Source organism: Pontibacter flavimaris (assembly GCF_001907195.1).
Classification (GTDB): Bacteria; Bacteroidota; Bacteroidia; order Cytophagales; family Hymenobacteraceae; genus Pontibacter; species Pontibacter flavimaris.
Genome location: NZ_LVWA01000005.1, coordinates 1 through 57,671 on the forward strand (window position 1 = coordinate 1; position 57,671 = coordinate 57,671).

General features: G+C 55.7%; 51 protein-coding genes, 1 tRNA gene and 1 riboswitch (1 of these 53 running past the window's edge). Of the genes, 17 read left to right on the forward strand and 35 right to left on the reverse strand.

All coding sequences use genetic code 11. The features are described 5' to 3' along the window. Window positions 1-693: 693 nt before the first annotated feature. Entirely contained in the window at window positions 694-2,358 is a 1,665-nt protein-coding gene (locus A3841_RS08475; protein WP_073851910.1) for a dipeptidyl-peptidase 3 family protein, read from the forward strand. Between the two features lie 341 nt (window positions 2,359-2,699). Then, window positions 2,700-2,918 (forward strand): hypothetical protein, encoded by a 219-nt coding sequence (locus A3841_RS08480; protein ID WP_073851911.1) that lies wholly within the window; start codon window positions 2,700-2,702, stop codon window positions 2,916-2,918. 79 nt (window positions 2,919-2,997) lie between these two features. Here the strand turns inward: A3841_RS08480 and A3841_RS08485 are convergent, their stop codons facing one another. The 7 genes from A3841_RS08485 to A3841_RS08515 form a co-directional block, all read right to left on the reverse strand. Beyond that, on the reverse strand, window positions 2,998-4,143 hold the full coding sequence (locus A3841_RS08485; RefSeq protein ID WP_073851912.1) for an NAD(P)/FAD-dependent oxidoreductase: 1,146 nt from the start codon (window positions 4,141-4,143) through the stop codon (window positions 2,998-3,000). A 3-nt stretch (window positions 4,144-4,146) separates the two neighbouring features. Next, a complete protein-coding gene (locus tag A3841_RS08490; protein ID WP_073851913.1) occupies window positions 4,147-4,398 on the reverse strand; it encodes a hypothetical protein in 252 nt (83 codons plus the stop codon). Next, window positions 4,350-5,048 carry an alpha/beta hydrolase gene (locus A3841_RS08495; RefSeq protein ID WP_073851914.1) on the reverse strand — a complete coding sequence of 233 codons (699 nt, stop codon included), beginning with the start codon at window positions 5,046-5,048 and terminating at the stop codon, window positions 4,350-4,352. Before A3841_RS08495 ends, A3841_RS08490 begins: the two co-directional genes overlap by 49 nt. An 85-nt stretch (window positions 5,049-5,133) precedes the next feature. Continuing rightward, window positions 5,134-6,081, reverse strand: coding sequence for an alpha/beta fold hydrolase (locus A3841_RS08500; RefSeq protein WP_139307921.1), 948 nt, complete (start codon window positions 6,079-6,081; stop codon window positions 5,134-5,136). Between the two features lie 212 nt (window positions 6,082-6,293). Then, complete coding sequence (locus A3841_RS08505) at window positions 6,294-6,692, reverse strand: SPW repeat protein (RefSeq protein WP_073851915.1); 399 nt, start codon at window positions 6,690-6,692, stop codon at window positions 6,294-6,296. Between the two features lie 11 nt (window positions 6,693-6,703). Continuing rightward, window positions 6,704-7,264 carry a vitamin K epoxide reductase family protein gene (locus tag A3841_RS08510; RefSeq protein ID WP_073851916.1) on the reverse strand — a complete coding sequence of 187 codons (561 nt, stop codon included), beginning with the start codon at window positions 7,262-7,264 and terminating at the stop codon, window positions 6,704-6,706. Between the two features lie 147 nt (window positions 7,265-7,411). After that, window positions 7,412-8,887 carry an APC family permease gene (locus A3841_RS08515; protein ID WP_073851917.1) on the reverse strand — a complete coding sequence of 492 codons (1,476 nt, stop codon included), beginning with the start codon at window positions 8,885-8,887 and terminating at the stop codon, window positions 7,412-7,414. A 297-nt stretch (window positions 8,888-9,184) separates the two neighbouring features. On the opposite strand from A3841_RS08515, the gene A3841_RS08520 reads away from it, so the two are divergent. Next, window positions 9,185-9,382, forward strand: coding sequence for a hypothetical protein (locus tag A3841_RS08520; RefSeq protein ID WP_073851918.1), 198 nt, complete (start codon window positions 9,185-9,187; stop codon window positions 9,380-9,382). Between the two features lie 21 nt (window positions 9,383-9,403). On the opposite strand, the gene A3841_RS08525 is transcribed toward A3841_RS08520, so the two are convergent. The 4 genes from A3841_RS08525 to A3841_RS08540 form a co-directional block, all read right to left on the reverse strand. Next, window positions 9,404-9,886: a hypothetical protein gene (locus A3841_RS08525; protein ID WP_235861332.1), complete on the reverse strand. Its 483-nt coding sequence runs from the start codon at window positions 9,884-9,886 to the stop codon at window positions 9,404-9,406. Window positions 9,887-10,112: 226 nt separating this feature from the next. After that, window positions 10,113-10,490 carry a hypothetical protein gene (locus A3841_RS08530; protein WP_083610277.1) on the reverse strand — a complete coding sequence of 126 codons (378 nt, stop codon included), beginning with the start codon at window positions 10,488-10,490 and terminating at the stop codon, window positions 10,113-10,115. Then, the gene (locus A3841_RS08535; protein WP_073851919.1) at window positions 10,490-11,155 is read right to left on the reverse strand and encodes a DUF2461 domain-containing protein; all 666 of its coding nucleotides are present in this window, start codon (window positions 11,153-11,155) and stop codon (window positions 10,490-10,492) included. Before A3841_RS08535 ends, A3841_RS08530 begins: the two co-directional genes overlap by 1 nt. 210 nt (window positions 11,156-11,365) lie before the next feature. Next, entirely contained in the window at window positions 11,366-12,061 is a 696-nt protein-coding gene (locus A3841_RS08540; protein WP_073851920.1) for a hypothetical protein, read from the reverse strand. A gap of 387 nt (window positions 12,062-12,448) precedes the next feature. On the opposite strand from A3841_RS08540, the gene A3841_RS08545 reads away from it, so the two are divergent. The 3 genes from A3841_RS08545 (at window position 12,449) to A3841_RS08550 (ending at window position 16,947) form a co-directional block, all read left to right on the forward strand. Next, on the forward strand, window positions 12,449-14,989 hold the full coding sequence (locus tag A3841_RS08545) for a PIG-L family deacetylase (protein WP_073851921.1): 2,541 nt from the start codon (window positions 12,449-12,451) through the stop codon (window positions 14,987-14,989). A 99-nt stretch (window positions 14,990-15,088) separates the two neighbouring features. After that, window positions 15,089-15,235 carry a hypothetical protein gene (locus A3841_RS20275; RefSeq protein ID WP_170866164.1) on the forward strand — a complete coding sequence of 49 codons (147 nt, stop codon included), beginning with the start codon at window positions 15,089-15,091 and terminating at the stop codon, window positions 15,233-15,235. Beyond that, the gene (locus A3841_RS08550) at window positions 15,232-16,947 is read left to right on the forward strand and encodes a sodium:solute symporter (RefSeq protein WP_073851922.1); all 1,716 of its coding nucleotides are present in this window, start codon (window positions 15,232-15,234) and stop codon (window positions 16,945-16,947) included. Before A3841_RS20275 ends, A3841_RS08550 begins: the two co-directional genes overlap by 4 nt. A 979-nt stretch (window positions 16,948-17,926) precedes the next feature. Here the strand turns inward: A3841_RS08550 and A3841_RS08555 are convergent. Together A3841_RS08555 and A3841_RS08560 are read right to left on the reverse strand one after the other, a co-directional pair. Beyond that, entirely contained in the window at window positions 17,927-18,841 is a 915-nt protein-coding gene (locus tag A3841_RS08555) for a class I SAM-dependent methyltransferase (protein ID WP_073851923.1), read from the reverse strand. 87 nt (window positions 18,842-18,928) lie between these two features. Then, window positions 18,929-19,798: a DUF2911 domain-containing protein gene (locus A3841_RS08560; RefSeq protein WP_073851924.1), complete on the reverse strand. Its 870-nt coding sequence runs from the start codon at window positions 19,796-19,798 to the stop codon at window positions 18,929-18,931. Window positions 19,799-19,965: 167 nt separating this feature from the next. After that, window positions 19,966-20,070, forward strand: a riboswitch (TPP riboswitch). Between the two features lie 75 nt (window positions 20,071-20,145). Here A3841_RS08560 and A3841_RS08565 point away from each other — a divergent pair. From A3841_RS08565 to A3841_RS08580, 4 genes are read left to right on the forward strand one after another with little or no spacing between them, the layout of a single operon-like run. After that, entirely contained in the window at window positions 20,146-20,871 is a 726-nt protein-coding gene (locus tag A3841_RS08565) for a class I SAM-dependent methyltransferase (protein WP_073851925.1), read from the forward strand. Beyond that, window positions 20,868-21,932: an AIR synthase-related protein gene (locus A3841_RS08570; RefSeq protein WP_073851926.1), complete on the forward strand. Its 1,065-nt coding sequence runs from the start codon at window positions 20,868-20,870 to the stop codon at window positions 21,930-21,932. The genes A3841_RS08565 and A3841_RS08570 overlap by 4 nt, the downstream gene beginning before the upstream one ends. After that, window positions 21,929-22,579, forward strand: a complete 651-nt coding sequence (locus A3841_RS08575) for a thiamine phosphate synthase (protein ID WP_073851927.1) — start codon at window positions 21,929-21,931, stop codon at window positions 22,577-22,579. The genes A3841_RS08570 and A3841_RS08575 overlap by 4 nt, the downstream gene beginning before the upstream one ends. Continuing rightward, the gene (locus tag A3841_RS08580; protein WP_073851928.1) at window positions 22,576-22,842 is read left to right on the forward strand and encodes a Trm112 family protein; all 267 of its coding nucleotides are present in this window, start codon (window positions 22,576-22,578) and stop codon (window positions 22,840-22,842) included. The genes A3841_RS08575 and A3841_RS08580 overlap by 4 nt, the downstream gene beginning before the upstream one ends. 17 nt (window positions 22,843-22,859) lie before the next feature. On the opposite strand, the gene A3841_RS08585 is transcribed toward A3841_RS08580, so the two are convergent. The 9 genes from A3841_RS08585 to thpR form a co-directional block, all read right to left on the reverse strand. Then, entirely contained in the window at window positions 22,860-23,387 is a 528-nt protein-coding gene (locus A3841_RS08585) for a hypothetical protein (protein ID WP_073851929.1), read from the reverse strand. A 356-nt stretch (window positions 23,388-23,743) separates the two neighbouring features. Then, a complete protein-coding gene (locus A3841_RS08590) occupies window positions 23,744-25,558 on the reverse strand; it encodes an ABC transporter ATP-binding protein (protein WP_073851930.1) in 1,815 nt (604 codons plus the stop codon). A 986-nt stretch (window positions 25,559-26,544) separates the two neighbouring features. Next, window positions 26,545-28,023, reverse strand: coding sequence for a sodium:solute symporter (locus tag A3841_RS08595; RefSeq protein WP_073851931.1), 1,479 nt, complete (start codon window positions 28,021-28,023; stop codon window positions 26,545-26,547). Between the two features lie 67 nt (window positions 28,024-28,090). Beyond that, on the reverse strand, window positions 28,091-29,107 hold the full coding sequence (locus A3841_RS08600) for an MBL fold metallo-hydrolase (protein WP_073851932.1): 1,017 nt from the start codon (window positions 29,105-29,107) through the stop codon (window positions 28,091-28,093). A gap of 217 nt (window positions 29,108-29,324) precedes the next feature. Then, entirely contained in the window at window positions 29,325-29,981 is a 657-nt protein-coding gene (locus tag A3841_RS08605; RefSeq protein WP_235861334.1) for a hypothetical protein, read from the reverse strand. Between the two features lie 96 nt (window positions 29,982-30,077). Then, window positions 30,078-31,910, reverse strand: a complete 1,833-nt coding sequence (locus A3841_RS08610) for a M61 family metallopeptidase (protein ID WP_073851933.1) — start codon at window positions 31,908-31,910, stop codon at window positions 30,078-30,080. A gap of 187 nt (window positions 31,911-32,097) precedes the next feature. Further along, window positions 32,098-32,766, reverse strand: a complete 669-nt coding sequence (locus A3841_RS08615) for a class I SAM-dependent methyltransferase (RefSeq protein WP_073851934.1) — start codon at window positions 32,764-32,766, stop codon at window positions 32,098-32,100. A gap of 34 nt (window positions 32,767-32,800) precedes the next feature. Next, complete coding sequence (locus A3841_RS08620; RefSeq protein ID WP_073852617.1) at window positions 32,801-33,292, reverse strand: CinA family protein; 492 nt, start codon at window positions 33,290-33,292, stop codon at window positions 32,801-32,803. 60 nt (window positions 33,293-33,352) lie between these two features. Further along, window positions 33,353-33,898, reverse strand: a complete 546-nt coding sequence (thpR, locus tag A3841_RS08625; protein WP_073851935.1) for an RNA 2',3'-cyclic phosphodiesterase — start codon at window positions 33,896-33,898, stop codon at window positions 33,353-33,355. Window positions 33,899-33,990: 92 nt separating this feature from the next. Between thpR and A3841_RS08630 the strand changes: the two genes are divergently transcribed. Continuing rightward, window positions 33,991-34,710 carry a phosphatase PAP2 family protein gene (locus A3841_RS08630; protein ID WP_073851936.1) on the forward strand — a complete coding sequence of 240 codons (720 nt, stop codon included), beginning with the start codon at window positions 33,991-33,993 and terminating at the stop codon, window positions 34,708-34,710. A gap of 111 nt (window positions 34,711-34,821) precedes the next feature. Next, window positions 34,822-34,903, forward strand: a tRNA-Leu gene (locus tag A3841_RS08635). A gap of 909 nt (window positions 34,904-35,812) precedes the next feature. On the opposite strand, the gene A3841_RS08640 is transcribed toward A3841_RS08635, so the two are convergent. The 4 genes from A3841_RS08640 to A3841_RS08655 all read right to left on the reverse strand — a co-directional run bounded on the left by A3841_RS08640 (window position 35,813) and on the right by A3841_RS08655 (window position 40,079). Then, window positions 35,813-37,447 carry an ArnT family glycosyltransferase gene (locus A3841_RS08640; RefSeq protein ID WP_073851937.1) on the reverse strand — a complete coding sequence of 545 codons (1,635 nt, stop codon included), beginning with the start codon at window positions 37,445-37,447 and terminating at the stop codon, window positions 35,813-35,815. Between the two features lie 7 nt (window positions 37,448-37,454). Continuing rightward, window positions 37,455-38,111, reverse strand: coding sequence for a lipid-A-disaccharide synthase N-terminal domain-containing protein (locus tag A3841_RS08645; RefSeq protein WP_073851938.1), 657 nt, complete (start codon window positions 38,109-38,111; stop codon window positions 37,455-37,457). Continuing rightward, window positions 38,098-38,862, reverse strand: coding sequence for a glycosyltransferase (locus A3841_RS08650; RefSeq protein WP_073851939.1), 765 nt, complete (start codon window positions 38,860-38,862; stop codon window positions 38,098-38,100). Before A3841_RS08650 ends, A3841_RS08645 begins: the two co-directional genes overlap by 14 nt. Before the next feature lie 164 nt (window positions 38,863-39,026). After that, entirely contained in the window at window positions 39,027-40,079 is a 1,053-nt protein-coding gene (locus A3841_RS08655; RefSeq protein WP_073852618.1) for an NAD-dependent epimerase/dehydratase family protein, read from the reverse strand. Between the two features lie 446 nt (window positions 40,080-40,525). On the opposite strand from A3841_RS08655, the gene A3841_RS20280 reads away from it, so the two are divergent. Together A3841_RS20280 and A3841_RS08670 are read left to right on the forward strand one after the other, a co-directional pair. After that, window positions 40,526-43,402 (forward strand): tetratricopeptide repeat protein, encoded by a 2,877-nt coding sequence (locus tag A3841_RS20280; RefSeq protein WP_073851941.1) that lies wholly within the window; start codon window positions 40,526-40,528, stop codon window positions 43,400-43,402. A gap of 48 nt (window positions 43,403-43,450) precedes the next feature. After that, window positions 43,451-44,026 carry a histidine phosphatase family protein gene (locus A3841_RS08670; RefSeq protein ID WP_073851942.1) on the forward strand — a complete coding sequence of 192 codons (576 nt, stop codon included), beginning with the start codon at window positions 43,451-43,453 and terminating at the stop codon, window positions 44,024-44,026. 295 nt (window positions 44,027-44,321) lie between these two features. Here the strand turns inward: A3841_RS08670 and A3841_RS08675 are convergent, their stop codons facing one another. The 6 genes from A3841_RS08675 to A3841_RS08700 form a co-directional block, all read right to left on the reverse strand. Continuing rightward, on the reverse strand, window positions 44,322-44,753 hold the full coding sequence (locus A3841_RS08675) for an RDD family protein (RefSeq protein WP_073851943.1): 432 nt from the start codon (window positions 44,751-44,753) through the stop codon (window positions 44,322-44,324). 395 nt (window positions 44,754-45,148) lie between these two features. Then, a complete protein-coding gene (locus tag A3841_RS08680) occupies window positions 45,149-45,622 on the reverse strand; it encodes an RDD family protein (RefSeq protein WP_073851944.1) in 474 nt (157 codons plus the stop codon). Window positions 45,623-45,742: 120 nt separating this feature from the next. Next, window positions 45,743-46,723, reverse strand: coding sequence for a c-type cytochrome (locus A3841_RS08685; RefSeq protein WP_073851945.1), 981 nt, complete (start codon window positions 46,721-46,723; stop codon window positions 45,743-45,745). A 217-nt stretch (window positions 46,724-46,940) separates the two neighbouring features. After that, window positions 46,941-48,575: a M16 family metallopeptidase gene (locus A3841_RS08690; RefSeq protein WP_073851946.1), complete on the reverse strand. Its 1,635-nt coding sequence runs from the start codon at window positions 48,573-48,575 to the stop codon at window positions 46,941-46,943. Between the two features lie 45 nt (window positions 48,576-48,620). Beyond that, the gene (locus A3841_RS08695) at window positions 48,621-49,979 is read right to left on the reverse strand and encodes a M16 family metallopeptidase (RefSeq protein ID WP_073851947.1); all 1,359 of its coding nucleotides are present in this window, start codon (window positions 49,977-49,979) and stop codon (window positions 48,621-48,623) included. Window positions 49,980-50,845: 866 nt separating this feature from the next. Next, window positions 50,846-51,469, reverse strand: coding sequence for a MarC family NAAT transporter (locus tag A3841_RS08700; protein ID WP_073851948.1), 624 nt, complete (start codon window positions 51,467-51,469; stop codon window positions 50,846-50,848). 239 nt (window positions 51,470-51,708) lie between these two features. On the opposite strand from A3841_RS08700, the gene A3841_RS08705 reads away from it, so the two are divergent. From A3841_RS08705 to A3841_RS08715, 3 genes are all read left to right on the forward strand, one after another. Further along, window positions 51,709-52,839, forward strand: a complete 1,131-nt coding sequence (locus tag A3841_RS08705) for a 5-(carboxyamino)imidazole ribonucleotide synthase (RefSeq protein ID WP_073851949.1) — start codon at window positions 51,709-51,711, stop codon at window positions 52,837-52,839. Between the two features lie 2 nt (window positions 52,840-52,841). Continuing rightward, window positions 52,842-53,369 carry a 5-(carboxyamino)imidazole ribonucleotide mutase gene (purE, locus tag A3841_RS08710; protein ID WP_073851950.1) on the forward strand — a complete coding sequence of 176 codons (528 nt, stop codon included), beginning with the start codon at window positions 52,842-52,844 and terminating at the stop codon, window positions 53,367-53,369. A 428-nt stretch (window positions 53,370-53,797) separates the two neighbouring features. Then, window positions 53,798-54,640, forward strand: coding sequence for a hypothetical protein (locus A3841_RS08715; protein ID WP_139307923.1), 843 nt, complete (start codon window positions 53,798-53,800; stop codon window positions 54,638-54,640). Here A3841_RS08715 and A3841_RS08720 read toward each other — a convergent pair. From A3841_RS08720 to A3841_RS08730, 3 genes are all read right to left on the reverse strand, one after another. Beyond that, window positions 54,637-55,674: a glycosyltransferase family 2 protein gene (locus tag A3841_RS08720; protein ID WP_073851952.1), complete on the reverse strand. Its 1,038-nt coding sequence runs from the start codon at window positions 55,672-55,674 to the stop codon at window positions 54,637-54,639. The genes A3841_RS08715 and A3841_RS08720 overlap by 4 nt on opposite strands. Before the next feature lie 65 nt (window positions 55,675-55,739). Then, complete coding sequence (locus tag A3841_RS08725; RefSeq protein ID WP_170866165.1) at window positions 55,740-56,690, reverse strand: glycosyltransferase family A protein; 951 nt, start codon at window positions 56,688-56,690, stop codon at window positions 55,740-55,742. After that, window positions 56,671-57,671 carry the 3' portion of a polysaccharide deacetylase family protein gene (locus tag A3841_RS08730; RefSeq protein WP_073851954.1) on the reverse strand. The gene runs 46 nt beyond the window's last position, so only the last 1,001 of its 1,047 coding nucleotides appear in the window; its start codon lies beyond the right edge, outside the window — the gene reads right to left on this strand; the stop codon is at window positions 56,671-56,673. Before A3841_RS08730 ends, A3841_RS08725 begins: the two co-directional genes overlap by 20 nt.

A 57,671-nucleotide genomic window follows, 5' to 3' on the forward strand; every position in this document is an offset into this window, starting at 1 on the left:
AAAGAGATCTCTCCCAAAGGTCGAGATGACAGTAAGGTCGTAGCTATCGAACTGATACCCAGTCCTTGGGTTGAGCGCCTATGCGAGTTTTTCCGGTGACGAGCCGGAGGCGAGGCAGCCCGAGGCACGAGGGTAGGAAAAGCTCCCAGCGCGATGCTCGAGAGAGTTTACCCCGAAGGATTTCGGGGAGCCCTCTCGGGCTGGAGAGCACCAAAGCAGGAAATGCAACAGTAGGCTTGTGGGAACTAGAGGATCAGCGACAGCTAGTAAGGATAGCTTGGTTCAAGTATAAGGAAGCAACGACTCGTGGAAGTATGGCCGAAGTTAAAGTATGAAAATATGGCTCACGCGAATTGCAAATCCGAAAAAGCGGAAGTATGATTAAAGTATAACTCAAGTATAAAAAGGCACAAGCGGACGCCCCGAAATGCTCCGGGACTTTCAGCTTGCGCCAGAGAAGTATGAAGTATAGCTCAAGTATAAGTATGGCTGCCGCGGATTCGGAACAGCAAGTATAAAAAGTGTAAAAAGGCTCCGGGTGCAAAACCCTGGCAGCGAGGGAACGCGCAACAAATGCCACAATCATCCTACTAAAAACAACAAAGAAAGTATAGCCGAAGAACAAACTTCCCCCTTTGCCAAAACCACAAAAAACACTACCTTCATCAGTAAAACTAATCCTAAGCTAACCCCATGAAATCACGCCACATACTTTTCGCCTCGGCTATGGCAGCGGCCACATTTGGCTGTAGCAGCAGCACCACCGACGGCGCAGAAACCACCACCACGGAAGCCGTTGCAACGGATGAGCTGCAGCAAAAAGTGGATACCTATACTTCGGTGCGCCTCACGACTGACCTGAGCCACCTGAGCGGGAACGAGAAAAAGATGATTCCGCTGCTAATCGAGGCATCGGATGTGATGAACAAACTGTTCTGGTACGAGGCCTACGGCAAAGGTGACTCCCTGCTGGCCGCGCTGGACAATGAGGCGGCCAGAAAGTATGTGCAAATCAACTACGGCCCTTGGGACCGCCTCAGCAACAACGAACCGTTTATACCTGGCGTGGGCCCGAAACCAGACGGCGCCAACTTTTACCCGGCCGATATGACAAAGGAGGAGTTTGAGCAGGCCAACCTGCCCGACAAGACCAGCCAGTATACGTTCCTGCGCCGCGATGCGGGTGGTAGCCTGATCACAGTGCCGTACCATGTGCAGTTTAAAGAGGAGGTGCAGCGCGTGGCCAGCCTGCTGCAGCAGGCCGCTGCCCTGGCCGAGGATGCCGGACTGAAAAAATATCTCACCCTGCGTGCCGAGGCCATGCTGACCGACAACTACCAGCCCTCGGATTTGGCTTGGATGGACATGAAGACGAATAAGCTGGACATCGTGATCGGCCCGATCGAGACGTATGAGGACAAGCTGTTCGGGTACAAGGCGGCCCACGAGGCCTATGTGCTGGTGAAGGATATGGAGTGGAGCGAGCGCCTCTCCAAGTATGCGGCTTTCCTGCCGGAACTGCAGCAGGGGCTTCCGGTGCCTGCCAAGTATAAAACCGAAACCCCGGGCACCGACTCCGACCTGAACGCCTACGACGTGGTATACTACGCCGGCGACGCCAACGCGGGCAGCAAGACCATCGCCATCAACCTGCCAAACGACGAGGAGGTGCAGCTGAAGAAGGGTACGCGCCGCCTGCAGCTCAAGAACGCCATGCAAGCCAAGTTCGATAAGATCATGGAGCCGATTGCCGACGAGCTGATAGCCGAGGATCAGCAGCAGTACGTGACCTTCGACGCGTTTTTTGCCAACACCATGTTCCACGAGGTGGCGCACGGCCTGGGCATCAAGAATACCCTCAACAACAAGGGCACCGTGCGGGAGGCCCTGAAAGAGCACGCTTCTGCGCTGGAAGAAGGCAAAGCCGATATCCTGGGCCTGTACATGATCACGCAGCTGCAGGAAAAAGGAGAGGTAGAAGGCGACCTGAAGGAGTATTATACAACCTTTCTAGCGGGCATATTCCGTTCGGTAAGATTTGGCGCAGCCAGTGCGCACGGCAAGGCCAACATGGTGCGCTTCAATTTCTTTAAGGATAACGGCGCCTTTGAGCGCGATGAGGCCACAGGAAAGTATAAAGTAAACTACGACAAGATGCGGGAGGCGATGAACAAGCTGTCGGAGAAGATCCTGACGCTGCAGGGCAACGGCGACTACGCCGGCGTGGGCTCACTGCTGAACGAGCAGGGCCAGATCAGCCCGCAACTGCAGGCAGACCTGGACCGCCTGTCCAAGGCCAACATCCCGGTGGATATCGTGTTTGAGCAAGGTATTGAGGTGCTGGGTCTGCAGCAATAAACATCCAATTTTACGGCAAAGTATAAAGGGCCCGGCATCTTGCCGGGCCTGCTCGTTTCGAGGCCGCAGCAATGCATTTTTGCACTTTATGGAGGCGAATTATAATGCGTGCTTTGGCTTTTCAAGAAGGCTGCCACAAAGATTTTCGTGCAACTGGATTAAGGCAACTTATGAGGGAGTATCGTAAAGAATCTATGCGAATGAATGATATTTCTTAGCTAATGGCCGGGCTTTGACGCGAGGTTAGCGGTCGCCGGAAAATCGTAACAACTTAAAGTATAGGTTAAGAGTATGTTATTGGTGTTTAACCGATTGCAAACTAAACAGATGAAACAGCGACTATGACCACGAGAAGTTTTTATGATTTTAACAGAGGCAACCCACAGGAGCGCCAGGAACAGTACAAGCATTACCCGGAATTAGCGCTATTCCATATAGCGCTCCGCGAGGAACTGGGGGAGGAAGAGTACAATGCCTTCTACCGGGCCGAGCAGGAAGCGCAGAAACGCCCGGTTAACCCCATGTCTCACCAAAGAAAGGGCAAATGGGTAACAGCTTAAGGCAAGCCAGACACAGCATGTAAAAGGCGAACTGCAACAGCACAGTTCGCCTTTTTTGTTCTTGGACGGTTAAGGGATTTTATACCTGCTCCAGCACCAGCGCTGCACCCTCCTCACCCACCAGCGAGCCGATAGCCACCCCCATACCGCCCAGGCGCACGGCACAGCTCACCCGGTCCGTTACCTTTTGCACTAAGGTAGTTTTGGCGTTGCCAATGCCCAGGCCCATGATGCCGCTCCAGCGGTGCTCCACCTCAAAAGGCGTGTCTGGAAGTATCACCTCGCGCAGTAGTTCTTCCAATCTGTGCTGGATCAGCGCTGTAAGCCCCAGCTCAGTCGTAGTCTCCGCCTCGAAAGCCAGGTTACGGCCACCGCCGAAGAGCACCCGGTTGCCGATGTTCCGGAAGTAATAATAGCCCTTGTCGTAGTGGAAGGTGCCCTTGAGTTTGAGGTTCCCGATAGGTTTGGTGATGAGTACCTGCGCGCGCGCCGGCTGTACCTGCAGCGTGGGCAACAGTTTTTGGGCAAAGCCATTGGTGGCCACCAGCACGGTTCGGGCTTTCAGGTATAAACCCTGCGCGGTCACGGCGATCACATCCTTTTCGTTCTCCTGTAGCGCCTGCACCTCCAGCCCGTTGAGGACCAGCACGCCCATACTTTGTACCTTCTGCGTGAGCGCCAGGATCATTTTGCCGGTGTCTATCTGGCCCTCGGCGGTGCTCAGCAGCAGGTGGCGCACGCCCTTAAAGCCAAACCGGGTGATTTTCTCATCGGCAGGCTGAAACACCTCCGGCTCCCCGATTACTGGTTGCAGCTGCCTGTTCAGGAAGGGGAGTTGCTCCACGCAAGCCTCGTACAGCTCCCCCTGCTGCGCATCGAACAGCTCGTAGCCTCCCCAGCGGTGGTAAGCGATGGTGGCGTCGCCGAGGTTCCGGCGCAGGCGCTGCAGGCCTTTCCAGCGGCGCTCCACCAGGCCAAACACTTCTTCCAGGGAGTGGTGGCGCAGGTCGTCGAGCAACTCGGAAGGACTGCCGAAGCAGGCAAAGCCCGCATTTTTGGAACTGGCCCCGGTTGGCAGCAGGCCCCGCTCCGCCACGAGCACCTTTAGCTGTGGCTGCTGCTTTTTCAGGTGCAGGGCCGCGTTCAGGCCCACAATGCCGCTGCCGATGATGAGGACATCAATGTCTTTAAAGTAGGTTTCCTGTTCCCAAAAGCTCAGTTGCATAGGCTAGTTGTCTGTCCGGAAGTAGGGGTGGTCATAATGGCGCGCGTCCTGCTCGTCTATCAGTTCATAACTTGTCAGCATGATCTCGCGCTCGCCGCTGTTCAGGGCTTTTACAAAAACTCCCTCCGGGGTTTCATAGATGGCGTAGTTGTGCTGCCCGAAGGGGTAGAGGTTGTTGCTGCGCAGGATCTGGGCCTGCGTGAGGTCTACCTGCTGCCCGCTGGTGGTGGTGACGGTGTATCTGCTTTTATCCATGTTTCTTCTAATATGCGGCTTAAGGTAGCACTTATTTCATCGGCCTGGTGCAGCACCATCAGGTGCCCTCCATGCTTTATCTTTATGATGTCGGGGCGGTCGTGGAGGGGCAGGATAAGGTCTTTGGTGCCGTGGATCTGCACCAGGCCCGGCAACACCTCCTCCTGCGGCCATGCCAGCAATTGCCCCAGCGACCAGCGCAGCACTTTTTCATCGATCTCTAGTATGGCCTCCCGCAGCAATTGCTTTTCCTGCTTCTTGTGCGCCCCAAAGAAGAAAGGCGCCACTGGGTATATACTCTGCATCAGTTTCAGGGGCATCCAGCGGTGTAAATGTGTTTTGCCCACTGCCCGGTAAATGACAGGTAAGGCATGGTGGGTAGCCAGGCTGGAGATAAGAATGGTTTTGCGTGGCTTCAGGATCTTGCTCAGCTCAATGGCCACCAAGCCGCCGTACGACATGCCCACCAGGATCGGGTCCGGGTCGTTGATCTGGTCCAGCAGCCGGAGCACGTACTCGTGCAGGGGCTCGTCGATATGCCTGGGCTCCACCCACTCCACGTACTGCTGGGGCAGGTACTCCGGCAGCTTCAGGAACTGGAACATGCGCCAGTCGGCCCCCAGCCCGCTTATAAAGTATGCTTTGCTCATGGTATACTTGTACGATGAGAAAGATAGGTGTTTTTAGGGAGAAGGGGTAGCGCCGGAAGTATGAATCCGGGTTTCTTTCTCTGATTTACTTAGAGCGGGCCACCTCAGCGCTTAGAAACAGCAGGGCGTCCCGCACCGTTTCCTGCGGCTGTTCCTCCATCGGGATGTGTCCTGCGCCGGGATATGTTCTCAGTTGGGCACCATGTATACTTTGCTGAAAGTGTGTGGCGTCGGTAACCGGAACCCAGGCATCGGCCTCGCCCCAAAGTATGAGCGTGGGCACCCGTACCTTCGCCAGCTTATGCAGGTTGTCGGCATCCCGGGTGTTCATGCGCGCGATGAAGGCTTCGCGGCTGCCCTCGCGTAGCAGCATGTCGTGGCTCCGGGTGATGACCTGCTCAGTTAGCTTACTATCGTCCCCATACACTTCGCGCAGGCTTTTCTCCACTATAAAACGCGGCGTGATGTACTTCAAGGAGTGTTTCAGCAGCGGCGTCTGGGCCAGCCGGAAGGGCATGGAGATGCTTTTCTCATTGGCATTGGTTACGCCGGTGGGCGCTATGAGGATCAGCTTATGCACCCGCTCCGGGTGGTCGGCAGCGAAGTCGTAGGCAATCTGCCCGCCCAGCGAACTGCCGGCAATGTGGGCTTTCTCCAGCTGCAGGCTATCCAAGAAGTGCAGCAGAAGCCGGGAGTAGTAGTCGATGGAGTAGGTGTCGGAGGCGTTGCGGCCCGTGAGGCCGAAACCGGGCAGGTCGAGGCGCAGCACGCGGTGGTTTTTCTGCAGTTCAACCACCCAGGCATCCCAGGTGTTGAGCGAGGCGGCGGTGCCGTGCAGCAGCACGATCGGCATGCCCTGGCCCTCGTCGCGGTAGTGCAGGTTGGCGCCTCCCAACTTTTTATACTTGGAGGCTGGGTGGCTATACTTTGCCCTCAACTCCTCGGCAGGTATATCGGCACGGATCATAAGCGCGCCAGCCGCCATAATCAGCAGCGCTCCGGCTACCACCATTCGTTTCGTTTTGGGTCTCAAGATTTTACAGTTAGGTTGAGGCGTGATGCAAAGTATAAAATTATACTTTCAAAGTATAAGGAGAGCAAAATATCGGGGAGTTTTATTTAGCAGGGATGCGGCTGTTGAAGGCCAAGACAGATTATTCCTGGTTTTTATACTTCCGGAAGTATAACAAAACAAAAAGCACCGGAACAACTCCCGATGCTTTCAATTCTTTCGGGTTTCCGGCTTTACTTCAGATTGGTTCTGGGTTGTTTCCGCGCCTCACGGGCGTGCAGCGTATCCGATTTCCAGACAGCCGACCAGCCGCCGCCGTACACGTCTTTGATCTTGCCTTTCACAAAGCTCAAGCCCGTTACGAGGGCACCCACCAGCATGCTGTTAACCGTGGCGGTGGTATTGTCGAAGCCCAGCACCCAGGGGGCCAGCAGCAGCCAGAGGCCCACCGGCACGTTGTAAAGGCGCACCACGCGCGTGGCCTCCCACCACGAGATGATGGCGAAACTGGCGATGATCGGCCCTGCGATGTGCTCGTTGTCGGTAATGGTTTTGGCATCGCTGTAGCCAAGTATGGCCGCGGAGGCCATCAGCCAGATGCCGAGTAGTGCGTTAAGAACGTGTGCCCACATTGTTTTATACTTTAGATAACTCTTCCCTGTACTTCCTTATACCCCCAAAAGGCTTTCCAAAGCGATACTTTCGCCTCTTTTACACGCTTCATGTACTGCAGGCTGGCCAGCATCTCGTCCATGGCCGGGCCGATCATCACCACGGAGATGAGTGCGGTAGCCAGGCAAAGGGTGCACCAGGAGTCGTAGAGCACCGGTTGCAGGATCACGAGCAGCACGCTAACGAAGCCCAGCGGACCAACCGCCAGTCCGAAGGCAATCACGATCCAGGGCATGGTGCGCCACCTGCGGATGCCGCCGATCACGCCGGCCAGGGCATCCACCAAATAGCCAATGGCCCCCAGGGCCCCATCGGGGATAGGGAGCATCTGGGATGTCTTGGAGGTCAGGATCTTGCGGCTGCCATCGCCAAAGAACGGCTCCCAAACGGTATCGAACACTTTGAGTTGGAACAGGGCCAGGTACGTGGCAATGGCAAAGCCCACCATGGCCGCCACAACAATGGGCATGCGCTGCCCCCACGAGGCCGGGTTGTAGCTCCACCCGGGCGGAATCGCTTCTTCTTTGCTCATATAGCTTTTCTGTGTTATTCAGGTTCTACTACGTGAGCAGCGGCGGTGCGTTCTGTTTATACTTTGGAGAGGGGGCAGCAGCCGTTTAAGCAAAGAAAAAGCCTGCAGCGCTGGCTGCAGGCTCTCCCATACTTTGGAAGTATGAATCTAGGATTTGTGCTTGCGGAACCTGTTGCCAAACAGGTAGTACACCGGAATCCCCAGCGCCACAATAATCAGCCCCGGCCAGGTATACACCGGCTTGTAGATGAGCAGGATAATACAGATGGCTGAGGACAGGAGCACATACAGCGCGGGCAGCACCGGGTAACCGTAAGCCTTATACGGGCGTGGCAGGTCAGGCCGCTTCTTGCGCAGCACGAATATGCCGATGATGGTCAGGATGTAAAACAGCATGATGGCGAACACCACGTAGTCGAGCAGATCGCCGAAGGTGCCGGTGAGGCAAAGCAGGCAGGCCCACACGCACTGCAGCCACAACGCGGCCGCCGGCACGCCGTTCTTGTTCAGGCGGCCCATCCGCTCGAAAAACAGACCATCCTTGGCAATGGCATAGTATACCCGCGCGCCGGAAAGTATGGCCCCGTTGTTACAGCTGAAGGTGGAGATCATGATCAGGATGGCTACGGCCACGGTGGCCTCATAGCCTCCTATCACCTCGGCCGCAGCGGCGGCCACACGGTCGTTACTGGCAAAGGAAATGCCCTGACCCACGACCGTGGCCGCGTCGGGGGAGCCGTGCATGGGCAGCACGAGCAGGTACACCAGGTTTATCAGCATGTAAATGCCCATCACAATGGCCGAGCCGATCACCATGCTCAGCACGATGGTACGCTTCGGGTTCACGATCTCATCGCCCGAGAAACCGATGTTGTTCCAGGAGTCGGCGGAGAAGAGGGCGCCCACCATGGCCATACCCAGCGCCGATACCAGCACCGTGCCGGTGGGTACCGGGCTGGCAGAACCGCTGGGGCCCCAGAAATCAGAGAAGTTAGCAGCTACGGCCGCGTCGTTCACGCCGAAAAGCAAGCCGAAGATGATGAGCCCGAACAGCGCGATGAGCTTGGTGCTGCCAAAGATGTTCTGGATCAGCTTGCCGCTCTTTACGCCATTAGAGTTAACGTAGGTCAGGAAGATGATGGAGACGATAGTGAGCAGCTGCACCGAGGTAAACTCCAGCCCGCCCAGCCGCATCAGCACGTTATCCTCACTGAACCAGGGGATGAGCACGCCGGTAAAACGCGCGAAAGCCACTCCCACAGCCGCGATTACCCCGGTCTGGATCACCAGGAACAGCGTCCAGCCATACAGGAAGGCCACCATCTTGTTGTAAGCCTCCTTCAGGTACACGTACTGGCCGCCCACCTTCGGGAACATAGACGAAAGCTCGCCATAGCTGATGGCGCCCACCATGGTCAAAAAGCCGGAGATGAGCCACACCAGCAGCATGTAGCCGGGGCTGACAACGGTGCGGGAAATATCGGCGGTTACAATAAAAATGCCGGAGCCGATCATGCCGCCCGTTACGATCATGATGGCGTCGAAGAGGGTGATCTCGCGCTTAAAGCCAGTTTTGCCCTGCTCCTCGTCCTGAGCTTCTGTTGCTTTGGTAATGTTTTGCATAGTTTGAGAAATGGGGACAAAGGTAAGGGTTTTTGCCTGCTGTTACGCATGCCCCGGGCTGCACGTCCCTGAGATGGTGGAAAGGTAATCTCTCAGGGCTATGTGGTCTTCTAAAAAGCCACTTAAAAGCTGAGATTATCACATTGCCTTCGTCCGGTTTCCAATCCTGTTCACGGAGGAAATGAGCATGTTGGTATAAAAGGGTAGTGTTTAATGTAACAGTACTTTGTATTACATGGTACTATAGAGTAAGTTTGCAAGAACAAAATGAAGTTAAACAGTTTAAATCTTACCACTATGAAAATCATCGTTCTTATCGCCGCCTCTCTTTTTGGTTTTGGTTTCGCAGTTCAGGAAACCTATCAGGTACCACAGGCAAAAGAAGCTATTGCTCTTAAAGCTGCCCCCGCCACACTGGAGGAGCCTGTAATGGATGTACTGCTGGACACTGTGGAAATTACCGCAGCGGCTCCGGTAGCGGTTGCCAGCCTGTAAGGCAACCGCGGCTGCCGGCTGTTATGCTGTCTGTTCTAACTGAGGGGGCAGGCAGGTAAGGAGCCAGTGCAGCGCCTCGCCGCGATGGTTAAAGTTCTGCATCTGTATCCGTGGAGTTATGCGCAGGTATAGGTCGCGGGCCGAAAGACGGCTGAACATGTTGCTGGAGTACACATGGGCCAGGTAACGCAAGCCGGCGTATATCACCTGCGGCAGCCACTCAAACTCGAGCCAGTCGTTTGCATCCGACCAGTCGCCGGTTACATTGGTCTTGTCGTTGAGCAGCTTATCGGGGCTTGGGTAAGTCTGCAGCAGGGCCAGGTATACCTTAGATGCCGTTACTACGTCACCGGCAGTTATATGCCCGTTCCACCGGGCTTCGATGTAGTCTTTGTGCAACTGCAGCGTTAGGTACACGCCTCCCCCCGGGTTTGACAGCCGTATTGGTTTTGGCCAGGCTGCTATCTCGCTCTCAAATTCTGTTGCGTAAGGTGATGCCTTCATTAATTGGTCGTAAAGTACAGGTTAGCGGAAAGGGCATCTTCATGCTGCCTCCCACAAGCCTCCTTTTACGGGCAGGAAGTATAAATGGCTGAGATATAAATAAATATATTGAAAGTATATATTGATAAAGTTTAATCATAAAGGGCAGTCTTTTATACTTTCCTCTCTCATTCCATCCGAGGGATATTTGCCAGAGGAGTAGCTCTGGCAAAGGCAGGAGGAGTCCTTAATAGCTTATGCGCACGGCTTTGGCATGGCCCTGCACCGGCTGGCGCTCCAGCACCTCGCCATCAAACCAGGCCTGAATCTGATGCCCTTCCCGCAGGTCCTCCAGTTTTAGTCCCTCGCCGGTTTCATCCTCTATCAGGGTATGCTCGTCTATCTTCACGCTGGCATCGGCGTAACTTGCCGCTACGCCCTCCAAGGACTTTACCGCCACCACGGCCTTGGCTTTTCCCTCTCCTTCCTTTGAGGTGCGTTTAATGTCGGTGATGTAGCCGTACACATCGGGCAGCGTGTCGGGCATGCGCTTTGGCTCCTGCCGGCAGGAAAGCAGCGCGGTGGTCAGCAGCAGGCTGAGCAGGAAGTAGATCGGTTGTCTCACTATAGTTCTGTTATGGCGTTGTTCAGAAAGTCGTGGAGCGGCTTTAGCTGCCGGAGCAGCGGCGGCACCCGCTCTATAAACTGGGGCTGGCTCACTTCCTCATCGCTGAAATAATGCAGCACCTGATACCCTTTATACTTTAGAAGCGCCAGCTCCGGGTGCGATTTATCGTATCCCTTGGGTGCATTCCTGGTCTTCTCTCCCCTGAATCCCCCGAAAGAAGCCTTGAACGATGGCTCATTCAGCAGTTGCTGCAACTGGCCGGGGTTGTAATCAATCTCCTCCCGTATCAGCCCCAGTTGCTTTGTGCCGGGTTTGCGCATGCCGCCCCCAATCCTTGAAAGGCCCTCGGGCTCCAGCACCAGCACATAGTTGGCAAACGGAGAGTGCCTGCCGCCCGGCGAGATACCCGCCCCGAAATGCCCTTTATACGGTGCTTCCCCTTTTTTGGAGAAATCATTCTTGTTGATCCGGAAGATACACTCCTGCGCAGAGACCCCGTACAGCGAGGCATCGAACTGCTGCAACTCGGCCAGCAGGTACTCCACCAGTTCCACAAAGTATGCTTTTGCCTGCAGGTACTCCTCCCGGTGCGCGTCCATCCATACTTTGCTGTTGTGCTGCCGCAGTTGCCGCAGAAAGGAAAGTATAAAGGGTATGTTCATAGAGCAGAAGAAGCAGCGCTATCGTTCGGGTGCCCGGTATGAAGCAAGATCACCCGTAAAACAATGGCAATGAAAAGTATAAGAATAGTAGTGTTGAGCCTGATTCCCCTCTTCCAGGTCATGGCGCCCGCGTACTTCACGTACTTAAGCCAAGTCCGCATGGTTGCACAGTGGGAGCAGAGGACGTGGCAAAAACTTAAGGACCTGCGTTTAAGCTACGCGAAGAACGGTATCGCCCAATAAAGCCTGGCGGATGCGGGCATCGGATTGGTAATGGGACAGAAAGTCGCCGCGGCGGCAGGTGGCCTGTCTTGGCTCCTTCATTAGCACGACCTTGGCGCGCTGCCCCACTGTGATGATGCCGATGCCACGGCGCTCGCAGGCAAGCAGCAGCTGCCTGGCCAGGTAATTGTTGCGGAAGGTGAGGCTGCTGATGGAGAGGCCCAGCCACTGCTCATCGGCGGGTGTCTTCTTCAACTCGTCCAACAGGTGCCGTAGCTGGCGTGCATGTAGTTTGTTTTCGGCTATAGAGTGCAGTAGGAAGATGCCTGCCGCTAAGGCCACGGCCACCGCGAGACCGGCCACAAGGAAGCCCAGCCGCCAGCCTGCCAGCGTAACCAGCAGCAGCACAAAAACTGAGGAGGCATAGCGCAGCATGCTCAGGCCGTTTTTCTTGTAGCGCGTCAGGATCCTGGCTATCTGGGGGGAGTTATGGGTATGCAGCGAAGCCAGAAATAGCGACTTATCCTCCTTCTGGAGAGAGAAAAGCCCCTGCACCGTATGCCCCTGCCTGGTCTGCTCGTCTATATCCACTAAAATGTGCTTGGCCCCAAAACGGGCGGAGTAATGACTGCGCAGGAAGTCAAACGCAAAGTCGTTGATGTTGCTCTCTCTTTGGCTAGGCATGTTATCTGTCACATATAGGAATAAGGGTATGCAACACCCTTGCAGCTGCGTGGTTTTTACGGCACGACACGCGCAAGAGTTAGGGCAAAGGTATGCGGTGGTAGAAAACTACTAAAAGAAATCGTACAAACATAGCATTTAACTAATTTTTTTCCTATAGTTTTTCGTGATTTTTACCCTGAAAAGGACAAATTCTCTGAAACGCTCTCCAAAAGGGCTCCGCCTGGCCGGAAGTATAGGCATGTACAGCCGTCGTCTGTTCCGCTGCATTCGCGCTTTGTCCGCTAAGATAAAATCAGCATATCATACATTCGCAGAAATGCTTAGTTTTACGTTACTGATAAATTTCCCGAACCCTGGCGGCCACACCCGCTGCTGAAACATACTATGAAGATGCGCCATTCACTTGTTCGTTCGCTGTTACCGGTTCTTTTCCTGCTGCCCTTGCTGCAGCCCCTGCTGGCGCAGGCCCCTGAGAAGCCCTCCGCCGCCAAAGTGCTGCAGGACCTGCAGAAGCTGAACGTGCTGGGCAGCGTGCTTTACGTGGCCGCGCACCCCGACGATGAGAACACCCGCCTGATCGCTCACCTGGCCAACGAGAAACTCTACAACACGGCCTACCTCTCCATCACCCGGGGCGATGGCGGGCAGAACCTGATCGGGCCGGAGATAAGCGAGAACCTGGGCATTATACGCACACAGGAGCTGCTGCAGGCGCGTCGCATTGATGGCGGGCAGCAGTTTTTTACCCGCGCCAACGATTTTGGCTATTCCAAAACCCCGGAGGAAACCTTTACCATCTGGAACAGGGAGCAGGTGCTGGCCGACATGGTATGGGTTATCCGCAACTTCAGACCCGATGTGATGATCACCCGCTTCCCGCCCGATGAGCGCGCCGGTCACGGGCAGCACAGCGCGTCGGCTATACTTGCCGAGGAAGCCTTTAAAGCAGCCGCCGACCCGAAGCGCTTTCCGGAGCAGCTCAGGCACGTGGAAGTATGGCAGCCAAAACGGTTGCTGTGGAACACCGGGGTGTGGTCCTTCAAGAGCCAGGAGGAGTTTGAGAAGTATGGCAAGGAGTTGCTGAAGATAGACGTGGGCGGCTACAACCCGTTACTGGGCGAATCCTACGGCGAAGTGGCGGCCCGCAGCCGCAGCATGCATAAGAGCCAGGGGTTCGGGGCCGGTGGTGCGCGCGGCACCAGTATAGAATACCTGCAGCACACGGCAGGAGAGAAGGCGCAGCAGGAGCTGTTTGAAAGTATAAACACCACCTGGAGCCGTGTGAAGGGAGGCGAGAAAGTACAGCAGCTCCTCCGGAAAGCCATCGATACCTATAATCCTACCAGGCCTGCCGATGTGGTGCCAGCGCTGCTGGCCGCCAGGAAAGCGCTGCAGCAGCTGCCTGACAGCCCCTGGAAACACACGAAGACCCTGGAACTGGAGCAGGTGCTGCAGCAGGCCATGGGTTTATACTTAGAAGTGACGGCCAACGACTATGCCGCCGCCCCGGGCCAGCCGGTGCAACTGCAGGTGGAGGCCATCAACCGCTCCGAGGTGCCGGTGACGCTGCAGCGTGTAAAGTATGATTTCGCCTCCTCGGACACGACACTTAATATCTCCCTGAAAAATAACGAGCCCCTGAAATATGGCACCCGCAAAACCCTGCCGCAAGGTATGGCTTATACGCAACCTTACTGGCTGCGCGAGAAGGGCACGCTAGGCATGTTCGCCGTGCAGGAGCAGCAACTGGTAGGCAAACCCGAAAATGAGCCAGCCGCCCAGGCCACGTTTACCCTGCAGGTGGCCGGGGAGCCGCTGCAGGTGCAGGTGCCGGTGGTGTACAAGCGCACCGACCCGGTGGATGGCGAGGTGTACCGCCCGTTTGTGGTAACGCCGCCGGTGTTTGTGAACCTGCGGGAGCAGGTGCTCATGTTCGCCAACGGCGAGCCCAAGCAGGTGCAGGTGCTGGTAAAGTCCGGCAAGGAAAGTATAAAAGGCGATCTGAAGCTGGACCTGCCGAAGGGCTGGCGCTCCGAGCCTGCTTCCGTGCCTTTTAACCTGGAGACGAAAGGCGCCGAGCAAAGTATAAACTTCATGGTGTACCCGCCCAAAAAGCAGGAGGAGGCGCAGCTGAAGGCTGTGGCAACGGTGGAGGGCAAGGCCTATACACTGGGCCTGAACGAGATCAACTACAAGCATATTCCGGCGCAGGTTACGTTTCCGGAGGCTGTGGCCCGGGTGGTGAAACTGGACCTGCAGAAGCAGGGCGATAAGGTGGCCTACCTGATGGGAGCCGGCGACGACATCCCGGCCAGTCTGCAGCAGATCGGCTACAACGTAACGCTGCTCAAAGACGGGGATATCCGCCTGAACTACCTGCAGCAGTTTGACGCGGTTATACTTGGCGTGCGCGCCTACAACACCGTGGATCGCCTCCGGCACTACCAGCCCACCTTACTGGAATACGTGAAACAGGGCGGTAACCTGATCGTGCAGTATAACACGAGCCATGCCCTGGTGATGCCCAACGTGGGCCCGTACCCCCTCCAACTCAGCCGCGAGCGGGTGGCCGTGGAGGATGCTGCCGTGCGCCTGCTGGCCCCAAATCACCCGGTGCTCAACTCGCCTAACAAGATCACCCAAAAGGATTTCGAGGGCTGGGTGCAGGAGCGCGGTTTATACTTCCCCAACGAGTGGAGCAAGGAGTACACGGCCATACTTTCGTCTAACGACCCCGGCGAACCTGCCCGCGACGGCGGCCTACTGGTGGCAAAGTATGGCGAAGGCCACTATGTCTATACAGGCTACTCCTTCTTCCGGGAGCTGCCGGCCGGCGTGGCTGGTGCGTACCGCCTGTTTGCCAACCTGATCTCGCTGGGAAAGAACAACCGCTCCGGCAACGCCGCCGGCTCAAGTATAAAATAGGCCACAGCGTATCAGGTATCACGACACACGTAGCACGACTTTACGGGCGTACGATGATCTTCGTGATACCTGACACGTGCTACGAGATACGTTAAAACCATGAAAGATAAGCACCCTGTAGACGAGGAGCCGCCCCTCCAGAAACCACCTTTCTTTAAGAGCTGGGCGGGTATGTACTGGCTAGTGCTGGGCAACCTGGCCTTCCTGATCATCCTGTTTTACATCATCACAAAAATCTACCAATGAGGCCACTCGACTGGATCGTGCTGCTGGGCACGCTGGGCTTTATCGTGAGCTACGGAGTGTGGAAAACGCGCGGCAGCAAAGACATAGAAGGCTACCTGAAGGGAGACAACAGCATGAAGTGGTGGACCATCGGCTTGTCCATCATGGCCACGCAGGCCAGCGCCATCACCTTCCTGTCTACACCCGGGCAGGCGTATGAGGACGGCATGCGCTTCGTGCAGTTCTACTTCGGCCTGCCGATCGCCATGGTCATCATCTCCATCACGGTTATCCCCATCTTTTATCGCCTGAAAGTATACACCGCCTATGAGTTTCTGGAGAACCGCTTCGACCTGAAAACACGCTCCCTGGCGGCTTTCCTGTTCCTGGTGCAGCGCGGCCTGGCGGCCGGTATCACCATTTATGCGCCGGCCATCATCCTTTCCACCATGCTGGGCTGGAGCCTGACGGCCACCAACCTGATCATTGGCATCCTGGTGATCATCTATACCATGTCGGGCGGCACCAAGGCGGTGAGCGTGACACAGAAGCAGCAAATGGCCGTGATGATGGGCGGCATGATCATCGCCGGTATCATGGTGGTGCGCTACCTGCCGGAGAACGTGGGGCTGGGCGACGCTGTGGCCGTGGCTGGAAAAATGGGCAAGATGAACGTGGTTGACTTTTCCTGGGATTGGGAAACGAGCTGGAACGACCGCTATAATTTCTGGTCCGGGATGACGGGAGGCCTGTTTCTGGCGCTGTCATACTTTGGTACCGACCAAAGCCAGGTGGCGCGCTACCTGGGCGGTAAATCCATTGCAGAAAGTAGGTTAGGTCTGCTGTTCAACGGTTTGCTCAAGATACCGATGCAGTTCCTGATCCTGTTCATTGGGGTGATGGTGTTCGTGTTTTACCAGTTCAACCAGCCGCCGGTGTTCTTTAACGAGGGCACCAAAAGCAAAGTATACGCCACCGCCCACGCCGACGAGCTGCGGGGCCTGGAGGCAAAGTATAACGACATCTTTGAGCAGAAGCAGGAGGCGGTGCAGGGTTTGGTAACCGCTCTTAAAGCGGAAGACGATGCCGCCATTGCCACCGCCCAGGCGCAGGTCAGCACTTATACTTCGGCAGGCAAGGAGGTACGCGAGCAGGTGAAAGGTGTTATCAAAAAGGCCGTACCCGAGGCCGAGACGAGGGATACTGACTACGTTTTTATCTCCTTCGTGATGAAGTACCTGCCCGCCGGGTTGGTAGGCTTGCTGCTGGCTGTTATCTTCTCTGCCGCCATGTCGTCCACCGCCTCCGAACTGAATGCGCTGGCCTCTACCACGGTGGTGGATATTTACAAACGTTCCTTAAAACAGGATGGCGACCCGACGCACTACCTCAACGCCTCGCGCCTGTTCACGCTGGCCTGGGGCCTTATCGCCATAGTCTTTGCTACCTACGCCTCGCTGCTGGATAACCTCATACAAGCCGTGAACATTATTGGCTCCATCTTCTACGGCACTATCCTGGGTATCTTCCTGGTGGCCTTTTACTTCAAGCGGATCCAGGGCAATGCCGTGTTCTTTGCCGCCCTGCTTGCCGAGGCCGTGGTGCTTTACTGCCACTACTTCACCGATATCGCCTTCCTGTGGTTCAACGTGATTGGCTGTGTGGCGGTGATTCTGTTCGGGTTTATACTTCAGGGTTTGATAGGGAAGCGGAAGAAGGAGCTGGTGGCGTAGGTGTTAATCTAGCACCCCATCTCCAAAAACAGGGGAGGGGGGCCGGTTCAAGCTGCTTTAGCCCAAGTAAGAATCATTTCTACGGTTATCGCGCGGACAGGTCACGACCTGTCCCTACAGGTATGAACCCACCCCTGCACCACTCCCGAGAGGGAAATTCTGCAGTACCGGGTCCAACCACCCCTGCCCCTCCTTGTCCAAGGAGGGGAGTCTGCTTTTACTTTGATTGTAGTTTAAGTTTCATAATCAAAGTATAAACACCCCTATGGTCCCCTCAAGGGGACAGTTGTAATAGCCGCAGCTATCGAACTGATACCCAGTCCTTGGGTTGAGCGCCTTGTAGATTTCCGGTTTCGCTTCAGCGAAATTGCGGAGACCGCAGGTCAAGCAAAGGAAATGTACACAGCGCGATGCCCGAGGACAAGCCCTCTCGGGCTGGAGGGAGCCAAAGCTAGAGGTGAAACGAGTCGCTCGTAAGTCTGGAGGATCAGCGGAAGCTAGTAAGTATAGCTTGGTTCAAATTGAAGGAAGCAGCGGCTATGAAAATATAAACCAGCAAGTATAAAGTATGGCCGAAGTATAAAAAGACACAGGCTTCAGACTCGCGGCACCCAGTCCTTGGGTTGAGCGCCTTGTAGATTTCCGGTTTCGCTTCAGCGAAATTGCGGAGACCGCAGGTCAAGCAAAGGAAATGTACACAGCGCGATGCCCGAGGACAAGCCCTCTCGGGCTGGAGGGAGCCAAAGCTAGAGGTGAAACGAGTCGCTCGTAAGTCTGGAGGATCAGCGGAAGCTAGTAAGTATAGCTTGGTTCAAATTGAAGGAAGCAGCGGCTATGAAAATATAAACCAGCAAGTATAAAGTATGGCCGAAGTATAAAAAGACACAGGCTTCAGACTCGCGGCAGCCGTATTTGGAAGTATAGCTTGTGGCCAGCTACAAACAGCAGCGGCTAAAGTATAAAAAAGTATAAATCAGTCCTACCGCGGCTTCTGCGCCGCCACAATGTATACCAAACTTCCACCCGCCGACACATATTCCTCCTTCTGCAGTTTCCCCTTCAGCATGATCTTGTTGTAGAGGAGCTTTTGCCAGTAAGCATCAAATTTATCTTTGTCGCCGCCGCCGGCCATAAAGTAGTTCAGGTTGTCCTGGTAGTCGTAGCCCATGGCCTCGCTCTCGATCCACTGCAGCATCTGCTCCACGCGCAGCATCTTCTCCTGGGTATCGTAGGGCGGGATGATGGAGAGCGCCTTGTCCGATATCCATACTTTCACGTCCCGCAAACCGGCTTTCAGGAACAGGTCGGGCACCACATCGCCCAGCGAGTTAAAGCCTTCGCCCAGGTTTTTCTTGCCTTTCTCGATGCGCAGCTTCACCTCCAGCACCTCCAGCATGGCCTCCACGTTGTAATCAGTCTCGCCGTAGCGGTCGAACATCAGGTTGGGCACGAGGTTGTTCGGCTCCAGGGCCACCACCCAGCCGCCCGGCTTGGTCACCCGGATCATCTCCTGTATCACGCGCTGCGGGTTTTTCACGTGGATCAGCAGCGTCTGGCAGAGCGTCACGTCGGCAATGTCGTCGGGGAGGGGGATGTCGGTGGCGTTTCCCACCTTAAACTCGTAGTCGATGTTCTTGTGGCCGAACTCGCTCTGCGCCCGCTGCCGCGCCTCTGCAATGTAGCCCGGTTCGTAGTCCACGCCGTATACTTTGCCGCCGTCGGGCATAAATCTGGAGAACTTAAAACCCATCATGCCCTTGCCGCAGCCAATGTCCACCAGCGTTTGTATGTAGGGGAGGTAGAGGCGCTCGGCCAGCAGCTCCAGGTAATCCTCGTTCCACCAGTATTCCCGGGCAGGGCCCAGGTGCTCTTCCGAATGCTTCTTCTCTTCCAACAGGTTTACAGGTTATAGTGCCACAAAAAAGCCTCCGGGAGTATACTTACTCCCGGAGGCTTTTATACGTTAAAAGCAAAGATAGCTTTATTTCATCTTTTTCCACTCGGCAATGGCCTTCTCGTTCAGGCGCACATAATCCTGGTTATTGGCCGCCTTGGCCAGCTCCATAGATTTTTCGGCTGTTTTAACGGCGGCTTTGTAGTTCTTCAGCTGGGCCTCAATCTTAGCCTGTGCGTGCACGTTCCAGAATTTAGGATCCTTCTCATTGGCCTTTTTCATCCACTCATGGGCTTGTTTCAGGTTGTGGCCTTTCTCAAGGTAATAGTTTGCCGCCGCCGCATACAGGTTCGGGTTCACGTTGGTGCCCTTCACCACATGCTCGTCTATCTGCGCCATCACCTTGCTGTCTACATCCGTATTCACCGTGAAAGGCACCACCACATTGTCCCATAGGATCTCCACGTCTGCCGCATCTGCCTTTAGGTTGGCAAAATTGATCGTGAAAGACTCTGCTTTACGCGGGTTCTGCTGTGGTTTTACCTTAAAGCGCACCAGGTCGTCGGCCTGGTTGTAGTCCTGACCGCCATCGCCCCAGTGCTTGGTGTTTTTATGGATGATGATGGTCCACTCGTTCTTTTCCGGAATAGTATAGAGCGCGTACTCGCCCGCGGGCACCTTGTTTCCCTCAATGGTTACGTCTTCCGAGAATTTGATCTTGGTGGAGGCGTTGGCTCCCGTGCGCCATACTTTGCCATAGGGCACCAGGTCGCCGAAGATCTGGCGGTCCTTCACAGCGGGGCGGGAATAGTCCACGGAGATGGTTCCCAGGCCCACGGCCTGCTCAATTTTCTGCGACGGGCTTGCGGCCGGCATTTTTATACCTTGCGCCTGCACGGCGCCTGCGCCCAGCATAAGCGCTGCCGACAGGGCAAAGCCAATAAGTGCTTTTTTCATGGTTCTCGATTAGGTTTTAATTTGTTGATGCTGATGTAATATTACAAATTATTCCGAAGACTGAACACTGCCAGGGAACAGATATTTAGCCCTGGCAGGAGCTGCGCCCCAGGCTGCGGGGATACAGCGCCCTGTTTTTTAATTCTCCCTGAAGTTTCATACCTTAGCGAAAGTACACGGGGTGCTTGACTACGGAAACGTTGTCAGGCTGAGATGATACCCGCAACCTGATCTGGATAATGCCAGCGTAGGAAATGTAACCTCATAGGATACTTTGCACAAGTATGTTCCCTCCTTCCTATCTGCCTTAAACAGTCAGGCTATTTTACAACCCTAAAATACCTGCTGTGAGCAATCTGCAAAAACAAAAATTCGACCTGGTAACACAGGACCTGCGCAAGTGGCAGGGCCGTGAAGAGTGGTTTTTTAACCGCGACCACACCGACACCTATGAGCTTTGGTATGAAGGCCGCTACAAGCGCGCCGAAGTATGGCAGAAAAAGGTAATCGGCCAGCTAGTCAAGAAAGATGAGCGAGTAAAGACCCTGCTGGAGTTCGGCTGCGGCACCACCCGCTTTACCCGCTGGTGGAAGGAAATTGGCATCGAGGCCAGCGGCGGCGACATCTCGCCCTTCATGCTGGGGCAGGGCGTGCACCTGTTCGATGGCGACCTCGTGCTGGCCGACTCGCACCACATGCCGTTCAAGGACCATACTTTTGACGCCCTGGCCTTCATCACCACCTTTGAGTACTACAAAGACCCCGTGCAGGTGATCCGGGAGGCGGCGCGCGTGGGCAAGTATGGCATTGTGTTCGGCATGATGAACCGCAACTCCCCGAAGGTGGTTAGGAGAAGGGTGCAGGAGATGTTCAGCAAAAACCCGTTCTACGTAACGGCCACTTTCTACACGCCCAAAAAGCTCCTGGCGGTGATAGCGGAAGCCTTGCAGGGGAGAGACTATACGGTAGAATGGACCGCCACCGGCCTGCCCGAATGGTTCCCGGTGCAGCAGTGGCACCAGCCCTACGGCGATTTCTTCGGGTTGTATGTACGCCTAAACGATGTGATATGAGCGCCTTTGAAGACAATTCCGGAAAGCTGGCCGCTGCCACTTTTAAAGATGTGCTGTTGCCGCACAGCGGGGCGCAGCGGGAGGAGGTGCTGGTTGGGCCCCGGTTTGGGGTAGATACGGCCGTTATTGACCTGGGCAATAACCTGGGAATGGCCGTGTCCAGCGACCCGCTATCGCTCATACCTTCCATCGGGCTGAAGGAGTCGGCCTGGCTGTCGGTGCACCTGCTGGCCAACGACATGGCTTCCACGGGCTTTGCACCCATGTATGCGCAATTCGTGCTCAACCTGCCTACCAGCCTTTCGCTGGAGGGGTTCAGGGAGTATTGGGGATATATCCATCAGTATTGCCAGGAGATAGGCGTAGCCATTACCGGGGGGCACACCGGGCAGATCGAAGGCCAGAACTCCACCATCTCCGGCGGCGGCACCATGTTCCTGACGGCCCCTTTACACGAGATCCTGACGAGCCACAAGGCTGCGCCAGGAGACATCCTGCTCGTGACCAAGGAAACGGCCCTGGTATCGACTTCTATCCTGGCCATGAGCTTTCCGGAAACGGTGAAGAACAAACTGGGCCGTGAAGTATGGGAGAAAGGATGCGAGAACTTCTATCAAACCTCCTCGCTGCCCGATGCCCTGGCCGCAAAGCAGGCGCTTCAAAGCAACGCGGAGCTGAAAGCCATGCACGACGTGACCGAGGGCGGCGTGGTGGGGGCTATCTGCGAGATGGCGAACGCCTCCGGCTGTGGCTTCAGAATTTACAACGAGGCCCTTCCGGTGGGCGAGGTGCAGCGCCAGATAACGGGGCTATTCGGCATCGACCACCGCTTCTGCGTTGGGGCAGGCTCCATGGTGATGGCCGTAAAGCCGGGAAAAGAGCAGGAACTCATCCGGAACTTGGCTGCCAAATCCATTAAGGCAACGGTAGTAGGCGAAATGCTGCCGAAGGAAGCCGGGTTCAGAGTAATGGAAAATGGCGAGGAGCACACGTTATACTTTGATGGCAAGGATCCTTACTGGGGCGCATTCTTTAAAGCATTGAAAGCCGATTGGAAATGAGAGAGCATAGCAAAATTAAGCGTGGGGTCTACCTTGTGCTGGACCCAGGTATAAACCGGGCGGTGCTGCTGCAAAAGGTAAAGGAAGCTTTGGAAGGAGGCGTGAGCGCACTGCAGGTCTGGAATCACTGGCCTGCCGGCTACACCGAGGCTGATAAAAAAGCCCTCATCAAAAGCCTGGTTGATGTTGCCGGTGCCTTACGGGTGCCGGTGCTGATAAACGAAGCGTGGGAGTTGCTGCAAGACACCGAACTGTCCGGTGTTCATTTTGATGATATTCCCGCGAACTTTGAAAGTATAAAGAACGCAGTAGGACGGGAGTTTATCACCGGGATTACCTGCAGCAACAACCTGGACGTGGTACGCTGGGCCAGCCAGAACCATCTGGACTATGTATCCTTCTGCGCGATATTTCCTTCGTCCTCGGCGGGTAGCTGTGAGCTTGTGCGGCCGGAAACGATCAGGGAGGCCCGAAAAATGACACAGATGCCGCTCTTTCTGTCCGGCGGCATCACAACAGAAAATCTGCCTCTCCTAAAGGAGCTGGACTTCGACGGGGTGGCGGTTATCTCCGGTATCCTGAACGCTGCGTCGGCCAAAGAGTCCGCCGCGGCTTATCATCACGCCTTAAACAAGTATAAACCATGAATGCATCGCTCTTAAATAAACTGTGCTGTCCCATTGATAAGCACGACCTTAACATCCGGATTTTTGCACAGCACGAAGACGGGGAAATCAAAGAGGCCCTGCTGACCTGCCCCGCGTGCAGCAGGTACTATCCTGTTGTCTACGGCATCCCGATCATGACGCCGGATGCGTACAGAGAAAAGGCGCTGGAGGAGCCCATCCTACAAAAGTGGGGGCTTGAAATAGCGGAAGGGGCGTCACAGCCATTCCTGCTGAAGGAATAGGCTCCGCAGGCGCGCCGTCAGAAGCTGCGGCCCACGCTCAGGCCGAACCGGGGCACCACCGCCAGCCCCGGCGTGTCGGATTTGTTTTCCGGGGAGATGAACGGGGTAACCGCCAGCCTGACCACCAGTCCCCCGCGCGGATCCTGGTAGCGGAAGCCCACGCGGGTAAAGTACATGTTCTGCATCAGGTCCGGGTGGTCGGTAAAGCGGCGGGTATAGCCCAGGCCGAATTCCACGTGGTTCTGCGTGCCACCCACCATGCCCAGGGCCTCCACCGGCACGATAGGGTACACGCCCGGCTCCCCCTCCTGAAAGAAGAGGTTGGTGCCGATGCCCGCGCGCAGGGCAGCCTTAAAGCTATAGCGCTGGTAAAGAACACGGTCGAAGTTAAAGGAGTAGGTATCGGAGGAACCGCTGATCTCCAGGTAATAGGCGTTGCGGGCCGTAAAGCTGCCGGGGTAGCGCTGCGCCTGGGCCAGGCCTGCCAACAGCAGCAACGAAAACAGGAAGCTATACTTCAGGGTAAGTTTGGAAATAGGGTGCATCAGGGCAGCTTATACTTAAATATCGCCTAAAGTATATCTATAAAGTATAAAATCCTACTGCAGCCAGTGCCACAGCAGGATTTTATGTTTTATAGAAACTCAACGTATGAGAACAGAATCAGCTTGAAGTATAAAAAGTCATCATTCTGCAAAAAACCTAATGGAACAGCGTGGGCTTGCTTCAAGGTGTTAAGCCTATACTGCCAGCTACCAAGATCCTTTCAGGCTGACAACATAACTGAAGCTAATCCGCGCCTTTTATACTTTGTCCAAGCTTAACTTTCTAACATTTAAGACGCAAGGTATTGCATCTCTACAACTCTCTAACTCCTAAACTCCCCAACTCTTTAACTTTCTCAGCTTAGCTCAAACTGCAGCCGCAGCAGGTTGGCGTACATGCCATCCGGGTTCATGGACAGCACCTCGTGCGAGCCTTCCTCTACAATCTCGCCGTTCTCGATCACCAGGATCTTATCCACCTTGCGGATGGTGGCCAGGCGGTGGGCGATCACGATGGTGGTGCGGCCCTTCATCAGCTCGTCCATGGCCAGCTGCACCAGGCTCTCCGACTCGGAGTCGAGGGCGCTGGTGGCCTCGTCCAGTATAAGTATGGCCGGGTTCTTCAGGATGGCACGGGCAATGGCCACGCGCTGCCGCTGCCCCCCCGAGAGCTTGATGCCGCGCTCGCCCACCAGGGTATCGAACCCTTCCGGAAACGACACGATAAAGTCGTAGGCGTTGGCTTTGCGGGCGGCCTCGATGATCTCCGCCTCCGATGCCTCCGGGCGGCCGTAGGCGATGTTCTCGCGGATGGTGCCCCCGAACAGCAGCACCTCCTGCGGCACCACCCCGATGTTTCCGCGCAGCTCGGTCATGTTCATGTGGCGGATATCGCGGCCGTCCACCGTTATACTTCCCCCCGAGAGGTCGTAGTAGCGCATCAGCAGTTGTATGATGGTAGACTTACCGGCCCCGCTGGGGCCCACCAGCGCGACTTTCTCGCCTGCCCTCACGGTAAAGCTGATATCGCGCAGCACCTGCAAATCGGGGCGGGTAGGGTAGGAGAAAGCCACGTTCCTGTAGCTGATGTCCCCGTTCACGCGCGGCACCTGGCTCAGTGCTTTTATACTTTTATCGGTCGGTTCCTCCTCTTCCTGCAGGATCTCCAGGATGCGCTCCGTAGCGCCCAGCGCGGCCTGCACCTTTCCGTAAAGATCACCCAAACCGCCCACGGAGGCACCTATAAACACGGTATACAAGACAAAGGAAACCAGATCACCCTGCGCGATGTCGCCATTGGCCACCAGCGTCACGCCGTACCAGATCACCAGGATGATGCCCCCGAAAAGGCCCACGATGATAAAGGTGATGAAAGCACCCCGGTAGTAGGCCCCTGTAATGGCTGTTTTCACGGCTTTATCCAGGGTGGTTCTGTAGCGCCCTACCTCGAACATCTCGTTGGTAAAGGCCTTCACGGTGTTTATGGCCTGGAGCGTCTCTTCCACGATCACGTTGGTGTTGGCCAGCTCGTCCTGCGTTTTCCGGGAGAGCATCTTGATCTTGCGGCCAAACACGAGCGCCAGCGCCACCAGCACCGGGAAGGTGGCCAGCATGAACAGCGAGAGCTTGATGGAGGTCCACATGATGACGATAACCCCCACAATCAGCGTGGTGATCTGGCGGAAGAGCTCGGCCAGCGTGATGGACATGGCATCCTGCACCTGCGCCACATCGGTGGTGATGCGGCTGGTGATCTCGCCTACGCGGCGTTTCTCATAAAAAGAGATGGGCAGCTGCACGAATTTGCTGTAGAGGTCGCGGCGGATGTCGGCCACGGCGTTCTCGCTTACCTGCGCAAAAAAGTATACCCGGAAGAAGGAGAAGATACCCTGCAGCAGGATGACGGCAAAAAGCCCCATGGCGATCAGGTTGATGTCCTGAAGCGGGCTGATGGCATCGTTGGAGGAATCGAAAAGCTTACCTACCAGGTAAGGGAAGGCCATCATGGTAAGGCTGGAGAGGGCCAGGAACACGAGGCCGATGATGAATTTATACTTGTAGGGAAGTACGTAGCCAAAGATCTGGAGGCCCCGGCGAAAATTCTCTCTGGTGATCTTCTTTCTGCCTTCTTTATCCTGTTCGCCGCTAGACCCGAATCCGCGTTTTGCCATTAATTATGAGCTGCTTAAAATGTGTAAAAGCCTGGCCGGCCAAGTGAGTCCGGCCTGCCTGTAAGGGACGGTGGTATAACAGCTAAACCCGCTAGAAGATGCCACCTGCCCGCAAAATATTGCAAAGGTAAGCAATATGTGGGAAAGTACGGGTGGTTTGTAGCGGATCGGCGGCGGCGTTTCAGGTTGCAACTGTACCCAAGCGCTTTTCTGATCTTCTGGTAGTAGCCGGTTGTACAGGTTGCCACTGCTACTGCCGCTGGCTAACTGTGATTTTTTATACTTTATACTTGCAGCCATACTTATATACTTTCTCTGGCGCAAGTCTCCAGACTTGTGTCCTGCGGATGATGTCGGGTCTCTGACTTGACAGGCTTGAAAAGCCATACTTATACTTGAACTGTACTTTTTACTTCGGCTATACTTCCCTGGCCTCAGCCTCCTGCAACTGGAAACAGGCTATACTTTCTAGCTTTCGCTGATCCTCCAGACTCACTTGCCTACCGTTGCACATCATACTTTGGCTCCCTCTAGCCCGGGAGGGCTCGTCCTCGGGCATCGCGCTGTGTTCCCTTCCTTTGCTCCTGCGTCGCAATGCCCTTTCAGGGCACCGGAATCTCACAAGGCGCTCAACCCAAGGACTGGGATCAGATTCGATAGCTTCTGCTATTACAACTGTCCCCTTGAGGGGACTATAGGGGTGTTTATACTTTGACTATGCAACTTATACTTCAGCCAAAGCAACTACAGATTCCCCACCTTAGATAAGGAGGGGCAGGGGTGGTTGGACCCGGTATTGCAAAGCCCCCTCCCCTGTTTTTAGGGGAGGGTTGGGGAGGGGTGAAAGCTGGGGTGAGGAACCGGCACAGCGAAAACTCCCTCTCCTGTTTTTAAGGGAAGGTGCAGTCCATTGCGAAGAAGCTGGTGAATAAAGCAAACGCCCTCCTCCGAAGAACGGAAGAGGGCGTTTGAAAGCCTGGAAAAGCCTAAACCGTGGTTTGCTCCCGGGCCAGTTCCAGTTCGTCGATCTTGCCCGTGGAAACCGCCATCAGGCCGATGAAGGTGAGCAGGCCGTTGAGGATCAGCACCTCGAAGCCGAACTCGTAGCCCCAGAACCAGTCCACGGAGTTATAGCTCAGGATGAGGGTAAGCAGCGGCGCGATGATGCAAACGGCAGGCACAAGCTTGTCGCGCACGGCCCGCCTGGTGTAGATGCCGAAAGTATAAAGGCCCAGCAGTGGCCCGTACGTATAACCGGCCACCTTAAACACGGCGGTTACCACACTGTCGTTGTTCAGGATATCAAAAATGATGATCACAACGCCCATCAGCACGGACATGCCGGCGTGAACGATGTAGCGCAGGCGCACGCGCTCCTGCTCCGGACGGTCCTTGAAGTTAAGGAAGTCCACGCAGAAGGAGGTGGTCAGCGCCGTGAGCGCCGAGTCGGCGGAGGCGTAGGTGATGGCGATGATGCCAAGTATAAACACGATGCCCGCAAAGTATGAGAAGTGGTTCAGGGCCAGGAACGGGAACACATCATCGCCGCGCTCCGGCAGGGCAATGCCCTTGGCGTTGGCGTAGATGTAAAGCAAAGCGCCCAGCGCCAGGAACAGGATGTTCACGAACACCAGGATGATGCTGAACCAGAACATGTTCTTCTGGGCATCGCCCAGGTTTTTGCAGCTCAGGTTCTTCTGCATCATGTCCTGGTCCAGGCCCGTCATCACGATGGCGATGAAAGCACCGGCGAAGAACTGCTTGAGAAAGTACTTGCTATCCTTGAAATCCCAGTAAAACACCTGCGAGTAATCGCTGGCCTGTACCGTGTCAATCAATCCCTGGAAACCCAGGTTCAGCTCGTCGGAGATGAGCCAGATGCTGACGCCAACGGCCACCAGCATGGCGGTTGTCTGGAAGGTGTCGGTCCAGATAATGGTTTTCATGCCACCCCGGAACGTGTACACCCAGATAAGGGCGATGCTGATGAGCACGGAGACGGAGAAGGGAATGCCAAAGTCATCGAAAACTGCAAGTTGCAGCACGCCCGCCACCAGGAAAAGGCGGATGGCCGCCCCCAGGGTGCGCGAGAGCAGGAAGAAGGCTGCACCCGTTTTGTACGACCACCACCCGAAGCGGTCTTCCAGGTATGTATAGATCGATACCAGGTTCATGCGGTAATAGAGCGGCATGAGTACCGTGGCAATCACGAAGTAGCCCAACAGGTAGCCCAGCACAAACTGCAGGTACGAAAACTGGGCCGTTGCCACCATACCTGGAATCGACACGAACGTAACCCCCGACAGCGAGGTGCCGATCATACCGAAAGCTACCACATACCAGGGCGAGGAGCGGTTGGCCAGGAAGAATGTCTCAGAGTCGGAGTTGCGGCTGGTGAGGTATGAGATAAAGATCAGGACACAGAAGTAGGCGATAATCAGGCCTATGATAAGGGTTGAAGACATAGTGCAGGCAGTGGTTCGTGAACGTTCTAATTCACAAATATAGCAAAACTATGCTGCCACGCCATGCCTAAATAAGGTCCTGCAGCAGCACAGCCTCCCCGATGGCCGGGATGCGCAACCCCTGCAGCATGCCCGAGGCGGCAATCTGCTCCAGCAGGCGCACCGGCTCGCTCGGTGGCTCGTCCGAGAGGTCGTAAGTGCCGTAGTGCATGGGGATGAAGGTGCCGCCGTGCAGCAGGTTGTACGCTTTCACGGCCTCGTGCGGGCTCAGGTGGCTTTTCTGCATCAGAAACGACGGCTTGTAGGCACCCACCGGCATCAGGCACACATCCATGGGGCCGAGCAGCTCCTCTATTTCCTCGAAGTGCGGGGCAAAGCCCGTGTCGCCGGCAAAGTATAGCGTGTGGGTGGGCGTTTTCAGCACAAAGCTGCCCCAGAGCACCTTGTTCATGTCCGTCAGGCCGCGGCGGTGCCAGTGCGAGGCGGGCATAAAGTATACCTCCACGCTGTCGGGCACCAGGTCATACTTCTGGTACCAACCCGCCTCCTGGTAGGGCAGGTGCGGGTTTATACTTCGCAGGATGTCGCCGGCGCGCAGCGGGGCCAGCGCCTTTACCTGCGGGTTGGCCCCGTAAACCGTCTGCAGCGATTTCTTGTCGAGGTGGTCGCGGTGTGCGTGGGAGAGCAGCAGGAAATCGATGTTGCGGAGGTCCTCCGGCGCGCAGGGTGTCCCTACCCGTCGTTTCAACATCGGAATGTCGTACAGGGCCGGGTCGGTGAGGAAGGTGATGCCGTTGAGGCGGATGAAAAAGGAGGAGTGCCCCAGCCATACCAGCATGTCGCGCTCGTCGTGCAGAAAATCCTTCCCTTCCTGCACGTGCGGCGTGTAGTGGTCCAGCTTCTTCTGATCCCGCTGCGGGTTTCGGCTTAGTTGCCACTTCAGCACCTGGCTGAAATCGGGGTTGAAGAGCTCGTCGCCATTGGCGAAGCGTCCGTTTACGGTTTTGTTGCCTCTGTAGCCGGGTTTTATGGTTTCGAGGCGCTCGTTTTTTATGTGGCGGATGTGGTTGTTTTTCTGCTGCAAAGTTTGTCTTCGTTAGGGTTTCCTGGCGAAAGCCGAGCGCAAAGGGTAATATGGGCTCCTCGCGTGCGTCGTGCCTCTGGGTTTGCATCACACTAATATACTTCAGAAACGGAAAAATAGGTTATGCAAGGCTGATTTTGGAAGGGCCGCTAAAAAAAAGCGCCTCCTGCAGGTACAGGGAAGCGCTTTTATACTTGCTGTGGGGTATCCTAAACGCTTACCAGTAGCCGTACCTGCTGCCGTAGGCCGGTGAGTAGAAATGATTACCGTAAGGCGAAGCGCCATCGGTATAACGAATACCGCCGGTGACACTAAAATGCTCCGTGATCTTATAGGTCGCCTTAAAATCGGCGCCCATGCGGCCGGGGCTGTAAAAGCTGTTGTTATTAAACTGGTTGGCGGGCACGTTCGAGAAATCGCGCCAGATGTTGCCGCTCAGGATCAGGCGATCGCTGGCCAGGTAATCCACGCCCACGCTGGCCATGTAGTGGCTGCCGCCGCCGTTGCGGTAAACAACGGTGTTGCCCTCAGGGCCGGTTAGCGGCAGGTTATAGCCAGAAGTATGCACGTAGGCCAGGCTGGTGTTTACCCGGAAGCGGTTGCTGACCTGATAACGCACGGAGGGCTCCACATAGGTGGCGCTGCCAAAGCCGTTGCTGATGCTGGCCCCCATGTTCAGGCCATAGCTCAGTTTCGGGCCCTGCCAGGCGGGTTTGCTGCGCTTGGTTTGCTCTGGTGTGGCTGCGGCTACAGGGGCGGTTTGCGCCACGGTCGGAACGGGGGCAGCCTCCAGGCTTGGCTTCACGTCCTGGGCCATACTTTGGCCGGCGTAGAGCGGCCCAGCGGCCAGTAATATTATGAATATATTTTTCACGTGGAAATGGCTCAAGTATAAATTCTTATACTAAGGTAGGGCTTCGATGGTTCAAAAGCAAAACGCAGGCACTACCTTTAAAGTATAGCTTGCCTGCTATTTCGCCTTGGAACCCAGCCAGGCCGCCCGGCGCGCCTCTATCTCCGGCGTCAGCTGCTTGCCTATACTTTCAAAGGGCACCACCTCCAGCGTCTGCACCTCCTCCAGCACCAGCGTGGCCTGGCGCGGCTGGCCCAGGCGGCTATAGGTGAGGGCCATACTTTCGCCCGGCTTGCGGTTCTTCAGTGCCTTTTGCAGGTCTTTCTCTTTTCTGATCTTGCGGCCATCGAGCGTCAGGAGCACATCGCCCCGCTCCAAGCCGGCTTTATAGGCTTCGGAGCCCACATAGGTGCCATTCCGGATCACTGCGCCCTCGTCCTTGTAATCCAGGTACAACTGGCCCAGGGTCGCCTCCCCCGGTTTGGCCTTGCGCAGCTCCAGCCCCACGCCGGCCAGCAGGGGCGCATAGTCCGGCAACGCGCTGCCGAACACACTTTGCTCAAAGAAACGCTTTGCAAACGCGGCGTCGCCACTTACCGCTGCCAATGTCTCCTGCACGTTAGCCATGGAATAGGGCTTTTCGGGAACGCCATACTTTAGCCAGAGGGCCTGCATAAAGTCATCCAGCGTTTTGTCGTACTGCTGGCGCAGGGTCATGTCCAGGGCCAGGCCCAGCATGCTGCCGTAGGTGTAGTAGGAGATAAAGGTGTTGTGGCGGTTCACGGGATCCACGGATCGGGCGGCGTCCACAAAGGGGGCCTGCCGGCTCATTTCCACCAGGCTGTGGTACTGCCGCCCCGGCGAGAGCAGCACGTAATTCAGGTCCCCGGCTAGGTCAGACGCATACTTTTTCAGGTCGTAGATGCCGCTGCGGGTCATCGTCAGGTCGCCGTAGTAGCTGGTAAAGCCCTCGGCCAGCCACAGCGCCTCGCTCATGTTCGCCTCCTGGAAGTTGAACGGTTCCAGGGATTGCGGGCGGATGCGCTCCACGTTCCAGGCATGGAAGAACTCATGCGACACCGTGTTGAGCAGCGGGCCCATGGCGGAGGCCAGTGGCCTGGAGCTGGTGAGGATGGTGGAGTTGCGGTGCTCCATGCCATCGCCGGCGGCCTGCGGCATGTAACAGCCAATAAAAGTATAGCGGCCGAAGTCAAAGTCGGGCAACTGCCCGAATACTGCCTGCTGCTCGGCCACAATGGCCTTGGTGTGATCCACGTACTCCTGAAACTGCTCCTGGGTGCCCTGGTGGTGCAGTGCCACCTGTATGGTTTTGGGTTTACCGCCGTCATGTACCGTCCACTCGGCAAAATCAAAGTCGCTGAGCTCGGTGGGGCTATCCATCAGGTACTGGAAGTTAGGGGCGAAGTAGGTGTTGCCCTCTTCCTGCCGCAGCTGGGTGGCCACCTTCCAGTTGCTGCCCTCAGGGATGTGAAACGTGACGTAGGCCGGCGCCTCCTCGAAACCGCGCGCATACATCAGGCTGGCAGGCGCGTTCAGGTGGGCGTGCGTTTCGTCCACGCCGGCATAGGTGCCGTCGGCATGGTCGGCAAATAAGGTATAGCTGATGGAGGCGCTGCCGTCGTGGCCCAGCACAGCCCACTCGCTGGTGTTCAGGCGCAGGAGCTGCAGCGGCTGCCCTTGCGCGTTCGAGGCCCGCACGTTGTACACGTTCTTGGCAAACTCATGGATGGCGTAGCGCCCCGGCGAGGAGCGTGGCATCAACACTTTCAGGGTATCGGTCTGAATATCAGAAAAGGAAACATTTATCTCTGCCTCGTGGTGCACTGCGTTCGGGAACGAGAGTTGATACCTTACCTGCTGCTGCGCCAGTGCCGGCTGTGCCCCCAGGCTCAGCGCCAGGCCCAGGAGCCCGTATAATGTAGGTTTCATTGCTTATATCAGTATAGTTGAAAGTATAAATATAGGGATTGGCAAATGGGGGAGCAACTCTAATCAATTATCAGTTAACAGTTAGCAGTTATCAATTATGTGTTGCCAGGTACCTCTATCTTTATCTACCTCTAAGGAGCAATCTTATATGCTCCATAACTTTCTAACTTTTTAACCCTCTAACTTTCTAACTCCCAAACTCCTCAACTCTCCCAAACGCTTTGGTCTGCACCATGCCGCCGTAGAACGTCTGGCTATACTTTTGCTCCAGTCCCAGCGCTGTAAAATGGGCGCGATAATCGGGTAGTTGCCTGGCCTGCACATCGCTCATCAACCCAAAGAAAGTATACATGCCTTTTATGAGGAGCCGCTGCCACCAGGGCGGGGGCTGCTGCACGGGCCAGAAATCAGCAAAAAGCCACTGGCCGCCGGGGGCCAGGGCCGAGGCTAGTTTATACATGAGCTGGTGCAGGCGCTGCGGCGGGAAAAGATCCAGCAGGAAAGGGGTAATGAGGACGTCGAACTGCTCCTGCGGAAGTATACTTTGCTCGGTGCCCAGCCGGAAAGTAACGTGGCAGGTATGAGGGTTTCTATACTTTTCATACTTCTGCCGGGCGCGCTGCAGCATGGCCGGGGCGGCGTCCAGGTATAGTATGTCCAGCCGTTTGCCTGTTTGCAGGAGTTGCTCCAGCAGCCAGCCGGTGCCGCCGCCTATCACCAGCACCCGCGCCTGCCGCGGCACGAAGGGCAGCAGCGCCAGCTGTGCCTGCTGCAGCGTGTGGCCGTACACCAGCCGCGCCAGGGCATCATAGAAAAAGGCTACTCGGTTAAATCCGCTGTCGGGGAGCTGGGGCAAGGTATGGGCAGTGGGTGAAGGCGCAAAATAACGATTAGCGGTTGTAATGCTGCTCCACCACGCCTTTTAGTTTATCAAAGATAAAATCGACGAGCTGCTTGCGCACGCTTTCGGTGTTGCCTTTAAAAACCTCCCGGAACTCCTCGGCCTTGCCGTCATACAGGAAGCTGACGAACATGGTGCCCACGGGCTTTTCCTCGGTTTCGGAACCGCCGGGGCCGGCCAGGCCGGTGGTGGCGATACTGATGTCCGCGCCCAGAAGCTTCCGCAGGCCCATCACCAGCTCGTTGGTTACCTGCTGCGACTCAGCGGTGTACAGGTCCAGCGTTTCCTTCTTCACGCCCAGCAGTTTTTGCTTCACCTCCGGCTGGTACACCACCAGGCTGCCTTTCAGCACCTCGCTGCTGCCCTTGGCTTTCACAAATTCAGAGGCCAGCATGCCGGCCGTGCAACTCTCGGCAAAAGCAACCGTCAGCCCTTTGTCCTTCAGGCCCATCATCAGCTCTGTAAGCTCCTTTTCGTTCATTTTTTGGTTCATTAGGTGGTTGGGTGCAGCCTGTTTTACTGCAATTGGCGGGCGCAGGTTTTAGCCTAACGGATAGCGTTCTAACACAGAATAGGAGGGGTGCGGCGCGCCCAGCACCGATTGCCACAGCGCCACCTCCCGCACCGGCAGCACCAGCGGTTCTTCCGAGGTAATGGCGGGCAGCTGCTTGGGGGGCTGCGCGTCCTTGCGGTAGCGTGCCAGGGTAATATGCGGGATGGATTTTTGCTGTGCCGGCGGCTGCTCTGCCAACATCTCTGTCAGCTCGCGGCTCAGGGCCTCAAAGGCCGGATGCGGGGCAAAGCGCGCCCAGATGAGCCGGGGGTGCCGTGGCTTGGGACCAGGCTCGGTGCGCTCAAACTGCAGCGTGAAGGGCTCGTGCCGCTGCGCCACCCGGACAATCCGCTCTTTTATACCTGGCAGCTCGTTCTCCGGCACGTTGCCGATAAAGTAGAGCGTGAGGTGCAGGTTCTGCTGCGGCAGAATGCGCAGGCTCGGGTGCTCGAAGTGCGCCAGGTGCCCGGCCAGTTTCTCCTGCAGGTCGGGGGGCAGCGGCGCGGCCGCAAACAACCTGATGCTGTTTTTCATAGTTTACGTATAGTGTTCCCTGAAGAATTACCGGGGCACGGGTAAATCCGTGCCCGGTAGAGATACGTTGTTTAAAGTAAACCTGCAACGGTATGATACGAACTTTCTATAAACGGATAGCGGCCTCGGCGGCCCTCTTCACGGTGGAGCTGGTGTTCATCTGGCTGCTGTTCCTGGTCTGCATCATCGTGTTTCTGTACCTGGGGCGCGAGATCATGGCGGGCGATAAAGTATGGCTGGATGAGGCGGGCTTTGCCTTTGCCGCCAGCTTGAGCAGTCCGTTTATGGACGGTTTCATCAAGTTCATCACCTTCTTTGGCTCCGGGCAGTTCCTCACGCCGGCGGCGCTGGCCCTAATCGGCTTTTACCTGTTTGTGCGCAAGCACCGCTGGAATTCCCTCAAGGTGCCGGTGGTGGCGCTGGGCAGCATCACGCTCAACCTCGTCCTGAAGTACTTTTTCGACCGGGCGCGCCCTATGTCGCCGCTGGTGGAGGCCTCGGGCCTGAGTTTCCCGAGCGGCCATAGCATGGTGGCGGCCTCCTTTTACGGCTTGCTGATTTACCTGGCCTGGCACAACGTGAAGGACGTGCGCCTGCGGAACACGCTGATTGTAGGGCTCAGTATTTTTGTGCTCCTGATCGGCTTCAGCCGGATTTACCTGCGGGTGCACTACCCAACCGACGTGTTGGCAGGCCTGGCGGCTGGTTTTCTGTGGGTTATCATGGGGATATCGGTGCTGCACCGCATGGAGCGGGTCTCCGGCAAAGAGATTACGCCCATACTGATGGAGGAGCCGGCAGAAAAAGAATAAATTTATGCGAGCGGGTATTGTTTTCCTGAAACCCAGCCATTACTTTTGCACTCCCAATCAACACAAAGGGTTAAAGGGTTTTGGGGACGTTAAGTTGATATAGTGAAGTACGCGCAAGTGGCGAAATTGGTAGACGCGCTGTCTTCAGGCGGCAGTTCCGCAAGGTGTGAAGGTTCGAGTCCTTTCTTGCGCACACTAAATCATGAAAAGGCTAATCTTTAGGGGTTAGCCTTTTTTGTTTTCAGGCGGTTTATACATTTATACTTGCTGTTCCGGACATCCTTGTCGGGAACTCTGCCTGCTGCGGATTTCCTAGTCCGCGTGAGCCAAAGCTCATATATATCTGCATCAGGATTTACAGGATGAAGGGTTAGTAGGATTTTATAACTGAGCTATACTTTTATACTTGTCTGGCGCAAGCGTCCGCTTGTGCCTTCAGCACCTGCTTTCTGTAACTTGAACTATGTTTATACTTTCATAGCCGCCGCTTTCTGCAACCTGATACAAGCTATACTTATTAGCTGCCGCTAATCCTCTAGTTCCCACAAATCAACCGTTTCATTTCTGGCTTTGGCTCCCTCAAGCCCGGGAGGGCTCGTCCTTTGGCATCGCGCTGTGTACATTTCCTTTGCTGTCGCAATGCCGCCAAGGCGGCACCGGAAATCTACAAGGCGCTCAACCCAAGGACTGGGTAGCAGTTCGATAGCTACCTACTATGCAACATGAACCAAAGTCCCCTTTGAAAGGTGTAGGGGGATGTTCCTCCAATCCCTCAAGCAATGAAACTTATATTTCAGCACCAGTAATCACAGACTCCCCTCCTTAGATAAGGAGGGGTTAGGGGTGGTTGGACTATAGCAACTATGAAACATGTACTTCCCAGTAGTTTCAGCTTCACCTCCCTCCCCACAAGATCCTTTCAGGATGACAGAAAATGGAGCAAGTATAAATTCTCATCTCGGGAAGGTTGGGGGAGGAGTTTACACCTGTAGGGACAGGTCGCGACCTGTCCGCGCTATACCTGCAGCTATAGAATTTATACTTTAACTAAAGCGGCTGCAGTAACTCTAAACCTTGTTCCGGAGGCGCGAACACCTACAGCCTAATAATACACCACCCACTCCCCAACCTGCTCCTGCGCATCAAAGTGCTCCAGCATCCACTGCCGCTCTGCCGGCAGCTCGTTCTTCACCACCAGCACGGGCTTCTGCTCTAGCAGCTCTCTCAGGCGCTGCATGTCCTCGGGGCGGTTTAGCTGCAGCAGCTGCTCGCGCCACTGCTCGTCCTGCTCAAACTGCAGCTCCCGCTCCAGCTTGCTTGTGCCATCGTCCAGGGAGACAATGCTTTTATTCAGCTCAAAGGCCAGTGAGGGAAGCAGCCTGTTGTACACCAGCACCGGCCGCTCTTGCAGGCTACGCGTGGTAATGACCTCGGCAACCGGGCGGCTGCCGTTGGTGAACTGCGGGTTATGCGCCAAAAGTTTGGCGGAGTAGGGCAGGAGCAGCGCCGTGAAAACTAGGGCCCCGTACACCAGCTTCTGCTGCGGCTGCCGCTCGCCCGTCCAAAGTATGGCAAGCGCGCCCAGGATCAGGACCGGGTACGCGAGCACACGCCAGGGCAGGGCAACGCCGACCGGCAGCAGCGGCGCCACGAAAAGCGCCACAGCCAGCACCGTAAAGTATAAAAGCCCGGCATGCATCGCCTTTGTAACAGCTTTTTCAGCCATGTGGTGGAGCAGCCACGCCGTTAGCAGCGCCTGTCCGGCAAAGATGGGCAGAATGTAAAGTATAAGCTTGGAGCCGGAGAAGGAGAAGAACACCAGTGGCACCAGAATCCAAAGTATAAAAAGGCGCTTCAGCCGGGACGGCATTTTTTTGAGCCTGCCCAGCTGTGCCAGCAGTATACCTGACCACGGCAGGCTAAGGGCAGGGGCCAGCACCAGGTAAAACCACCAGGGCTTGGAGCGGCCAAAAGTCTCGGGGTTGGCGTAGCGCTGCACCGTATGCTTAAACAGGAAGTAATCCACGAACTGCGGGTCCTGCAGCATCAGGTATACATACCAGGAGCTGCCCAGCGCCAGGAACAGCAGGAGCGCCGGCAGGTGGTGCCAGCCGGAAGTATGGCCGATGTCTGAAGTATAATTTCCCCCAAACCCGATGGCCACCAGCACCGGAAAAATTAGCCCCACCGGGCCTTTGGTCAGGAAGGCCAGCGCCAGCAGCAGGTAAAAGAAGTAGAGCCAGCCAATTTCCGCCCTGGTTTTATACTTTAGCCACGCCAGGATGGCCGCCAGCTCAAAGGTAGCCAGGAACGAGTCGGTGGTGAGGTTGCGGGCCGAGATGAGCACCGCCGGAATGGTGAGGTACACCACAGCGGCCAGGAGCGCCTGCCGGGGGCTGCTGAAAATCTGTTTGCCAATGAGATACACCAGCCATACCTGCAACACGAGCGAGAGCTGCAGGAAAAAGCGCGCGCCGAAGGCATTCGGCCCGAAAAGCTCCATCCCATAGGACGTGATGATGTAGGTGAGCGGAGGTTTATGATAATGCTGGATGCCCAGCAGGCGCGGGTGCAGCAGGTCGCCGCTTTGCCACATGGCACGGCTGATCTCGGCGTAGCGGGCCTCGCTGGTCTCTACCACGCCCCATCCCCCTAAGTTTAACAGCAAAAGCAGAAACAGCACAAGCAACAGACCAAGGAGTGACTGGTCTGAGCGGTCTTTGCGGAGTGGCAGCATCTAAGGTTTAGCTCGTGGTGGATGGTTTAGGGGCCGACCGTTGTTCGCGCAGCCCCAGCATAAAGTTACGAGTATAAGCCACTACACCAAATACCTGCCCCAGAAACAGCACCGGGTCCAGCCGCAGCGCGGCGTAAGAGATGATCATGAGGCTGCCTGCCAGGCTAATGACCCAAAAACCGAGCGGGATGACCGACTCCTGCAGCCTTTCCGAGCACCACCACTGGTACACAAAGCGCATCGTGAAGATAAACTGCCCGGCGCCGCCCCAGGCGATCAGCACGCCCGAGACTTTGCTGTGCTCCATGATGTAGCTGAAGCTGTAGGTGTCGCTCCAGAGCAGCCAGCCGGTAGCCGCGAAGGGGAAGAGCAGGGCGCCCCAGCGCACCGGCCAGGAAAGCCCCTCCCATACGTGCTTTAGCTTGATGTTGCGCACATAGATGAAGTAGGAGACAAGCTGGCCGCCCACGATCACAATGTCGTTCCGCAGCGCGCCGTAGGTCATCAGCAGGACGGAGGCCAGCAGGCTGGTGGTCCAGAAGGAGGCGGGGGAGAGCACGCGGCCGGCCTTTTCTGACGTCACCCACTGGATGAGGATGCGTGCCGAGAACAGCAGCTGCGCCAGCAGGCCCACGCCGTAGATCAGCAGCTCAGATACGTCCATCAACTACGGCAGGCTGGTTTTTGTATGCTTCTGCGATGCCATAGCGTATGTAGCGCCTGCGCATCCACCGGAAGGCAAACGTGTCGTTGAGCGGGCCCCACAGGCGGTTGAAGAGGTGGTACTTGGAATAACCGGCAAAGCGCTCGAAGTGCTGCACAGGCAGCTGCTTGATGCTGGCGCCCTGCAGCTGCAGCAGCGCCGGCAGAAAGCGGTGCATCCCGTCAAAGAAAGGCACCCGTTTGGCGTAGGCCGCGTCCATGATCTTGAGCGGGCAGCCCGTGTCCACGATGCCGTCGTTGATCATGTACCTCCTGAAGCCGTTGGCAATTTTAGAGGAGATCTTCTTGATAAAGGTATCCTTGCGCCGGGCGCGAATGCCGATGACCATCTCGTGGTGGGGCACATGCTCCAGCAGCAGCATAAAGTCCAGCGGGGAGGTTTGCAGGTCGGAGTCGATGTAGCCGATGTGGGTGGTCTGGCAGTGGTCGATGCCGGCTTTGATGGCGGTGCTCAGGCCGTGGTTGCGGTCCAGGGAAAGGAAGCTGTAGCCAGCGCTGCCGTGGCAGATTTCGCGGATCTGGTCCAGGCTGCTGTCGGTGGAGCCATCGTTTACAAAAAGCACCTGCGTGGGCACCGGCGACTGCGCCAGAAAGGCGTCCATGGCCTCGCGGAAGCGCTGCAGGCAGCCCTCCTCGTTAAATACCGGCACCAGCACGGTCAATGATACCGACTCTAAAGTACTTTCAGGCATCTGCTTACTTAATTATCAAAAGTATAAATTCTTTTACAGCAGCCGCAGCGGCAAAGTTCATACTTTACCCACTACTTTTAGCCGCGCGTATTGTCTCCATGTTTAGGGCATTGGCTCGCCCGAATCCAAACGTATACACGATGCATCCGGGGCGGCGGCCCCGGTTACTGCACCACCAGCTGCGGCACCTCCTGCACCTGGTGATACGCCTTAAACCACGCCACAAACTGCTGTAGCCCCTGCGCCAGCGTGGTGTGCGGGCGGAAGCCGGTGACACGCGCCAGTTCCTCCACCTCTGCGTACGTGGTCTGCACATCGCCCGGCTGCATGGGCTGCAGGTCTAAGCTGGCCTTGCGCTGCAGCAGGCGCTCCAGAATTGCCACCATCTCCAGCAGCTGCTCGGGCTTGTTATGGCCAATGTTGTAGAGTTTGTACGGAACTGGCGCTGGTTCCGGCTTTACTTCCAGCAGCTTTACGATGCCCTCCACCACGTCGTCCACATACGTAAAATCGCGCAGCATGTCGCCGTGGTTAAAGATTCGGATCGGTTTATCTGCCATGATCGCCTGGGCAAAGCTGTAGTAGGCCATGTCGGGCCTGCCCCAGGGACCGTAGACGGTGAAAAAGCGCAGGCCGGTGGTCGGGATGCCGTAGAGGTGCGCGTAGCTGTGGGCCATCACCTCGTTGGCCTTCTTGGTGGCGGCATAGAACGAGACAGGTGCGTCGGTGCGGTGGCTGGTGCTGAAGGGCGTCTGCTCATTCAGCCCGTAGACCGAACTGGAGGAGGCGAAGAGCAGGTGCTTTACCTGATGGCGGCGGCAGCACTCCAGCACATTGGCAAAGCCCACCAGGTTGCTGGTCACGTACTCCTCCGGGTGGTCGAGGCTATGGCGCACCCCGGCCTGCGCGGCGAGGTTAATCACCACATCGAACCGGTGCACTTCGAAGAGTTGCTGCAGGGCTGGCGCATCGGCAATATCGAGCCGTGTGAAGTACAGGTTGGGCGATTTTATACTTTGGGCTGGGGTGCCCTGGCTGATCTCCTCCCGGCTAAAACCCTGCTGGGCCAGCCGCTTATACTTCAGCTCCGGGTCGTAATAGCTGTTCAGGTTGTCGAGGCCCATCACAAAAGAGGCATGGCGCTGCAGGGCCATTACCAGGTGATGGCCGATAAACCCGGCGCTGCCGGTTACAAGTATGCGTGGCGGAGCTTCCATCCCTTTGCTGTTTTTGGCCTGGGCCGGGTGCAAAACCTTACTCTTAAGTATAAGCCGCAAAGCTATTTTCAGAATCTGTAGCAATTCTGTAGCATGTGGGCTGTATTCCTATATAATGGAATGATGTTATTATACTTTGTTTTGTATACTACGGATTTAAGAAATGATGGTAGGGTTGCACCAAAGTTTTTCACTGCAGATGCTACCTTACTTGCTTCTGCATTGGAAATTCCTGGTCCGTTACCAGGGGATTAGAACGCTGGCGGGAGAGCGGGTGGATGAGGGCTGCCAGGGGAATCACGCAGGTTTAAGGGATGAAAAGTCGAAGAGAAGCCCGCGCCAACCCGTTCGCAGCTGATATCTAGGTTTTTAAATATAAGGCCCCATACTTTTATCAAAGGCAGGAAAATCATACTTTTAAAACTTGATACCCGCTACCTACACTTATGCTGTCTCTCCCTAAAAAGCTGCTGCTTTATACTTTCGGACTCCTGCTAACACTGCCCGCCCTGGCCCAGCACCCCGACGAAGTGGCGGCTGTGCGGCAAAAGCTGCAGCAGGAGCGGCAGCAGACGCTTCGGGCAAGTATGAGCCCCGCTCAGAAAGCCTCGCGTTTGCTGGAGCTGGGAGCCTGGCAGGAGGCAAAACAGCTGCTGCAGGGAGCCCAACCCACAACGGATGTAAGGCTGGCCCGGGCAGAACTTGCCATACTGGAGAACAGATTTGCCGATGCCGAATTGCTGGTGCAAGAGGTACTGCAGCAGAACCCGCAACACCGTGAGGCGCTGCTGCTGTTAAGTAAGCTACAGGTACAGGCCTGGGAACTGGAGAAAGCCAAAGCCACCGCAAGTCAACTGCTCGTGCAGAATCCTGCCGACGAAGAAGCCGCCCTGACAGTAGGCCGTGTATTGATGCTGCAGAAGAAGTATGGCGAGGCACTGGAGTGGGCCAAAAAAGTACAGCGCTGGAACAAGGACAATGCCGGAGCCTGGCTGCTGGAATCGGATGTGCATTTCTGGAACCAGAAGCCGGAGCTGGCCGAGCAGCCGCTCATCAACAGCCTGACGCTCGACCCGTTCAATGCCGATGCCCGCTTTAACTACGGCTACGCCATCTGGCGCCGCGTGGATGCCACGCAGCTAAACGATATGGCCGCCCAGTGGGAACTGGCCCTGGCGCTGAACCCGCTGCACTACGTTACGCACTGGCACTGGGGCAACGGGCACACCAACCTTACCTACGCCGATTATGCCCAGCCCGAGGACGAGCAGGTGCGCGAGGAACTGCGGCAGGCGGATAAACTCCTCTCTGAAAATAGGCTGAGAGAGGCTTTGGCGGAAATAGAGGAGGTACAGCAAACGTATAAATCCTCGGTGCTGCCGGCCATGCTGCGCGGCTCCGCCTATTACATGGCCTTCGACCAGGACCGGCAGGCGCGCCTCGACTCGGCCCAGGCCATTTTCCAGCGCATCCTCCAAAAAAAGCAGCACTATGGACCGGCGCACAATGCCCTGGCAGCCGTGATCAAGCAGAAGCAACTCACTTACCTGCACAACTATGACTCGTTGCAGCAGGTGGTGCAGCAGACCGTGATCAAGGACCCAGTGAACTTTGCCCGCGTGTTTCCGGACGTGACCTACTATCCTGGGAATGAGGTGCAGCAGATGGTGTGGTCGCAGCTCTACGAGAGCATTGTCTACTTTCCGTTCCTCTCTAAGCAGGGCGAAACTTTCGTGATTCCGCCGTTGCACGTGGACTTGGCTATCGCCATGAAATCGCCCTACTTCCGACAGGCCACCACCTTTGATAACCGCCAGTGGATGGACATACGTGGCGTGGGAAGCGGCGCGGCAGCCATTGAGTACGTGGTGCGGGGATCCTACCTGGAGCGCAACGTGGTGCTGCACGAGTACGTGCACCTTTTTCATGGGCGCGTATTTACCGATGCCGAGAACCGTGCGGTGCGCCGCCTCTACTACAACGCCATGGCGCAGGGCCGCACGCTCGATTATTATTCTGCCAACAACGAACACGAGTATCTGGCGCAGACCTACCCGGCCTACTTTGAGCCCGTAAAGGTGCACCCGCTCAACCACAAATCCATCAACACCACCGCCGATTTAAAAGCCAAGGACCCGGAGCTGTATACTTTCCTGGACGGGCTGGTGCAACGGCAGCGGGCCTACCTGGCCGGCGACAAACAGGCCATGGCCAGCAACTGGGCAGAAGTATACCTGAACCTGGCTGACCGGGCGCAGCGCCAGAACGAGTTGCAGAAAGCAGGTTTATACTTAGACAGCGCCCTGGTATGGGACAAACGCTACCAGCCGGCCCTGCTGGCTTACGCCGGTGTGGAGCAGCGCAGGAAAAAGTATAAGGAGGCGCAGGCGTGGCTGGAGCAGGCCAAAGCAATCAACCCGAACTATGCCCCCATCTACCTGGCCGAGGCCGAGCTGCAGGAAACCATGAAGCGCAGCGGCAAACTGAACGCCCACGACGCGCTCATCAGCCAGATAGAGCTCTACAAGAAAGCCGCCGAACTGGAGGACGACCTGCTGATGCAGGCCCAGGTGAACGAGCGCTTCCGCGCCTTTTTCGTGGACTACGGCATGGTGCCGGAGGCCGTTTCCGTGGCCCAGGCATATGTAGAGAATGCCCCCACTGTATCCACCTACCTCCGCGACCGCCGCGACGAGGCCCTTGCCTATGCCAGCTGGCTGAAAGGCACCACCAGTATAAATCCCGAGGCAGAGCAGGAGCTGCAACAGCTGGTATCCCTGAAGCCGCAGAACTATAACCTGCGCAGGCAGTACGCCGAGGTGCTGGCCGCGCAGGGCAAGTATAAGGAGGCCTTCGAAACGTTGGCCGAGGCGCAGCGCATCCTTTCCGCCGCCGGCTCGCCCCGCCCCGATTTTATGACACTGATGGCCGCCTACCAGCTGCAGCTGGAGAACAAGGAGGCGGCACAAACCCCTATTCAGCCCTTGCTGGATGGCAAAAAAACACTGCAGGCGCAGGACCGCCACCTGCTGGTGCCGGTGCTGGCTACGCTGGGGCAGCAGGACAGGGCCAAGGCCTTGCTGAAGGAACTGCCAACACCGGAGACGGTGGTAGAACGTGCGCAGCTGCAAACAGCGAAGGGCCGCATGTATGAGGCCGCCGGTAAATTCAACAAAGCCATCCAAACTTATGAGCGCTCCCTGCTGCTGTACCCTTACCAGCTGGAGGTGCGGCAGCGGCTGGTGCGCTTGCTGCAGCAGAAAGGCCGCACCCGGGATGCCGAGCACGTGGCGCAGGCCGGGGAGCAGCTGGCGCATTCGTAAAAGTATAAACACAACCAATTTCCATACTTCTAACCAATAACCGTTCACATGATCAAACCTTTACTGAAACAACTTAGTGTTTTCTTCCTGCTGCTAGTGGCCGTGGCCTGCCAGCAGGCGCCGGTGGGGCAGGAGGGAGCCCTGGCCGTGGTGGACCCGGTCGATAACAACACCCAACCGACGGTGGTATACCTGGTGCGCCACGCCGAAAAAGACATCTCCGACATCAACAACCAGGACCCCGACCTGACGCCGGAAGGCAAGGCCCGGGCCGAGGCGCTGCGCGAGTTGCTGAAGCAGGAGCAGGTGGATGCCCTCTACGCTACCAAGTACATCCGCACCAAGAACACCCTGAAGCCGCTGGCCGAGGAGCGCCAACTGGAGGTGCTGCGCTACGAGGCAAACGACTTCATCGGGTTGAAGAACCGCATCCTGGAGAACCACCAGGGGCAGACGGTGGTGGTGTCGGGCCATTCCAACACGCTGCTGCCAATCCTGGAGGCCTTCGGAGCAAATCGCCCGGTACCCGACATCTCGGAGCAGGAGTATGACTACCTGTTTAAAGTAACGCTGTCCAGGGACGGAACAGCCACGTTGGAGACAGACCGCTTTGGAGTGAACTAAGGCTCTTTCATACTTTCCGGAATCCCCCGCAGCGCCACGTTGCGGGGGATTCTTTTTTACACAGCCTCCTGTGGCCGCTGCCGCCGTAAGGGCGTAAGCAAAGTATAAAAGGGGAGCAGGTATAAAAGCTTAAGAGTATAGCTGACAAGTATAGTGGCAGAAACCTGATTGTGCGGCAGGGGAGCTGGCTATACTTGGGGGGCACAGAATTGCGGGGGCTGGAACGCAGACTCCGATGTGCAGCAGCACCCTTCGGGGAGATCTCCCGGGAGAGGAAAAAAAGATTGATTTATACTTACCGGGCGATTACCTGCGTGCCGGCCACGCGGTCGTGGAAGGCGCGGCGGCCGCCGTCATCTAAACCAACCAGGAAACGTAAAACCGCCAACACGGCAGCTGCCGGCCGGAGCATGAAGCGCAGCGTGGCCGCCCTGAAACTGATGCGCTCACCTGTGGGCCCTGTGACGCGCAGGTTCATCAGGTATTTTCCCAGTGTGCCCTGGCAGGGGCAGGTTTCGGTGCCGGCAAAGTATAGCCAGCCAAGCAGAAGGTGCAGCAGCCGCTCCGGCTTCAGGAAAAGTGCTTGGTCGTTGCTGCTGAAGGTAAAATAATCGGTGAGGCCAATCAACGTGAGTAGCAGCAGCACATCCAGCGCAAAAGCCAGCAGACGCGCGCTCAGGTCGGCCAGCTCGGTTTTCTCTTTACTTTGGGTATAGGTATTCTGCATAAAAAGTACTCATAAGGGTGCGCCCCTTTTTATACTTGCAGCGGGTGTGTTGGTTACGGGTGTAAGGGAAGAAATTATACTTTATTATGAGGGTTTGGGTGTTATGTGGTCACAGCTAGTTGTTTACGGGTTGTCAGATTGGCTTAGTTATACTTTGCTGCCTGACTTCGCAAGAGAGGAGCGCCCGGAAAGCTTTGGTGAAAGTATAAATGTTACAGCTGCTCGCATGGCGCGGGTAAGTCGCGACTGTCCCCACAAAGTATAAACCACGCTAGCTGAGGACGCCTGGTTTTGGCCGTCCCGGGAAGGCGATCATACTTACAGTCAGTTACTTTATACTTGCCGCATCGCCCTACGCAGGAAGATGCCTTTGTGGGAGGTAAGGCGAATACCCCTTATACCTCTTTATTCCCCGGGTGCTGGAGCACCAGCGTGTTGGCCAGCTTATCGTGCAGGGCCTGGCGGCGCTCCGTGAAGGCGGCCATCAGGTAGCCGATCAGCAGGATGAAGCCCGAGAGCATTTTGCCGAAGTAGCGGCCGGAGGCGCGGGCAAAGGAAATGCGGTATCCCTCCGTGTCCGTCACGAAAATGCCGAAGATCTGCTTGCCCGGCGTGGCCTGGCGGGAGGAGCTCTCGAAACCGGCGTAGTAGAGCCAGCCAATCAGCGCGGCAAGCCCCTGTAGCTGCAGGCGGCCTTCCGTATCCGTTAACTCCGGAAGCGTATCAATGCCAAGTATGGGAAGTATGAACAGGTTCATGAAAATGGAGATGGTCAGGGCATCCACAAAAATGGCGGCCATCCGCTTCCAGAAGCTGGCATACGTGAGGGCGATCGGGTTTTTCTCTTCTTCGTTTCGGTAAAGTTGCATGCGCACAAGTGGTCTTGGCAGCGATGATACAACATCCCGGGCACACCTGCAACAAAAAAAGCTGCCCACACGAGGCGGGCAGCCCTTGAAGTATAAAGTATGGTTTCTCCGGATGGGTCGCTACGGTTTGGCGGGCGGGGTAAAGCGCACCACCTGGTTCTTAGCCGGAGCCTGCGCCCGGAGGTATTTGTAGATGGCCCGCAGGTCTTCCTCCTTCATGCCCGCGTACATTTTCCAGGGCATCAGCGTCTGCATCTGGCCCGGCTTTAGCTGCTGGGTAGTGTCCTGAAAGGCCTTAAAGCGCTGCAGGAAGTTTTCCTCGCTCCAGGAGCCGATGCCGGTTTCCCTGTCCGGGGTGATGTTGGCTGAGCGCAGCACCGACCCGTCCGGGAACTTGAAGTCCATGCCTCCGGCGAACGCCCCGAGGTCAGCATCCTTGGGGGAGTGGCAATCCCCGCAACTGGCAACCGCTACCAGGTACTCCCCACGCAACAGTTCGTCGTTCAGCGAGGCCGGGTTGGTGGCCTTGGGCATTTGGCTCGATGGCATGGTGCGCAGGATGAGGTTGAACGGGAAATCGGCGTCTGATTCGGGCACCTCGTTCCGGATCGGCTCCAGCGTGCGGATGTAGGCAATGATGGCGTAGGCGTCCTGCGTGGTGAGTTGTTTGTAGGCCCCGTACGGCATCAACGGGAAAAGCGGTTCCCCATCCTTGCTCACGCCCTGGGTCATGGCGCGGTATACTTCGCCGTCGGTCCAGGTGCCGATGCCCGTCTCTTTGTCCGGGGTGATGTTTTTGGCGTAGAATGTGCCCGGGAAGCCCATGTTGTGGTCAAACTTGTCGCCGCCTTTCCCGAAGGTGCCGGGTACCGGAGGAGCCGAGAGTTGGGAGAAGTCGCGGGTGGAGTGGCAGTCGATGCAGACGGTAACGTGGTTGGCCAGGTAGCGGCCGCGCTCCACCTGCTCTGCCGTGTGCCTTACGGTAATGGTAGGGGCGGCATCCACGTTGGGGAAGGCGTACTGCAGGTAAATGGCCCCCGCGGCAATGGCCACCAGCGCGACCACAACAAGGTAGCCGACCACTTTCAAAGCTTTTTTCATGGTTTTTGTTAAGTATAGTGTTAGGGAGGATTAGCGCATAATAATTAAAATATAAAGTGTAATATTTATAAAATAGATTCTTAAAAGCAAACTTTTCTGCAAGGTTAGGAGAAGTTTTCCGTCTAAGTATCAAAATGTTAAGCCAGCAAAAACGAAAAAGCCGCAGACTAAGGGTCTGCGGCTTTTGCTATACTTCAGAAAGTATAAAACGGGAAGCTTACCGAAAGGTATCCTTGCTGTCCACGATCTTCACGTCCGTCACATTCAGCTTGTAGGTGGCGATCGCATCGTCCTCGGCCAATACCTCCTGCGGTAGTCCCTCTTTTACCAGGTTAGAGTAGCTCATCGGCGATGGCGTGTTGTTGAGCAGCGCCTCCTTCAGCGGTTCCGCCTCGCTGTCGTCCGTCACGATGGTGATGAACATATTGTCCGTCTGCCAGTACTTCTGCACAGCTTTATTCACGTCCTCCACCGTCAGGTTGGCTAGCAACTGGTCCATCTCCTCAATGTAATCCTCACGTCCGTAGAAGCGCGAGTCCATCAGAAAGCCCAGTTGCTTCTCCGTGGTCTGGATGTAGAGCTTCATGTAGGAGCGCAGGAACTTGCGGGTCAGCTCGAACTCCTCCTGCGTCATGCCCTTGTTAATCAGGTTATCCACCTCGCGGATGGCCAGGCGCAGCGCAAAGTGGGCATGGCCCACGTTGATGTCGCTCAGCTCGGCGTACTGCTGCTTCAGGCCTTCGGCAATCTGCACCGGCCTGATCCAGAGGGCGAAGTAGTTGGAGGTACGCGGCACGTTCGGGATGGGCAGCTGCACGTTTCCGCCGCGGTCGTACCACTCAATGTAAGAGTAGTCGCCGTAGTTCATGGAGCGGGTGGTGCGAATCTTGTCGTACAACTTGCCGTAGCTCTTGCGGTGCTCGCCCAGGAAGGAGTTGGCCACCATCAGGGCCGCAAAATCATCCGAAGAGCGGGTTACCGGCATTGGCGTACCCGTAAAGATGGCAGAGCCCAGGGCATCGCTTTTCCGGATGATCTCGACCTGCACGCCGTTGGGCTGGTTCGGCTCCCCGGCCAGCGGTATGCTTGGCTGCACGGCGGAAAGCTGCGCCACGTCGTTTTTCAGCTGGTTCAGGAAATCGGGGCTGTAGTTGCCGGCGATGCCGATCATCACGTTGTTTTTGGTGAAGTAGTTCTGCCAGTGGCTTTTCACGTCCTCCAGGGTGATGTTGGGTACGCTGGCTGAATTGCCCTCTACCATGTGCTGGTAATTGGTGCCGCGGAACAGCAGGTCTTCCAGCGCTTTTTTGCTGTACTCCTCATCCGAAGAGGCGCGGATCACCTGGTCCACGAAGTTCTGCTGGTTCGACTTCACGCGCTTGAAATCCTCCTCGGCAAAGGCCGGATTCAGCATTAAGCCGCGCACGATGGGGTAAAACTCACTCAGGAAATCCTGGTGCACGGCAAAGGTGAAGGTGGTCACCTCCTTGTCCACGTTGCTGTAGTACTCGGCGGCCCACGGGAAGATCTTGTCCTTTATCTCCGACACGGGCATGTCCTTTGTGCCCGACTCGGCGATCATCTGGGCGGTGGTGTAGGTCAGGCCTTCCTTGCCCTTCGGGTCTACCATGGAGCCGTTTTTGAACATCAGCTTGATGATGACCTTATTGGACTCCGGCTGGCGCAGCTCCACCACCTTATCCGGGCCAAAGGCCGTGTTGGCGTCGAAAGCCGTGGCGGTGGCGGTGGTTTCTGCGGTATCGGTGGTGCTTTGCTGGGATGTCTGCGGTTGCTTGGCGCAGGAGGCGGCCATCAGGGCAAGCGGCAGTATGTAAGCAGCTATTTTTTTCATGGGTTTCAAATCTTTGTCATTTATACTTTAAAGTAGGACCAGGCCTTATTTCACCGGCGATTTCTCGGTGGGGGCAATGGTGCCAACGGTCATCGTCTGCGTTACAAAGTATTTCTTGGCCGCATTCATCAGGTCCTGTGCCGTGATGGTGTCGTATACTTTGTAGATGTTGTTGAGCGACTCCGGATTGCCGGTGAGCCAGATGAAGCGGGCCAGGGAGTTGGCGATGGCGTCGGGGCTGTCCATGCTCATGGCAAAGCTATACTTGATGCGCGACTTCGTCTCCTCGATCTTCTGGGCGTCCATCGGCTTGGTCTTAGCCTCGTTCAGCGCCTTCATCAGCTCGTCCTTTACATACTGCATATCCTCGGTCTTCAGCACCGAAGCAGACACCTGGATCAGGTTCGGGTCGCGGGAGAACTGCGGGCCGCCCCCAATGAAGCGGGCCTTCTGCTCCTCCACCACCAGCTTGCGGTACAGGTCGGAGTTCTCAGCGAAAAGTATGGTGGTGAGAATGCTCAGAGCGGGCAGGTCTTTGTCCTTGTCGGAGAAAGCGGGGCCTTTAAAGTTGAGGCTCAGGTAAGGCGGGAAGCCCTTTTGCTGCACATGCGCGTAGCGGGTTTCTTTCTGTGCAGGCTCTTTTGGAATCTCAGGCTTGTAGCTGCCGCGCTTCCAGTCGCCGAAGTATTGCTGAGCCAGGCCATTCACGCGCTCCGGCGTCACGTCGCCCACCACCACAATCGTGGTATACTCGGGGCGGTAGAAGCGGTCGAAAAACACCAGCGAGTAATCGTATTGGTTGGGCATGTCCACCACGTCCTCGAAAAAGCCCATGGTGGTGTGGGCGTAGGTATGATTCTTAAAAGCGGTGCTCACGGTTTTCTCATACAGCTGCATGTAAGGGCTGGCCGAGTTCTTGGTATACTCGCCCTTCACGGCGCCGGCCTCGGTCTTGAAGTCGTGCACGCTATACTTCAGGTTCTGGAAGCGGTCGGCCTCGATCTCGAACATTTTATCCAGCATGTCGGCGTTGCCGGTCATGTGGTACACAGTGCGGTCTATACTGGTGTTGGCGTTGGCGGCGGCGCCCATTTCCTTCATGATGTCGCCGTAGGCCTCTGTGCTATACTTGTCGGTGCCCCGGAACATCATGTGCTCGAAAAAGTGCGCGAAGCCGGTTTTGCCCTGCTCCACCTCCTCGCGCGAGCCGGCGCGGACCACAATATAGAAGGCTGCCAGGCCGGGGCTGTTGTAGGGTACGGTCACCACGTTCAGGCCGTTTGGCAGCTGTTTCTGGTGGATGGGGTAGGGCAGGATCTTGTCGTTCTGGCTGCTTTGCTGGGCCACGGCCGTGGTTACGGCGAAAGCCAGCAACAGCAATAGGGCTACTACTCTGTGCTTCATGTTATTTTAGTTAGGTTTAGGTGAACTATCAGATATGCCTTAAGCATATATAGGCATGCTAAGTTACTTAAAAGGAGGTGTACGGGCAAAGGTGGCAAACCGATAGGGTTTTCTTCTCGACGAACGGATCGGTTTTGTCTGTAGAGGAGGGAAATCTATATATTCTTTAGGTAGCAGGGATTGTATACTTGCCTTTCAAGGTGCAAGGCTTCAGAAGCATATCCTGCCAGGTTTCGGGTTAGCAACCCGACTGGGTTGCAGAGCTATACTTTATACTTCCTTTTTCTGGCGCAAGCGTCCGCTTGTGCCTTCAGTACCTGCTTTCTGTAACTTGAACTAAGTTTATACTTCCATACCCGCTGCTTCCTGCTATTTGAACCAAGCTATACTTGCTAGCAACCGTTCATCCTCCAGGCTTACAAACCTACAGTTTCATCTCTAGCTTTGGTGCCCTCCAGCCCGGGAGGGCTCGTTTTCCCGCTCGGCACTGGGAGCTTTTCCTGCCCTCGTGCCTCGGGCTGCCTGCGGCACCGGAAAAACTCGCATAGGCGCCTCACAGAAAAACTGGGTATCATTCCGATAGCTACGGCTATCTTGTCATTTCGACCTTTGGAAGAGTTCTCTATAGGATCCCGAATAAATCTCTCGCGCTGCTGGAGATGACAATAAAGTATAACAAGTAATGAATTCCCCTCTCGGGAGGGGTTGGGGTGGGTTCATACTTGTAGGGACAGGTCGCGACCTGTCCGCGCTATACCAGTAGCAATGAAACCTATACTTGAGCAGTGGCAGTTACAGCCCCCCTCCTTAGCCAAGTCTAGGATCCCGAACTTGTTTCGGGAGAGGAGCAGGGGCAGTTAGAGGGTTTACCGTTCCGAAAAGAACAACGCCGTAAGCGCCGACACAATGAAATTGACCCCGATGGAGAGCACAATAAAGCCCATAATCCGCGAAAGGGCCGAGAGGCCGGACTTACCCATGTAACGCGTCAGCTGGTGGGAGGAGCGCAGGATAAGGTAAGAAACGACGGCCAGCAGTATTATTCCGATCAGGATCATGACCATGTCGATGTAAGAAAGTGAGGTAGTGAACAAACCTATACTTACCGCAATGGCGCCCGGGCCGGAAAGCATGGGCATGGCCAGCGGCGTAAAGGAGATGTCCTCCTTCAGCTGCCCTTCCTCCACCACATCCGGCGAGATCTTTTTCTTGCTGGCGCCCGGCGAGAGCAGCTCAAAGCCGGCACGCATGATCATCAACCCACCGGCAATGCGCAGGTCGTGGATGCGGATGCCGAAGAAGTTGAGCACGTACTGGCCAGCCAGGAAAAACACCGCCAGAATACCCACCATGTACAAACAGGCTTTAAGCGCCTGCTGGTTGCGGTAAGCGGGCGTGTCGTCCTGCGTCAGGGTCAGGAACACGGGCATGGCGCCAAAGGGATTCACAACGGAGAACAGGGCAGAGAAAGTGGCAAGTATGATTTCCATGAAGAAAGAAAGGACTCGGATAAAGTGTAGCGTTAAATATAGATTTTAAATAATGCATCTGCAACGTAAAACTACTGCCGGAGTTGGCTAACTGGCCATATTAAGGGCATCAATCATGGTAAAAAGACAGTGGGTGGAGGGAGTTGCATCGGAAAAGAAGCAGAACTTGAGCCTTTTGTCTTTCGTCTCCGTTCATAATCCGTATTTTTGAGGATAGATCAACCAAACCGTTACACGACATGAAAGGAGAAGTAAAGCTGGGCATACTGGGCGGCGGACAGCTGGGCCGCATGCTGATGCAGGCTGGGCTCGATTTTAACCTCTACACCCTGGTGCTGGACCCCGACGAGAACGCGCCCTGCAAAGACATCTGCCACGAGTTCTACGTGGGCAGCTTCCGCGATTTCGACACCGTGTATGAGTTCGGCAAGCAGTGCGACATCCTCACCATCGAGATTGAGCACGTAAACGCCGACGCGTTGGAGAAACTCGAGCAGGAGGGGGTGAAAGTATACCCGGATGCCAAAACCGTGCGCACCATCCAGGACAAGGGCCTGCAGAAGGAATTTTACCGCCAGCACAACATCCCCACCTCCGATTTTATACTTCTGAAAGACAAATCGGAGCTGGAGCAAAGTATAAACTTCCTGCCGGCGTTCCAGAAGCTCCGCCGCGAGGGCTACGATGGCCGCGGCGTGACCCGCCTGACCGGTGAGGCAGATTTCAGAAAGGCCTTTGAAGAACCGACGGTGCTGGAGAAACTGGTGGATTTTGAGAAAGAGATCTCCGTGATCGTAGCCCGCAACGAAAGCGGCCAGGTCACGGCCTTCCCGGTGGTGGAGCTCAGCTTCCATCCGGAGCACAACCTGGTGGATTCGCTCTTTGCCCCGGCCAACGTGCCCTACAAACTCCAGCGCCACGCCATCGAGATTGCCACGCGTGTAATTGAGGCTTTCGGAATGGTGGGTATCCTCGCTGTGGAGATGTTCCTGACCAAAGACGGGCAGATACTGGTGAACGAGGTGGCGCCGCGTCCGCATAACAGCGGGCACCATACGATCAAGGCCAATTATACCTCGCAGTATGAGCAGCATTTGCGTGCTATACTCAACCTGCCATTGGGATCCACTGAAATACAAAGTGCCGCGGTGATGCTGAACCTGCTGGGTGAGCCGGGCTATGATGGCGAGGCAAAGTATGAGGGGCTGCAGGAGGCACTGGCCGTGCCGGGTGTCTACATCCACCTGTATGGCAAGAAGTACACGCGCCCTGCCCGCAAGATGGGACACATCACCGTGCTGGGGCAAAGTATAGAAGAGGCGCAGCAGCGTGCCGAATCCATTAAAAACGTCATCAAAGTAAAAGCATAAGTATGGCTGAAGAAACTAGAAGTACACAACCGCTGGTGGGCATCATCATGGGCAGCCAGTCTGACCTGAAGGTGATGGACGCCGCCGCCGAGATCCTGGAAACGCTGGGCGTACCCTTTGAGCTGACCATTGTATCGGCGCACCGGACCCCGCACCGCATGTTTGAGTATGCCGAAAACGCCCGTAAGCGCGGCCTGAAGGTGATCATTGCCGGAGCCGGCGGGGCCGCGCACCTGCCGGGCATGGTCGCCTCTATCACCACGCTGCCGGTTATCGGGGTGCCCGTAAAATCATCCAACTCCATCGATGGCTGGGATTCGGTGCTCTCCATACTTCAGATGCCCGGCGGTATACCGGTGGCAACCGTTGCGTTGGATGGTGCCCTGAACGCTGGCATATTGGCTGGCGAGATTATCGGTGCCTTCAACCCCGCCGTGGCCGACAAGCTGGAGAAGTATAAGATCAGCCTGAAAGACAAGGTGATGCGCTCGGTAGAAGAGCTCAAACGCGGGGATCGGGATCTGGACTAAAGTATACATTCTATCACAAAAAAGGAGTAGTTACGCTATACTACTCTTTTTTATACCCTCTCCATAGCTATATAGCGCTTTCCTTTGTTCGGCGAAGAAGTGCCCCTACATGATTTTTTCTGTAACCGCCTAATAGTCTGATGCTTTGAATTAAGTAGGCAAACTATTTGCTTTACATAAATTATATAAAAAATTGTATTATTTTAGACCTGCTTAATAAAATATCCGTTTAAATCTGACAACGCATTTTGAAGTTTTCAGAGAGTATGGAGTTTATTAACAGAGTTGAAAGCTACCATGGGCAGCGCTATATTGCTTCAGCCGGACGGAACAAAACCCCGTTTATCCAAAGAGTCCGAAAGAGACTCGAAGGCGCCTTCAGCTATGGTACCCCGGAATTCTTTTTCTGGAAAAACAGTTGCGCGCGCGTGCTGCAAACAAAATACTGCCTCCACGACTACGTACTCAAGCCCCAATATAAGGAGATAGCCTATAGGCAGGAGTTCCAGCAGGAACTCACCTTCGTGCTGCCCTTTGCTTACTGGCATCACCAGAACGGCACGCTTGGCAAAACCATCTCCTCCAAATTTACCAAAGAGCTATACTTCTTCAGCGATAACCACGAAGAAAGGTTTGATAAAAGGGTATGGAGACTGTCGAAGGATGATTATACGGTTCCCAATATGTATCACTGTAACGCTATATCCTTTGATAAGTGGGCGCAGGTACCCTTAAGAGCGCACTATTGTAACGAGATATTTAAGTTTGATAAGCCGTTGTTAATCATTGCCAACAAGTATAACACGGAGTGGGGAAAGGACCCCATCAACTACTTCAGCATTGAAATACTGGACTGGATATTGGCCAGGTTTAGTCAGAGATACCAGATTGTGTATAATCGCCCCGGCCCGGACTATATTGTCATGGATAACAGCGACATTCTGGAATTGAAGGAGGCGGTCTATATCAGGAAAAATTATCCTGAAGTTATACTGGCAGAGGACTTGTTCCAGGCAAACAAGGCGCATGTGAACAACTATAACCACTTCCAGCTTATGCTCTACGCCAACTGCGATCGTTTCCTGTCGGTGCACGGCGGCACGGCGGCCCTAGCCAGTTACTTCGGGGGCAAGAACATTATTCTCTCCAAGCGCGGGCATGAGCACCGCTACAACGAGTTCAAAACCATTTTCCCTGCCCTGTCGGGCGCCGAGATTCTGCATGCAAAGAGTGATGCAGAGGTGCTCCAGTTCCTGGCGCGGCACTATTAGATGTAGTGCTTAAGACGGTCAGCCTTGTCTGTCGCGGTGTGTGGCTTAATTTGCAGGTCGTGCAGGGTCATCTTTGCCAGTAGCTTTGCCGCCTTCAGGCATAGCTTTGCATCGGCGTGCATTTTCAGGGCTTTCTTCAGGTTTGCCTCCACATACTTTCTGTTGCCGGTTTTCTCCCATAGTACCTGGGCCATCCGCATGCCGTAGTTTGCAAAGTTCCGCTGCGCCCGCTTCAATACTCTTTTGCGGTGCTCAGGCGGCAGGTGCTGCTGGATGAGTTGAAAAAGGTGGGCAATATCCTCCAGGTACTCCCCGGTTAGGAATTTTACACCCGATATAGAACCCGAATGTTTCCTGTACTCAGCGAGTACCCTGGAGGTGAAAGCCACAGGATAATGCCTGGCAATGCGTACCCACATCTCCCAATCCTCGCCATAAGTCATCCCATAAAAGGAACCAAGTTTTTCGTACACCTCGCGCTTAACCGTAATGGTGACATACTGAATCTGCTGTCGTTCGCTGATGCGCAGGAGCCAGTTTTCCAGAAGGCCCCAGTGGGAATCATCATCCTTTACATGCCTGGAGATGATGTTATTGTGCTCGTCAATGTTAAAGTGGCGACAGAAAGCGGCCCCGGCCTCTGGAAACTCCTCGAAGAGCCTCTGGATAGTCTGGTAATACCCTGGCCGTACCCGGTCATCGCCATGCAGGATGTGCACCAGGTAGCCCTGTGCCCTGTTGATGCAGGTTTCAAAGTTGCGGAGGCTACCCACGTTCTGCGGCTGGCGGTAATAGCGTACCCTGCCCTTGCCTATCTCCTGCACCAGCCTCTCTACATCAGCATCGGTGCTGGCATCATCCACTACCTCTATCTGCATGTCTGCAGCAGGCACCCCTTCAGCCAATACACTCTCGAGCGTGTGCACCAGAAACGCCGAGCAGTTGTATACCGGAATCATCACCGACCACCTTGGCCGGTCAGGCGATGAGGCAAGCGGAGGTATAATTGGAGGCGAAGTAGGAATACGTTCCATATGTAGGTTGCTTAACAGGGTAGTCGGATGGTACTTCTATCATTTTGTTGGCTGCATAACAAGGGCTAAGCGTTGATTTGTACTTTGCCGGCAAGATTAACCTGCCTTACCAAGCTGGCCGGGGCATGCTTCCTGAGAAATCGCTTTAGGCGGCCCGGAACGAAACGCACTAAAAGCCTGAGGGGGGAAACGCTATACTGACGCCAGGCCTGCTGCAGAAGCCGATCTATTTCCTTATACTTTTGAGGGTGCTGCCGCAGGTATTTCTTTAGCCAATCAAGGTAGTGTTTCCGGACCACATGATAAGCTGGGGTATTCTGTGAAGCGCCAACCAGTGAATCGGCCCGCTGGCGGTAGAGGTTGTGGTGGTTGGAGGAGATGTACACCGGCGCATTGAGGTAGAGTTTGCTTAGAAATACCTGGTCTTCATACATCCCTTTGAAGGAGTTCTCAAACCCGCCAAGCTTTTGGAGAAGCTCCTTTTCAAGTATGATCCCGCACATGCAGGGAGCCGCCCCTTTTCCTAAGGGATATAGTTCCAGCATTAGCTGCGGCGGGTGATAAAGTTGGTCCTGCCCAGCACCTATGTAGACTACCTGATTCTCTTTCTCCCGCGCATTCCAGTTGTACCAGTACTTTGTCGCCTCGCAGATAACAGGTACATTTTTCTGGCGTAGCAGATTTACTTGTAACTCCAGGTAATTCGGCAACCACACGTCGTCCGCGTCCAGGAAAGCCACCAGTTCTCCCTTGGCTAAACTCAGGCCCAGGTTTCGGCTGGCGCTCAAACCTTTGTTTACATGCTCGCCATGGTCGTGGTAGCTGATTCTCGCCGGGTATTCGGCGGCATACTGCCTGGCTATTAGCGTACTGCCGTCCTCTGATCCATCATCTATCAGCAACAGCTCCCAGTGCGGGAATGTCTGGTGTAGTACGCTATTGATAGCCTCCCGCAGGTACTTTTCGACATTGTACATACACATGATGATGGAAACCTCAGGCTGCGTAGTGTGCATGAGCATTTGCTTTTATGGTTAACCAGGACTTTATACAAGCATCCAATTGTTTTCCGCTCCAGTCATCCACCAGAAATCTACCTAATTTATACCTGGCGGAGGTGGGGTGCACGGGGTAATCTTGGGTGATGACAGCCGCTTGAAAGCCTGCTTCTGCCGCCAGCCTTACCGTTTCCTGGTTACAGCTCCCGTAGGGATAGGCCAGCAACGTCACTTCCCGGGAGATGGCTTTTTCCAGAAAGCTCTTACAGCCAACCAGCTCCTGCTGCTGGGCAGATGGGCTGAGGCTGGCCAGGTCCGGATGCGAGACCGTGTGGGCCCCAATGTCAAAAAGACTGTTCCGTGCCAGGTCCTGCAGCTGCTCCAGGTTCATACTTTGGTAGGCAGCGCGAGGGGCGCCCGAAACGCCCGCCCATACTTTGATTTGCTGCAAATACGCTTGTTGCAAGTGGCCGGGTAGCGGCTTTAGCTGCTCCCATAGCTTCAGATAAAGTATGGATCTTAAAGTAGGAGGCTCCTGCACAAAGGCCATCCACTCTTGTTGTTTCTTTTTCAGCGCCTCGGTCAGGTGCTGTTCTGTACCCAGATCAAAGTTGATTTGCGCCTGGTTGATCCACATATCCAAAGTATGAGGCAGCACTTCAGTCGAAAGTATAAGATGTTCCAGCTCATCCCACCAAAACTCAGTCCTGCTGCCTATGTTTCCGGAGCAGATAAAGAAGGTGGCGGGTACGTTATACTTTTCCAGAAGCGGCCTGGCAGCTAGATAATTGTCCTCGTAGCCATCATCAAACGTAATCGCGACGCTGTTCCTGCGCAACCGGTGGTGGGTCAAATCGCCTACCAACTCCGCCAGCGGCACCACGCGCCAGCTTCGGCTGAGCACCTGCAGCTGCTCTTCAAAGTTTTGTGGTTTCACAGCTAACCTCCAGGCATCCGTTTCCAGTTCTGCCACACGGTGGTACATGAGCACCAACGCTT

Bases quoted from the DNA above. Each gene is read 5' to 3' on its own strand.
- A3841_RS08690 (WP_073851946.1), bottom strand. From the start codon at position 48,575: ATGAAAAAAATAGCTGCTTACATACTGCCGCTTGCCCTGATGGCCGCC.
- A3841_RS08700 (WP_073851948.1), bottom strand. From the start codon at position 51,469: ATGGAAATCATACTTGCCACTTTCTCTGCCCTGTTCTCCGTTGTGAAT.
- A3841_RS08495 (WP_073851914.1), bottom strand. From the start codon at position 5,048: ATGAGCAAAGCATACTTTATAAGCGGGCTGGGGGCCGACTGGCGCATG.
- A3841_RS08670 (WP_073851942.1), top strand. From the start codon at position 43,451: ATGATCAAACCTTTACTGAAACAACTTAGTGTTTTCTTCCTGCTGCTA.
- A3841_RS08515 (WP_073851917.1), bottom strand. From the start codon at position 8,887: ATGCAAAACATTACCAAAGCAACAGAAGCTCAGGACGAGGAGCAGGGC.
- A3841_RS08650 (WP_073851939.1), bottom strand. From the start codon at position 38,862: ATGCCTGAAAGTACTTTAGAGTCGGTATCATTGACCGTGCTGGTGCCG.
- A3841_RS08610 (WP_073851933.1), bottom strand. From the start codon at position 31,910: ATGAAACCTACATTATACGGGCTCCTGGGCCTGGCGCTGAGCCTGGGG.
- A3841_RS08725 (WP_170866165.1), bottom strand. From the start codon at position 56,690: ATGCACACTACGCAGCCTGAGGTTTCCATCATCATGTGTATGTACAAT.
- A3841_RS08575 (WP_073851927.1), top strand. From the start codon at position 21,929: ATGAGAGAGCATAGCAAAATTAAGCGTGGGGTCTACCTTGTGCTGGAC.
- A3841_RS08620 (WP_073852617.1), bottom strand. From the start codon at position 33,292: ATGAACGAAAAGGAGCTTACAGAGCTGATGATGGGCCTGAAGGACAAA.
- A3841_RS08705 (WP_073851949.1), top strand. From the start codon at position 51,709: ATGAAAGGAGAAGTAAAGCTGGGCATACTGGGCGGCGGACAGCTGGGC.
- A3841_RS08630 (WP_073851936.1), top strand. From the start codon at position 33,991: ATGATACGAACTTTCTATAAACGGATAGCGGCCTCGGCGGCCCTCTTC.
- A3841_RS08540 (WP_073851920.1), bottom strand. From the start codon at position 12,061: ATGCCTAGCCAAAGAGAGAGCAACATCAACGACTTTGCGTTTGACTTC.
- A3841_RS08590 (WP_073851930.1), bottom strand. From the start codon at position 25,558: ATGGCAAAACGCGGATTCGGGTCTAGCGGCGAACAGGATAAAGAAGGC.
- A3841_RS08525 (WP_235861332.1), bottom strand. From the start codon at position 9,886: ATGAAGGCATCACCTTACGCAACAGAATTTGAGAGCGAGATAGCAGCC.
- A3841_RS08485 (WP_073851912.1), bottom strand. From the start codon at position 4,143: ATGCAACTGAGCTTTTGGGAACAGGAAACCTACTTTAAAGACATTGAT.
- A3841_RS08695 (WP_073851947.1), bottom strand. From the start codon at position 49,979: ATGAAGCACAGAGTAGTAGCCCTATTGCTGTTGCTGGCTTTCGCCGTA.
- A3841_RS20275 (WP_170866164.1), top strand. From the start codon at position 15,089: ATGAAAGATAAGCACCCTGTAGACGAGGAGCCGCCCCTCCAGAAACCA.
- A3841_RS08720 (WP_073851952.1), bottom strand. From the start codon at position 55,674: ATGGAACGTATTCCTACTTCGCCTCCAATTATACCTCCGCTTGCCTCA.
- A3841_RS08550 (WP_073851922.1), top strand. From the start codon at position 15,232: ATGAGGCCACTCGACTGGATCGTGCTGCTGGGCACGCTGGGCTTTATC.
- A3841_RS08585 (WP_073851929.1), bottom strand. From the start codon at position 23,387: ATGCACCCTATTTCCAAACTTACCCTGAAGTATAGCTTCCTGTTTTCG.
- A3841_RS08490 (WP_073851913.1), bottom strand. From the start codon at position 4,398: ATGGATAAAAGCAGATACACCGTCACCACCACCAGCGGGCAGCAGGTA.
- A3841_RS08640 (WP_073851937.1), bottom strand. From the start codon at position 37,447: ATGCTGCCACTCCGCAAAGACCGCTCAGACCAGTCACTCCTTGGTCTG.
- A3841_RS08595 (WP_073851931.1), bottom strand. From the start codon at position 28,023: ATGTCTTCAACCCTTATCATAGGCCTGATTATCGCCTACTTCTGTGTC.
- thpR (WP_073851935.1), bottom strand. From the start codon at position 33,898: ATGAAAAACAGCATCAGGTTGTTTGCGGCCGCGCCGCTGCCCCCCGAC.
- A3841_RS08675 (WP_073851943.1), bottom strand. From the start codon at position 44,753: ATGCAGAATACCTATACCCAAAGTAAAGAGAAAACCGAGCTGGCCGAC.
- A3841_RS08560 (WP_073851924.1), bottom strand. From the start codon at position 19,798: ATGAAAAAAGCACTTATTGGCTTTGCCCTGTCGGCAGCGCTTATGCTG.
- A3841_RS08520 (WP_073851918.1), top strand. From the start codon at position 9,185: ATGAAAATCATCGTTCTTATCGCCGCCTCTCTTTTTGGTTTTGGTTTC.
- A3841_RS08570 (WP_073851926.1), top strand. From the start codon at position 20,868: ATGAGCGCCTTTGAAGACAATTCCGGAAAGCTGGCCGCTGCCACTTTT.
- A3841_RS08680 (WP_073851944.1), bottom strand. From the start codon at position 45,622: ATGCAACTTTACCGAAACGAAGAAGAGAAAAACCCGATCGCCCTCACG.
- A3841_RS08480 (WP_073851911.1), top strand. From the start codon at position 2,700: ATGACCACGAGAAGTTTTTATGATTTTAACAGAGGCAACCCACAGGAG.
- A3841_RS08475 (WP_073851910.1), top strand. From the start codon at position 694: ATGAAATCACGCCACATACTTTTCGCCTCGGCTATGGCAGCGGCCACA.
- A3841_RS08580 (WP_073851928.1), top strand. From the start codon at position 22,576: ATGAATGCATCGCTCTTAAATAAACTGTGCTGTCCCATTGATAAGCAC.
- A3841_RS08685 (WP_073851945.1), bottom strand. From the start codon at position 46,723: ATGAAAAAAGCTTTGAAAGTGGTCGGCTACCTTGTTGTGGTCGCGCTG.
- purE (WP_073851950.1), top strand. From the start codon at position 52,842: ATGGCTGAAGAAACTAGAAGTACACAACCGCTGGTGGGCATCATCATG.
- A3841_RS08505 (WP_073851915.1), bottom strand. From the start codon at position 6,692: ATGTGGGCACACGTTCTTAACGCACTACTCGGCATCTGGCTGATGGCC.
- A3841_RS20280 (WP_073851941.1), top strand. From the start codon at position 40,526: ATGCTGTCTCTCCCTAAAAAGCTGCTGCTTTATACTTTCGGACTCCTG.
- A3841_RS08645 (WP_073851938.1), bottom strand. From the start codon at position 38,111: ATGGACGTATCTGAGCTGCTGATCTACGGCGTGGGCCTGCTGGCGCAG.
- A3841_RS08535 (WP_073851919.1), bottom strand. From the start codon at position 11,155: ATGAACATACCCTTTATACTTTCCTTTCTGCGGCAACTGCGGCAGCAC.
- A3841_RS08545 (WP_073851921.1), top strand. From the start codon at position 12,449: ATGAAGATGCGCCATTCACTTGTTCGTTCGCTGTTACCGGTTCTTTTC.
- A3841_RS08510 (WP_073851916.1), bottom strand. From the start codon at position 7,264: ATGAGCAAAGAAGAAGCGATTCCGCCCGGGTGGAGCTACAACCCGGCC.
- A3841_RS08655 (WP_073852618.1), bottom strand. From the start codon at position 40,079: ATGGAAGCTCCGCCACGCATACTTGTAACCGGCAGCGCCGGGTTTATC.